Raw genomic sequence first — 46,430 nt, 5'->3', positions numbered from 1 at the left:
GCCGGTGCTCAAGGAGATGCAGGACGCCCACCCCAAGGCCGACAACGGCAAGCCGACGTACGCCCTGTCGCTGTTCAAGGACTGGGACGGCAACACGATGATGGTCGGGAAGCAGCCGGGGGCGCACGTCTACGGGTACGAGGAGGTGGGTTTCGCCCTGGCCAAGGCGGACGGGTCCGACTACCAGGGCGCCCTCGACTCCGACGGAGCCTACGTGCGCGGCCTGAAGTTCTTCTTCGAGGCGAACCAGATGGGCCTCGTCGACCCGGAGTCGACCACGCAGAACTACGACACGATGTTCACCAAGTACCAGGCCGGTCAGATCCTGTTGTCCTGGTGGCCGTGGCTGGGTCAGTCGGCGTACAACACCGACCAGAACGTGGCCGACGGCAAGGGCTTCATGCTCGTGCCGATCACGGACGAGGAGATCCACGCGGCCGGCGCCTCGCCCTACGGTGGCGGGCTGGGGCTGACCTACAGCATCGGCTCGAAGGCCGAGGACCCGGCTCGCGTCGCCGCTTTCATCGACTGGCTCTACTCGCCGGAGGGCGCGGCGACCACCTTCACGGGCCCGGAGGGCCTCACGTGGGAGACCAAGGACGGCGAACCCGTCCTGACCGAATTCGGCCGCAAGGCTCACCTCGGGGGCGGGGCGGACGTGCCGGCCGAGTGGGGTGGCGGTGACTTCAAGGACGGCGGCTCGACGCTCAACGCGTCGACCCTCGCGTTCAACGACGTGAACCCGGACACGGACCGGCCGTACAACTACAAGGGCTGGCCGAGCTACCAGGAGACCGCCGTCAACCCGCTGACCGAGGACTGGAGCGCCCGCATGGGCGACGCGACGACCACCGTGGAGTACCTGCTGGAGAACGACCAGATGGTCGTGGCACCGGGCGCGGGCTTCACCATCCCGACGGACAGCTCCGAGATCGAGACCCTGCGCAACCAGGTCAAGGCCACGATCGTGGAGCACTCCTGGAAGATGGCCTTCGCCAAGGACGACGCCGAGTTCGACGCCCTGCTCGCCGAGCTGCAGGAGACTGCGAACGGCCTGGGCTACGAGGAGGTGCTCGAGGTCGACCTGGCCAACGCCAAGGCGCAGAACGAGGCCCGCGAAGCGGTCGCCAACGAGTTCGGCTGAACCCGGACCGGGAGCACGCGTGAGGCCCAGGCGATCGATCGCCTGGGCCTTGCGCGTGCCCGGTCACTACCCGCCGTGCTGCACCGCGGCGACGGCGGAGACGGTGTCGCTGCTCGGTGGCAGCAGCGTGACGGCGTAGCCGTCCATGGCATCCGTCCACGGCACGCGCACCGAGGCCGAGCCGCCGTCGACCGTCAGGACCTGGTCGGAGACCGTCACGGGACCCGCCACCGGGCCGCCGCCGTCGTACGGCATGCGTTCCACGATCGCGCGCACCCGGCCGTCCTCCACCACCGATGTCGTGTCCATGCGGTCGAGGCTGACGGTGACGTTCCCGCTGGTGCCGTCGCTGCCCAGCAGGATCTTCGCGTTGCGCGCGGCGCCGTCCTTCGTCGCGACCCCGTCGGTGCCCGTGCCCGGCGTGAGGTGCACGATGTCTCCGGTCTGCGAACCGTAGTAGCGGTAGACGAACCACTCGCCGAGCGGCAGGTACTGACCGGAGCCGTCCTTCGTGAGCAGCTTGGCCGCGTGGTCGTGCAGGTCAGGGCCCCATCCCCAGTTGGCGCGCAGACCGTCGGCGCCGGCCCGCTCCAGGCGGCTGATGAACCAGGCGCCACCACCGGGGTGCTGCTGCTCGCGCCCGGCGTACTCGTTGATCTGGTACGGACGGGTTTTGGTCAGACCCGCGGCGGCGAGGGTCGAGCTGACGCTGGCGGCGGACTCGACGGGGTCGTACGGGATGGCATGCCAGCTGTAGATGTCGGGGACGACGTCGTCGGCCTTGACGTGGTTCAGGTAGGTGGTCCACCAGGAGTTGGCGGCGTCGGGCTGGGCGGCGATGCTGGGGCCGACGATGAGCTGCCCCGGGAAGTGGGCTCGCACCGCTGCGTGGAACCGCGACCACATCTCCAGGTACTGGCTCTGGGGCCGGTCCCAGAAGCCGCCGCCGAGGTCCGGCTCGTTCCACAGGTCCCACTGCACCGTCATGTCGTTGGCCTTGACGTCGGAGACGAGCTGGTCGACGAAGGCGTCAAACAACGTCCAGTCGCCGTCGTCGCCGGGATAGCCCTGGCTGGTGGTGCCGTCGGCGCCCCACAGGTCGTGCGGCAGGATGACGAACGTGCCGCCGAGGGCGACGGTGCGCTCGTACAGGGCGAGGGTGGCGTCCCAGCGGGTCCGGTAGTCGGCGACGCTGGTGGCGTAGCCGCCACCGTTGACCTGTGCGCCCCCGGCTCGCATGAGATGCCACTTGATGTCGGTGAAGAAGTGGTCGGGCGGCTGCGAGCCGTCGGGGGTCATCCCGTAGATCATGCCCGAGGCGCGGTAGGTGGGGGCGCCTCTGACGTCCGAGAAGTCCACGGTGACGACGTCCGCCACCGGCTCGGCGGCAAGCGGAGACTGCGTCGTGGGTCCGTACATGCGCTCTCCTGAGAGTGTGCGGCGAGGGATGGGGACGGCGGGGAACGACCTACTCGCCGGAGTGCGGGTCCACCGGGTCGAGCGCCGTCGGATCGCCGCCGCGCCGCCGGAAGACGCTGTGCAGCACGAACGCGTCCACGTAGGCACCCAACGAGAGACCGATGGTCGCCACGAGCACCACGGACGGCGGGTACACGTACATCAGGCTCACCGTGACGGCCGGCCGCAGCAGCAGGGCGAGCGTGCGCAGCGGCTCGGCGAGCGGCAGCAGCAGCGCGTTGCGCACCATCCGGCCCAGCGGGTCCGCATACCGGGCGACCAGCACCAGGCCGTACAGCAGCGCGGCCACCAGATAGGCGATGAACAGCACCGCCACGGTGCCGACGACTGTCCCGAGGGCGCTGCCGAGCGCGAGCCAGAAGGTCGCGGCGAAGCCGACCATCACGATCGGCACGCCGAACAGGAGCCCGATCGCGCTGCCCCGCCACAGGTTGCGGCGCAGGGCGGTGAGGAACCCCGTGATCAGGTAGCCCCGCTCCTCGTCGGCGTACCGCAGCGCCACCTCGTAGAGCGCTGCGGTCGCCGCCCCTGCCGTCACCACCGGTACGCAGGCCACGATGTACAGCACGTTGAGCGCGACGAAGTGCAGGAACGTCGTCAGCCCCTGCACGCTGCGGCTGTCGGGGTCGACCCTCATGGCTGCGTCCTCATGCTGTGATTCTCACCCGGTCGGACCGGTGACGGTCAGCTCGTCGTGCACCGGCAGGTCCACGCTGGACGCTCCGGCCGCGACGGCGTAGGTAGCGGCCGGGACCCTGAGGTCGCCGTCGAGCAGGCCTGGCGCGCCGTCGGACGGCGCCGTCGCCCCGTGCCACAGCGCGAGCCGCGCGACGTCGAAGGGCACGGCCACCGACGCCGTCTCGCCCGGTTCGAGCCGTACGCGACGGTAGCCGAGCAGCAGCCGCACCGGCGAGTCGGTGCCGGAGGCTCCGAGCGAGTACACCTGCACGAGCTCCTCGGCAGGCCGCTCACCGGTGTTGCGCACCGTGACGGTGGCCGTCACGACGCCCTGGCCGGCCGGGTCACGCGGCGTCAGCGGCGGGTGGTCGCGGGTCGGCGCGGGGGCGGCGATGTCGGCCGCGGAGAGCGACAGTCCCTCGTAGGACACCGACGAGTAGGTCAGGCCGTGGCCGAAGGCGAAGGCAGGCGCGCCCGCCTCGCCCGCCGGCAGGTGCCGGTAGGTGGCCTGCTGGCGGCGGGTGTCGTAGTCGAAGAGGTCGCCCGCCTGCTCCGGACGGGCCGGCCAGGTCTGGGCGAGCCGCCCGGACGGCTCGACGGCGCCGGTCAGCACGTCGGCCAGACCGTGCCCGAGCTCCTGCCCGCCGTGGCTGCTCCACACCACGGTGGGAGCGTCCTCGACGCCGGGACCGAGCACGTACGGGTAGCTCGACACGATGGTCAGCACGGCGCGCGGGTTGGCCTCGACGGCCGCACGCCACGTCTCCACCGCCGCCTCGGGCAGCCACAGGTCGGGCCGGTCCTGCGTCTCACGGCCGTTCAGGTGCGGGTCGTTCCCGACCGCGACGACGACGGCGTCGCACGAAGCCGCCGCCTCGGCCACCAGGGCGGCGCCGGACTCGAGCACGCGCGCCGTGAACCGCTCGGCGTCGGCGAGGGTGTGCCCTTCGGCGCACACCAGGCCGGTGTCGCGCTGCACACGCACCCAGCGTCCGGACCCGAGGTGGAGCAGGGACCACGAGCCGTCGTCGTGCACATGCTTGCGGAAGCTCTCCTGGACCTCCCAGCCCCCTACCCGCTCGGCGTCCGCTCGCATCGGGTAGGCGTTGCCGGTGAGCAGCCGTCCGGACCCGCCCGAGCGCAGCGTGAGCACTCCCCCGCCCCAGTCGGTCACGGCCAGGCGAGTACCGGGACCGGCCTCTGCCGCGTCGGCGACGACGGTCGCGCCGTCCGCCGAGACGGAGACGTACCGCCCGTTCGCCGCACGCAGGGCGACCACGTCGGCGCCGTCGGCCACCACCACGCGGTCCGCGCCGAGCGCGGCGCGCAGGCCGTCCGCCGGAGTGACCGCGTAGGGCGGGGTGCCCGAGTACCAGTCGGTGAGCACCGCCTCGGCAAGCGGTCCGACGACGGCGACCGAGCCCGCCGCCGGCAGCGGCAGCAGCCCGTCGGAGTTGCGCAGCACGACGACGGAGCGGGCTGTCGCCTCCCGCGCCAGCGCGCGGTGCTCGGGCAGGTCGATGTCGTCCGCCGTGATGTCCGAGTACGGGTCGGCGTCACCGTCGAGCTCGCCGCTGCGCAGGCGGAGCTCGAGCATGCGCAGGACGGAGCGGTCGACCTCGTCCATGGTGAGCAGCCCGCGGTCGATGGCCTCCTGGAGGCGCGCGATGGTGGGCGCGGAGTCGGCGTCGTCGTCGGTGAACGAGTCGACGCCCGCGCGGACCAGCGCGGCGTTGCCGGAGGCGCGGTCCGCGGCGGCGCGCTGCACCTTGACCACGAACATCGGGGCGGCGGCGTCGGAGACGAGGGCGACCGAGTCGTCGGTCCAGGACCGCAGCTCGGCGAAGAGCTCGGTCTGCAGGTGCGCCGGGGTGCCGTTGACCTGGTTGTACGACGGCATGACGCCCGCGGCGACACCCTGCTCGATCGGCTCGCGGAAGGCGGGGAGCTCTTCCTCGTGCAGGGTGACCGGGGAGAGGTTCGAGCTCGTCGAGGACCGGTCGGTCTCGTTGTTGTAGGCGAGGAAGTGCTTGAGGGTCGGCGTGGTCTTCCACACCCGTTCGTGATCCCCGCGCAGGCCCCGGCAGTAGGCGGTGGCGAGATGCGCGGTGAGGTGCGGGTCCTCGGAGTACCCCTCCTCGTTGCGGCCCCAGGCGGGGTGCCGGAGCGTGTTCACGACCGGCGCCCAGACGTTCAGACTCACCGACGGGTCCTTGACGTGCTTGGCACGCACCTCGGTGGAGACGATCTCGCCGACCCGGCGGACGAGCTCGGGATCCCAGGTCGCGGCCAGGCCGACCGGCTGCGGGAAGACCGTCGCGCGGCCGAGCCAGGCCACGCCGTGCAGGGCCTCGCACCCGGTGTGGAACTCGCCGAGGCCCAGGCGGTCGATGACCGGCTGATGCTGGTGCAGCATCGCCAGGCGCTCTTCCGGGGTCAGGGCGGCGAGCAGGTCGCGGGCGCGCACGGAGAGGGGCAGCGCGGGATCGCGGAAGGGGGGCACGTCCATGGGTTCCTCCTTAGGGTGCCGCGGCGGTGCGGCCGGGTGTGCCGCTGAGGCACGGTAGGGCGATGCGCTGCCGGCGATGTCGAAGCGCTTCGATGGACGGTACCCGGCCGACGGGGTCGTGCGCTACCCGCTCGGCGAAAGTCAGGAAGATCGACGGTGCCCGCCGACGGGCCGTCCGCGGGCCGTCGACGGACTACGCGAGCCTCGCGTGCTCGCGGTCGAGGAGCGCGTAGACCACCTCGTTGGACCAGACCCCGTCGCGCTGGTCGTTCTCCAGGAGATGGGCCTCGCGGCGCATGCCGAGCCGCTCGGCCACGCGGACGGACGCGGCGTTCTCCTCGTCGATCCGCGCGTACACGCGGTGGAAGCCGTACGTGGTGAAGGCCAGCTCGAGGGTGGCACGAGCGGCCTCCGTCGCGAGACCCCGCCCGGCGACGTCGGGGTGCAGTGCATAGCCGAGCTCGGCCTGCCGCGCGCCGGCCGCCCACTTGATCATCGTCTCGCCGACGACGTCGCCGTCGACCTCGATAGCCAGCACCAGCACGTCGCCGACCTCCTCGAACGGCGCCGTCGACCAGGTGCTGAGCTTCGCCTGGGCAGTTGGCAGGTCCCACGGCGGCTGGTACATGAACCGCACCACCTCGGCACGCGAGCGCCAGCGGAGGAACGCCTCGGCGTCGGCGGGGGCCACCGGGCGGAGCCGGAAGCGGTCGGCGACCAGTGGCCACTCGGGGGTGGCGGGACCAGGTTCGGCGGGTCTGGGGACGGGCAGCGAAGAGGGCACGGTCCGACCGTAGCGCGCGGCATCGCCCGTGCCACCGGTATTACCCCGGCGAACCTCGGATCGGAGCCGGCTCCGGCGAGTCGCGGTTCAGCGCGCCTCGAACGGCACCGTCGCCCAGCCCGCCGGCATGGTGCGGGGCTGCCACGACGGGTCGGGCGTCCAGTCGGCCCAGGTCTTGTCCCACCAGAGCTCGCCGGCGTCGAGCAGGCGGGCGATCCGGTCGCCCTCGGCGCGGATCTGCTCCATGCGGCCGGGGTAGCGCGCGGGCCCGGTCTCCTCGAACTCGGCGACGTCCTTGAACTCGTAGGTCTCGGCGTCGGCGGCCCACCAGACGTCGAGCTCGTGGTCGAGCGTGTCGAAGCCGATGGGGGTGCGCCGGGGCGCGTCCTCGAGGTTGAAGTACCAGCCCTGGAAGGCGCGCTGGGGTCCGTCCCAGAACAGGAAGATGGAGTGCTCGACCCCCGTCCAGTGCAGCTCGAGCCGGCCGTGACCGCGCCAGCTCGTGCTGCCGGCGAGCTTCCAGGGGTGCTCCCCCACCGGGAACGCGCCGGTCTCGGGATACACCATCGGGGTGCCGCCAGGGGTGTAGGTGACGAGCAGGTCGCCGTCGTCCTGGACGCACACCTGTGGCATCGCGATCCACGGTTCGCCGCGCATGATCTCGCGGCGCACCACTGTCTGGCCGGGCTGGAACACAGGCGTCATGCCCGGCACGTTAACAGCGGTCGGTTACGGTCGGGCGACATCGGCGTCAACTCCGCGGCGCAGGACCCGGAGGGGCCGCAGGTCCGCGTCGGTGAGCAGGACGTCGGCGCGGGCGCCGGGCTCCAGGCTGCCGACCTCGCCGGTCAGCCCCAGGACGCGCGCGGGAACCGCCGTCGCGGAGCGCACGGCGTCGACCAGGGGGACGCCGCCGGCCACGGCGAGCCGCACGACGTCGATCAGGTGCGCGGTGCCGCCGGCGATCGGCCCCTCCGCCGCCCCGGACGTGTCAGACGCAGGGGTCACCCCGGTGACCTGTGTGTCTGACACGTTCTCGACAGCGACCCGCGCCACGCCGTCGAGCACCACGACGGACATGGGGCCCAGCTCGTAGCGGCCGTCGGCGACGCCTGCCGCCGCCATCGCGTCGGTGACCAGCACCACCTGGTCCGCTCCCACCATGTCGAACACCGAGCGGACCGTCGCAGGGTCGAGGTGGACGCCGTCGCCGATGAGCTCGACGACCATGTCGCCGCGGGCGGCGGCCGCCAGGCAGGCCGCGATGGGGCCCGGCTTGCGATGGTGCAGCGGCCGCATCCCGTTGAACAGGTGCGTGGCGGTCATGGGTCCGAGCGGGCTGCCTGCGGCGGCCAGCGCGGCGGTCACCTGGGCGATCAGCGCCTCGGCCTGCTCGGTGCTCCCGTCGGTGTGGCCGAGCGACGGCAGCACGCCCGCCTCGACCAGCGCCTCCGCGACGCCGCCGGGGCCGGTCACGCCGGGCACCTCGGGTGCGACGGTCATCGTGCGCAGGTACCCGCGAGCGGCCGTGGCCAGGTCCCTGACCAGGTCGACGCTGCCTTCTTGCAGGTCAGCCGGGTTGTGCGCGCCCCTGCGGTGGTACGACAGGAACGGCCCCTCCGCATGCAGGCCCTCGATCTCGCCGGCGACGGCGAGCTCGGCCAGCACCGCCGCACGCTCCACCAGCACCTCGGGCCGGGCCGTCACGAGCGACGCGAGCAGGGTGGTGGTCCCGTGGCGCCGGTGTTCCAGGACGCCCGCCAGCGCCTCGGAGGCAGAGGTCACGTCCGGGAACGAGACGCCGCCCCCGCCGTGGTTGTGCAGGTCCACGAGCCCGGGCAGCAGGTACGTCCCGGGGGCGGGCAGCACGGTCTCGACGGCAGGGCCGTACCCGGTCGCCAGGGCGTCGGACACCGAGCCGGCGAACGTGACGCGACCGCCGGAGGCGACGACGACGCCGTCGTCCACCACCGAGGAGGGCTGCACCAGGCGTCCGCGCACCACCAGCGCACCGGAATCAGTCATGCGGACATCCTGCCAGGGTTGACAGGCAGCTTTTCGCCTGGCGATGATGCCACCAGTTCATCGAAGCGCTTCGCCTACCGCGCGGGCGCCCACCCCACGTCAAGGAAGATGTGAATGATGCGTATGCCCGTCCTGGCCGGTGCCACCTTCTCGGCAGTCCGGGCCGGCTGACGGATGACCGCGACCCTTCCTCACCAGGCGCTCGGCAGGACCGGGCTGCTCGTGCCCTCGGTGGTACTCGGGACGTCCGGTATCGGACGCCGGCTCGACGCCGCCGGGGCGAACGCCCTGCTGCACGCCGCGGCGACCGCCGGATGGCGCACGTGGGACACGAGCAACGAGTACGGCGACGCCGAGGCGTACATCGGGTCGGCTCTCGACGGGCTCGGCGGTCCGGTCCAGGTGTTCACCAAGGTGGATCCGCTGCCCGGATCCGGGGACTTCTCGGGCGACCGCGTGCGCGCGTCCGTCGCCGAGTCCCAGCGGCGCCTTGGCCTCGACCGGCTGCCGCTGGTGCACTTCCACGACCCGGAGCGCATGACGTTCGCCGACGCCGTCGCACCCGACGGCCCGGTCCGCGCCCTGCTGGAGCTCCGCGAGGCGGGCGTGATCGAGCACCTCGGGGTGGCCGGCGGGCCGATCGGGCTGCTGCGGCAGTACGTGCGCACCGGCGAGTTCGAGGCGGTCGTGACGCACAACCGCCTCACGCTCCTGGACCGGTCGGCGGAGACGCTGCTGGACGACTGCGCCGAACGCGGCGTGGGTGTCCTCAACGCCGCCCCGTTCGGTGGCGGTGCTCTCGCCGACGACGACGGGCCCGTGCGGCACTACCACTACCGCGACGTCGACGACGTACAGCGGGACGCGGTCCTGAGGATTCGCGGCATCGCGCGTGCGGCCGGCGTCCCCGTCGGCGCCCTCGCGCTCCGGGCCGGCGACCGCGACCCGCGCGTCGCGGGGACGATCGTCGGCGTGACGAGCACCGCTCAGCTCGCCCAGGTCACCGCGTGGGCCGACCTCGAGGTGCCGGACGACGTCTGGCCCGAGCTCGACGCCGCCCTGCCCGACCCGGCCCACTGGGCCGGGGAGACCGGCCGCTGACCGGCCCCGCCGGCCGCTACCCACCGACCCCTGCTCCACGACCCCTGCTCCACCGACCCGAGGACGACCGATGACGGCTCCCTTCGTACCCGACCGCCTGCTCTTCGGCGGCGACTACAACCCTGAGCAGTGGCCGCGCGAGGTCTGGGCCGAGGACATGGCGCTCATGCGCCGGGCAGGCGTGAACACGGTCACGATAGGGGTGTTCTCGTGGGCCGCGATCGAGCCCCGTGAAGGCCAGTTCGAGCCGGGCTGGCTGGACGACGTCGTGGCCCTCCTCGACGAGAACGAGATCGGGTTCTTCCTCGCGACCCCGACCGCGTCCCCGCCGCCGTGGTTCACCCGCGCGCACCCGGACGCGCTGCCCGTCCGGGCGGACGGGACCTACGTGTCCCACGGCTCCCGGGACACGTACGCGATCAGCGCCCCCGCCTACCGCCAGGCCGCGCGGCGCGTCGCGCGGTTCCTCGCCGAGCGCTACGGCGCGCACCCGCGCCTGCGCGGCTGGCACGTGCACAACGAGTACGGCACGGTCGACCACGGCCCGCACGCGGCGGCGGCCTTCCGCCGCTGGCTCCAGAACCGGTACGCGTCGCTCGATGCGCTGAACGACGCCTGGTACACGGCGTTCTGGTCCCAGCGGTACGACGACTGGGACGAGATCCTGCCGCCGCGCACGACGCAGTACCTGGCCAACCCCGCCCACGCGGTGGACTTCAAGCGGTTCTGCTCCGACGAGATGCTCGCGGCCTGCGTCGAGCAGCGGGACGAGATCCGCACGGCCGGCTCGACCGTCTCGGTCACCACGAACTTCATGCTGCCCACCTGGGACCACCTCAACCAGTGGGACTGGAGCGAAGAGCTGGACCTCGCCTCCGTCGACCACTATCTCGACACGCCGGGCCCGGACGGCGAGGCCCACGTCGCGTACGGCGCCGACCTCACCCGTTCGTGGGGCGGCGGCCCCTGGCTGCTCATGGAGCAGAGCGCATCGGGCATCCGGGACGGCGCCCGGCAGGCCTTCAAGGACCCCGACCGGATGCTGCGCAACTCCCTCGGCTACGTCGCGAGGGGTTCCCAGGGTGCGCTGTTCTTCCAGTGGCGCGCCTCGGCCGGCGGTTCCGAGACGTGGCACAGCGCGATGGTGCCGCACGTCGGCCCGGAGAGCCGGACGTTCGAGGGCGTCGTCGAGCTCGGTTCGCTCCTCGGCCGCCTCCAGGAGATCGCAGAGCCGCCGGAGGACGGACCGGTGGTCGAGGCCGATGTCGCCGTCCTGTGGGACGCGAACGGCCGGTGGTCGCTCCAGACGCCGCACCTGCCGAACGACGACCTCGACTACACGACGGAGGTCCGTGCGACGCACCGCGCCCTGTGGCGGGCCGGGGTCGCCGTCGACTTCGTGCGTCCCGGCGCCGACGCCGCCCGCTACCGGGTGCTGTTCGTCCCGACCCTCATGGCGATGGACACCGCCACCGTCGACTGGCTCACCCGGTACGTCGAGGCGGGCGGACACCTCGTCGTCGGACGGTTCAGCGGGATCGCGGACGAGCACCAGCGAGTGGTCTCGGGCGGCTATCCGGGCCGGCTGCGGGACCTCCTGGGGGTCCGGGTCACCGAGCACCGCCCGCTCGACCCGGCAGAGACCCTTCAGCTCAGCGACGGGTCGACGGTCGACCAGTGGACCGAGCGGCTGGACCCGCCCCGGGCGGAGGTCCTCGCCACCTACACGCAGGGTCCGCTCGCGGGCCTGCCCGCCGTGACCCGCCACCCGGTCGGCGACGGCAGCGCCACGTACGTCTCGACACGGATGGTCCAGGAGTCGTGGGACGCCTTCGTCGCGGGGCTGCTCGCGGAGCACGGCGTGGAGCCGGTGGTCCCCGAGGCGGTGGGTACGGGGCTCGAGGCGATCCGGCGGCGCGGCGCGGCGGCCACGTACCTCTTCCTGCTGAACCACGGCGACCGGCCGGTCCGGGTCGTCGGGCAGGGACACGACCTCGTCACGGACGCCCCGACGGATGCCGGGCTCGTGGTACCCGCGGCCGGCTACGCGGTGATCCGGGAGGCCCCGGACGCCAAGTGGTCGGTCACCGCGAAGTAGAGCGCCTGTCCGACACACGCTCTACCTCGCGTGCCCTGAGACGCCGAAGTAGAGCGTGTGTCCGCGACACACGCTCTACTTCGCGGTCGCGTCAGAAGAGGCGGGTGGACGGGTCGTCCGCGCCGCGCATCAGGTCGTAGTCCAGGAGCAGCGTCGTGATGCCTCTGTCGTGAGCCAGGACGCGGGCCTGGGGCTTGATTTCCTGGGCGGCGTACACGCCGCGGACCGGCGCCAGCAGCGGGTCGCGGTTCAGGAGCTCCAGGTACCGCGTGAGCTGCTCGACGCCGTCGATGTCGCCGCGGCGCTTGATCTCCACGGCCACCACAGCACCCGAGCCGTCGCGCGCGAGGATGTCCACCGGGCCGATCGCCGTCGGATACTCGCGACGCACCAGGGTGTGCCCGTCGCCCAGCAGCGCGATCTGCTCGGCGAGCAGCTCCTGCAGGTGCGCCTCCACGCCGTCCTTCACCAGGCCCGGGTCGATGCCCAGGTCGTGCGCGGAGTCGTGGTGCACGGTGAACAGCTCGACCTCGAGCCGGTCGTCCGACTTCGCGTGCTGCACCGTCCAGACCTCGGTGACGCCGCGCTCGGCGGCCTCCTCGGACGGCTCGCGCACCGCCAGCGTGCACGGGGGGCTCATCCAGTTCAGCGGCTTGTACGAGCCGCCGTCGGAGTGGATCAGCACGCTTCCGTCGGCCTTGACCACGAGCAGCCGCGTGGCCTGCGGGAGCTTCGCGGTCAGGCGGCCCGTGTAGAGGGCGGAGCAGTCGGCGACGACCAGCCGCATCAGAGAACCAGATCCTGTCGTCCGGGAGGGGCGGCCTCGAGCCAGGAGGCGAGGCCGAAGTAGTCGCCGGCGGCGAGATCGAGCTCGAAGTCGAGCCCGTCGTACCGGCACTGGACGAGGTAGTGGTCACCCTGACCACGCTCGTCCGGGTCCAGCGGGGTGCGGCCCGTCACGGTGAGCCGCTCCCGGTACCACGTGCGGGCCGGACGGGGCGACAGCGACCAGCACCGCCACCACTCGATCCGGCCCACCGCGTACTGCGCGATGCCCGGCGTCCAGGAACCCTCAGGATTCCCGGTCGGCCGGGCATTGCAGTTGAACGAACCAACCCTGCGAGAAAGCGTCCGCAGCCGGGAGATCCCCAGTGCGAGCACCAGCGCGAGCGCGCCGAGCACCGCGATCGCGATCCATATGACGCCGGGCACTCGCGCTCTCCCTCAGACCAGGGAGAGCTCGTCGACCACGAGGGTGACGAGGTTGTTGTCCACGGACACGAAACCGCCGGTGACCTGCGCCTCGACGGCCGTCCCCGAAGCTGTGTCCACCTTGATCACGCCCGGGCGAAGCACAGCCAGCAGCGGCGTGTGGTTCGCCAGGATGCCGATCTGCCCGTCCGCGGACGGCGCGCTCACCTGCGTCGCCGCACCGCTCCAGACCTTGCGGTCCCTGGACACGAGGTCCACGCTCAGCTCTGCCACGAGAGCTCCTTCCGATGTAGCGGGCGCGATGCCGTCCCTGCCGGACTGCCTGATTCTGGCATGCCCGGCGGGACGGCATCACGCACGGAGGATGGACGAAGCCTCAGGCCCCGTACTCCTTCTGGATCCGTGCCCAGTTCTCCTCAAGCATCTCGAGGCCACCGATGTTGTAGAAGGCCTGCTCGGCGATGTGGTCGAACTCACCGTCAGCGATCTTCTTGAATGCCTCGATCGTCTCCGACAGAGGCACCGTCGAGCCCACCACACCGGTGAACTTCTCGGCCATGTACGTGTTCTGGGAGAGGAACTGCTCGATACGGCGGGCACGCCCGACGACCGTCTTGTCCTCTTCCGAGAGCTCGTCCACACCGAGGATGGCGATGATGTCCTGCAGCTCCTTGTTGCGCTGCAGGATCGACTTCACGCGTGTCGCGACGTCGTAGTGCTCCTGGCCCACGTAACGCGGGTCGAGGATGCGGGACGTCGAGGCCAGCGGGTCGATCGCCGGGTACAGACCCTTCGACGCGATCTCGCGGGAGAGCTCGGTCGTCGCGTCCAGGTGGGCGAACGTCGTGGCCGGGGCCGGGTCGGTGTAGTCGTCAGCGGGCACGTAGATGGCCTGCAGCGACGTGATGGAGTGACCACGCGTCGAGGTGATGCGCTCCTGGAGGAGGCCCATCTCGTCGGCGAGGTTCGGCTGGTAGCCCACGGCTGACGGCATACGGCCGAGCAGCGTGGAGACCTCGGAACCGGCCTGCGTGAAGCGGAAGATGTTGTCGATGAAGAGCAGCACGTCCTGCTGCTGCACGTCACGGAAGTACTCCGCCATCGTCAGGGCCGACAGGGCGACGCGCAGACGCGTGCCCGGCGGCTCGTCCATCTGGCCGAAGACGAGGGCCGTCTTGTCGAAGACACCCGCCTCGTCCATCTCGGCGATCAGGTCGTTGCCCTCACGGGTGCGCTCGCCGACACCGGCGAACACCGACACACCACCGTGGTCCTGGGCCACACGCTGGATCATCTCCTGGATGAGGACCGTCTTGCCGACGCCCGCACCACCGAAGAGACCGATCTTGCCACCCTGCACGTACGGGGTGAGCAGGTCGATGGACTTGATGCCCGTCTCGAACATCTGGGTCTTCGACTCGAGCTGGTCGAAGTCCGGCGCCTTGCGGTGGATCGGCCAGCGCTCGGTGACCTCGAACTTCTCGCCCTCGGCGAGGTTCAGGACCTCGCCGGTGACGTTGAAGACCTTGCCCTTGGTGATGTCGCCGACGGGCACGCTGATGGGCTCGCCCGTGTCGGTCACCACGGCGCCGCGGACCAGGCCGTCGGTCGGCTTCAGGGCGATCGCGCGCACCAGGGAGTCACCCAGGTGCTGCTCGACCTCGAGGGTCAGGACGGACGTGCTCTCGCCCTTGCCGGAGAGGTCGATCTCGACGGTCAGCGCGTTGTAGATGTCGGGGATCGCGTCCTCGGGGAACTCGATGTCCACGACGGGTCCGATCACCCGAGCGACCCGGCCAGTCGCCGGCTCAGTCGGGGCCGCGCCGCGTGTTGATTCCACGGTAGTGGCGGTCATACTTGCCTCGCTTCGGTGGGCCGGAGGGTCCTCCGGCGGGGAGTCTTTTCGGTCTGTTCAGGACGCCAGGGCGTCGGCACCGGAGACGATCTCGCTGATCTCCTGGGTGATGTCCGCCTGACGTGCCTGGTTGGCCAGTCGGGTGTACGTGCGGATCAGGTCCTCGGCGTTGTCGGTCGCCGTGTGCATGGCCCGCTGACGGGCGGCGAGCTCGGACGCGGCGGCGTCGAGCAGCATCGCGTAGATGCGCTGCTCGATGTAGCGCGGGAGCAGCTCGTCCAGCACGGCCTCGGGCGACGGCTCGAAGTCGTAGAGCGGCAGGGCCTCGTGCTCCTCGGCCTCGGTCACGCCCTCCACCACCTCGAGCGGCAGCATGCGCACCACGCGGGCGCGCTGCGTCACCATGTTGACGAACAGCGTCGAGACCACGTGCAGCTCGCTGACACCGCCGTCGGGCTCCTCCGCGAGGAACACCTCGAGCAGCGTCTCGGCGATGTCGTGGGCTGCCTCGGGCGTCGGCTTCTCCGAACCGTACGACCAGCTCTTGGCGATCTCCCGCCCGCGGAACGTGTAGTACGCGATCGCACGGCGGCCGGCCACGTACAGCACGACCTCCTTGCCCTCGGCCGTCAGCTGCCCGATGAGCTTCTCGGCCTCGCGGACGATCGCCATCGGGTAGGAGCCGGCCATGCCCGCGTCGGAGGAGACGACGAGCACCGCCGCGCGGTTGCCGCCCTCCTCCTGCGTGAGCGGGTGGTCCACGTCCGTGTGCGACGCGACAGCCGACACCGCACGGGTGATCGCCTGTGCGTACGGCGCCGCCGCCGCCGCCGCCGCGCGAGCCTTGCCGATACGGGAAGCGGCGATCAGCTCACGCGCGCGGAAGATCTTCTTCAGCGACTGCGTCGACTTGATCCGCGCCTTGTAGACGCGCTGAGCTCCACCGGCCACGGGTCAGGCCTTCTTCTTGACGACGATCTGCGCCTGCTCGACGTCGACGGGGCCGTCCTCGGTGCTGCCACCGACGAGCGGCGTGCCGTCGCTCTTCTGGAAGCCCGCCCGGAAGTCGTCGACGGCGGCGCCGAGCGCCTCCTCCGTGTCGGACTCCAGCTTGCCGGACTTGAGGATCGTCTCCAGGACGTCGGTCTTGCGGCGCAGGTGGTCCAGCAGCTCGGACTCGAACCGCTTGACGTCCTCGACCGCGACGTCGTCGAGCTTGCCCTTCGTACCGGCCCACACGGAGGCGACCTGGTCCTCGACCGCGTACGGCGAGTACTGGGGCTGCTTGAGCAGCTCCGTCAGGACGGCGCCGCGCTGGAGCTGTGCGCGGGACGCGGCGTCGAGGTCGGACGCGAACATCGCGAACGCCTCGAGCGAGCGGAACTGCGCGAGCTCCAGCTTCAGCGTGCCGGAGACCTTCTTCATGGCCTTGATCTGCGCGTCGCCACCGACTCGGGAGACCGAGATACCGACGTCCACGGCGGGACGCTGGTTGGCGTTGAACAGGTCGGACTGGAGGAAGATCTGGCCGTCCGTGATGGAGATGACGTTCGTCGGGATGTACGCCGAGACGTCGTTCGCCTTGGTCTCGATGATCGGCAGACCGGTCATCGAGCCTGCGCCCAGCTCGTCCGAGAGCTTGGCACAACGCTCGAGCAGACGGGAGTGCAGGTAGAAGACGTCACCCGGGTAGGCCTCGCGGCCCGGCGGGCGGCGCAGCAGCAGCGACACAGCGCGGTAGGCCTCGGCCTGCTTCGACAGGTCGTCGAAGATGATCAGGACGTGCTTGCCCGAGTACATCCAGTGCTGGCCGATGGCCGAGCCGGTGTACGGGGCGAGGTACTTGAAGCCTGCCGGGTCGGACGCCGGAGCCGCGACGATCGTCGTGTACTCCAGGGCGCCGGCCTCCTCGAGGGCGCCACGCACCGCGGCGATGGTCGAGCCCTTCTGGCCGATGGCGACGTAGATGCAGCGGACCTGCTGCGTCGGGTCGCCGCTCTCCCAGTTCGCCTTCTGGTTGATGATCGTGTCGACCGCGATCGCCGTCTTGCCCGTCTGGCGGTCGCCGATGATCAGCTGACGCTGACCACGGCCGATCGGGATCATCGAGTCGATCGCCTTGATGCCGGTCTGCAGCGGCTCGTGCACCGACTTACGCTGCATGACGCCGGGCGCCTGCAGCTCGAGGGCACGGACGGCGTCGGTCTCGATGGCGCCGAGGCCGTCGATGGGGGCACCCAGCGGGTCGACCACGCGGCCGAGGTAGCCCTCGCCCACGGGGACCGAGAGCACCTCACCGGTACGACGGACCTCCTGGCCCTCCTCGATCCCGGTGAACTCGCCGAGGACGACCACACCGATCTCGCGGACGTCCAGGTTCTGCGCGAGTCCGAGCGTCCCGTCCTCGAAGCGCAGCAGCTCGTTCGCCATCACGCCAGGGAGGCCCTCGACGCGGGCGATGCCGTCCGCTGCGTACGAGACGCGGCCCACCTCCTCGGTGACCGCTTCCTGGGGCTCGTAGGACTTCACGAAGCTGTCCAGCGCGGCCCGGACCTCGTCCGGCCGGATCGTCAGCTCAGCCATTGCTTATCTCCTGTCGTGGCCGCGAAAGCCGCGGCGGAAGGTTCTTGTTCACGTATTCAGCCGGCCAGACGACGCGAGGCGTCAGCAAGGCGCGACAGGACAGTGGAGTCGACGACGTCCGCGCCGACCTGGATGCGCAGGCCCCCGACGACTGCCGGGTCCACGGTGACGTTCAGCTGCACGGGCCGCCCGTACGAGCGCTCGAGCAGCGCGCCGAGGCGCTGCTCCTGCTCGCGGGTGAGCACCGTCGCGCTCGTCACGGCGGCGACGAGGCGCTTGCGACGCTCCGCCGCGACCTCGCCGAACCAACCGAGCGTCTGCACGAAGCGACGACCACGCAGCGACGACGTCGCGCGCCTGGCCAGGCTCTGGGTCACGGTGTCGACCTTGCCGCCGACCAGCGCGTCCACGAGCGCCACCCGGCGCTCGGTGGCGGTGGTGCCGTCCGAGAGGACCTGCTTGGCCTCACGCTGGCCGCCGAGCGACCGGGTGAGCCGGAACAGCTCGTCCTCCACCGTCTCGAGCGCCCCGCGCGCCTCGGCGGAAGCCAGCACGGCGTCCACACCGAGACGCTCGATGGCGTCGGCCAGATCCGCGTCGCCCGCCCAGCGGGACCGGACGAGCCCGGACACCAGGTCGACCACGCGCTCGTCGAAATCGCTCAGCAGGCCGGCCACCAGGGCGGCCTTGGCCTCGCCCTCGCGGGAGGGGTCGGCGAGCGAGCGGCGCAGCGCGGCGGAGTCGTCCAGCGCCGACACCACGGTGAGCAGCTGCTCACCCAGCGTCAGCGCATCCGCACCCGCGGCGCGCAGCACCGGCTCGAAGCGCTCCTGCGCCGCAGTCAGCGATGCACCGCTCGATCCCCGCATCACGCCTCCTTGTTGCTTGCCACGGCCTGGCTTGCCTCGAGCTCGTCGAGGAAGCGGTCCACCACGCGCGACTGACGGGCCGAGTCCTCGAGGGACTCGCCCACGATCTTCGACGCCAGCTCGGTCGCGAGCGCACCGACCTCGTTGCGCAGGGACACGGACGCGGCCTGTCGGTCGGCCTCGATCTGGCGACGGGCGGTGTCGGTGATGCGCTCCGCCTCCTCGCTCGCCTTGGCCTTGAGCTCCTTGATGATGGCGGTGCCCTCGGCACGCGCCTCCTCGCGGACCTGCGCGGCGTCGGCACGGGCCTCGGCGAGCAGCTGCTGCTGCTGAGCCAGGGCCTCGTCGGCCTGCTTCTGGGCTGCCTCAGCCTTTTCGATACCGCCCTCGATGAGGGCGGAGCGCTCGTCGAGCACCTTGTTCATCTGCGGCAGGATGAACTTGTAGAACGCCACGGCGATGATCAGCAGCGTGACCGACGACCACAGCAGGTCGTATCCAGCAGGCAGGAACAGCTCGATGCCCTGCGGCCCTTCCGTCTGCGCCGCTACCACCTGGGCGGCGCTCGAGTGCGCCGGCATCAGCTGAACAGGAAGCCGGCGACGAGACCGAGGAGCGCGAGCACCTCGACGAACGCGACACCCAGGAACATCGTGGCGCGGAGCTGGCCGGCGACCTCGGGCTGGCGGGCCATACCCTCGATGGTCTTGCCGATCAGGATGCCGAGACCGATACCCGGGCCGGTCGCCGCGAGGCCGTAGCCGATCGCGTTGACGTTGCCAGAGACCTCGGCGAGAGTGATGACGTCCACTTGCGTCTTCCTTCCGTTGGGCGCCGGACCGGTATTGGTCAGGCGTCGCGTGGTGTGCGAAGGCGCGTGCTGCGCCCGTCGCGGGTTTCCAGGTGAAGCTATGCAGCGTCGCCCGGAGGAGCGAGCACCGTCAGTGCTCCTCCTCCAGCGACATGTTGATGTAGACCGCGGCCAGCAGCGCGAAGATGTACGCCTGCAGGAACGCGACCAGCAGCTCGAAGAGCGTCATGAAGATGCCGGCCGGCAGCGTCAGAGCCCCGAAGACCATCAGGCCGCTGCCCGCCGAGTCGATGAGGAAGAACTGCGTCGCGGCGAAGCAGAGCACGAGCATGATGTGACCGGCGACCATGTTGGCCACGAGTCGGACCATCAGCGAGCCCGGCCGGATGATCAGGAGCTGCAGCAGCTCGATCGGCGTCAGGATGAAGTAGATCGGCCACGGCACGCCGGGCGGGAACAGGTTCGCCTTGAGGTACCCGCCGAGGCCGTGCTTGCGGATGCCGACGGCCCAGTAGGTGACGAACACCCAGAGCGCCAGGAGCAGCGGCACGCCGATACGCGACGTGGCGGCCAGGTTCAGCCCCGGGATCACACCCGTGAGGTTGAACGCCAGGATGGTGAAGAAGATGGTCGTGAGCATGGGCAGGAAACGCCTGGCGTTCTCCTTGCCCAGGATCTCCTCGCCGATCTGCACCCGGACGAAGCTCAGCAGATACTCGACGCCTGCCTGGAACCGACCCGGCACCACCTTGGCTCGGCGCGCGGCGATCACGAAGATCGTCAGCAGCACGATGGTGGCGATGATCCGGATGATCCAGAGTCGGTCGATCTGGAAGATGGTGCCTTCGAAGAGGATTGCCGACGGGAAGAAGTCGGCGATCGACGGCGTGTGGAAGCCGCCCTCACCCTCGTGGCCTTCAGTGGCGGCGAGGATTACGGACGTCGCATACGTGGACAGGAGGACTCCCAGGTGGTCATTAGGCCCAGCGCGCGTCACCGCAAAGGGGCGGAACGGGCGCGCCATCGGGCCTGGCCGTCATGGATTCAGTCGTAAGCCTAACCTATGTCCCACCCGGAATTGGCCGCATAACCGCATGGCGCGGCCCCTTGTGACTTATTGCGCAACCGTGCGCGGCTCGCCGTATGCGCCGGATCGCGCGTCAGGCCCCTGCTTCGGGCTCGACGTACGGGACGCGGCCGTTCTTGACCGCGCGATAGTCGAGCACCGCCGATCCCACTGCCCCGAGCAGGAGCACCACGAACAGGACCACCCGGTCGTAGAAGTCGAACCGGGTCAGCACGGCGAGGACGGCGACGAGGACCACCATCTTGGCGATCCAGCTACCCATCACCACGGCGCCCATCGCGGTCGCACCCTTTCCGACCGTGTAGAGCATCGACCACACGGTCGTCGCGCAGAAGAAGGCGGCGAGCGCCGCGCCGATCAGGCCGCCCCAGAGCCCCGGCTGTCCTGCGACCAGGAGGCCGACCAGCGAGCCGAGGACCGCGAGCCCTCCCACGAGGACCAGGCAGTCGCGCAGGGCCGTGCGCAGCACCGCTCGCTCGGCAGCGCTCCGGTGGGCGCCGGCTGCGTCAGGTACCTGCTCGGTCATTCGATGGTCTCCTTGGTCTTGGACACGGCACCGTGGTGCGCGATGCCCTGGGAAGCGGTGCTCGCGCGGGTCCCGCTCTGCGGAGCGACGGCCAGCGGAGCGACGGGCTGTGACGCGACGGCCTGGGCAGGGACAGTCTGCGGAGCGACGGTCTGCGGTACGACGATCTGGACCGGCACCTTTGCCTCGAGCCCGACGCCCGCTGAGGCGGCGGCCCCGACGGCGGCTGGAACCTTCGGCGTCTGGCCGGAGAGCGCGGCGACGTCGTCGTCGAGGAAGCGGCCGCGGTGGCGCAGCGGGCCCAGCGTGGCCAGCAGGGCGAGCACCACGACCACACCGGTCCAGATCAGCACGATCTCCCAGTCCCACCGCACGAGCGCGGCGGCGCTGAACGCGAACACGGCGGTCCACACGTACAGGATCACCACGGCGCGGCGGTGGGAGTGGCCGAGGGCCAGCATCCGGTGGTGCAGGTGCATCCGGTCGGGTGCCATCGGCGACTTGCCCGCTGCGAGCCGCCGGACGACGGCCAGCCCCATGTCGAGCAGCGGCAGCATGAGCACCGCCACCGGCAGCAGCAGCGGGATGAAGGCGGGCAGCGCCTGCGCGCCGGTCATGATGCCCGGGGGGATGTTGCCGGTCACGCTGATCGCCGCGCCCGCCATCACCAGGCCGATCAGCATCGACCCGGCGTCGCCCATGAAGATGTGCGCCGGGTGGAAGTTGTGCGGCAGGAAGCCGACGCACACCCCCACCATCACGGCGAGGATGACCGAGGGCAGCGTCGCGTAGTCGTCCGCCGAGACCTGCTGGGTGAGCCCGTAGGTGTAGAGGAAGAACGCGGTGCCGCCGATGGCGACTATGCCGGCGGCCAGCCCGTCGAGGCCGTCCACGAAGTTCACCGCGTTCATCGCGATGACGATGATCAGCACGGTCACCACGAGCGACATGCGCGACGACGTGATGGTCACGCCCGCGATCGGCATCGTGATGAGCTGGACGCCCTGCAGCGCCATGAAGCCGGCGGCCAGGACCTGGCCCGCGAGCTTGGTGATCCAGTCGAGGTCCCACTTGTCGTCGGCCCAGCCCAGCGCGCACACGATGGCGGCGCCGCCGACGATGCCCCACACCTGGGGATCGTCGAACACCCCCGAGAGGAACGGCATCTGCGAGGCCAGCAGCATCGGCACGACGATGCCGATCAGCATGGCGAGCCCGCCGAGCCGCGGTGTCGGCACGGAGTGCACGTCACGCGCCCGGACGGCGGAGATCGCCGAGGTCCTCATGGCCACCCAGCGGGCAAAGGGCGTGGTCAGGAACGTGACCGCGGCGGCCACGAGCATCAGGAGCAGGTACACCCTCACTCGTCGTCCTCCGCGGCACCGGCCGGGGGATCGATCGGGTCGTCCTTCGGCGACACCTGCGCTCCTTCGACGTCGGCGACCGCACGCAGCGCGTCGAGCGACACGGCGCCCTCGCGCACGACGCGCAGCGTCGGGCCCGTCGCGTCCACGATGGTGGAGGCGACGCCACCCGGGGCCTCGCCACCGTCGAGGTAGACGGCCACCGAGCCGCCGAGCTGGCGCTCGGCGTCCGCGACGTCCTGCGCGGCCGGGCTGCCCGACTTGTTCGCGCTGGAGACGGCGAGCGGGCCGGTGCGCTTGAGCAGCGCGAGGGCCGCTGGGTGGTCCGGCATCCGCAGGGCGACCGTGCCGCCCGTGTCGCCGAGGTCCCACTGCAGCGACGGCTGCGCGCGCAGGATGATCGTGAAACCGCCGGGCCAGAACGCCTCGACGAGCTTGCGGGCGTCGTCGGGCACGTCGATTGCCAGGCCGTCGAGGGTCGCCACCTCGCCGACCAGGACCGGCGGCGGCATCTGCCGCCCGCGTCCCTTGGCCGCGAGGAGCGCGGCGACGGCCGCCTCGTCGAACGCGTCGGCGGCGATGCCGTACACGGTGTCGGTGGGGAGGACCACGAGGGCCCCACGGGAGATCGCATTCACCGCCTCGTCGATCGCCGGGCCCCAGGTCTGCGGGTCGGTGGCGTCGAGCACGGGCTGCACAGGCACACTCACGCGGAACAGTCTTTCACGATCCGGGGACTTCCTGATGCGCAAGCTCGGCCCTCACCCTGCGCTGCGCTCTGGTCCCAGGCGATACCTTCGTCGCCCAGGACCGGCGCTCCGCTCCGGGCGAGTGCCTCGCACGCTCGGCCCTCACCCTGCGCTGCGCTCTGGTCCCAGGCGGCGCGCGACGACCATGCGGTACCGGCCCGTCAGATCCTTGCGGGTCTCGGGCTCGCCGAACACCGGCCGGCCGTCGGCGTCGCGCGCGGCGGCGACCATGTCGCGTGCCGCCTCCGCCTGGACCTCCGCATGCTCCATGACGTACAGCCCGCCGGGTCGCAGCAGCCGCGCCGCGGCGTCCGTGATGCCTCGCGGCACCTCCAGCCCGTCGGGTCCCAGCCCGTACAGCGCGACGGCGGGATCGTGCTCGGCCACCTCGGGATCGACGGGCACGGCGTCCGACGGCACGTACGGCGGGTTCGAGACGACGACGTCCGCCAGCCCGTCGATGCCGTAGAGCGCGGTGCGGGCATCGCCCTTGACGAGGCGCACTATCCGCTCAGGTGGCGTGCCGGGCTCGAGGTCCGACCCCGTGCCGGCCCGCGCGCTCGCGACCTCGGCGCTCACCGCGTCGACGTTGCGCTCCGCCCAGGCGTGCGCGTCCTTGTCCAGCTCGACCGCGTGCACCCGCGTGCCGGGCACCTCCGTGGCCACCGCGAGGGCGATCGCCCCGGTGCCGGTGCACAGGTCGACGACGACGGCGCTCCCCCGCTCGCCGACGACCTTGGCCGCCTCGTCGATGGCGACCTGCGCCACCTCCTCGGTCTCGGGTCGCGGCACGAAGACCCCTGGGCCCACCGCGAGCTCGAGGTGCCGGAACGCGGCGACCCCGGTCAGGTGCTGCAGGGGCTCGCGCGCGGCACGCCGGGAGACGAGCCCGGCGAAGACGCCCGCCGCGTCGTCCGGCACCTCGCGGCCCAGCACCATCAGGCGCCGCAGCTCGCTCCGGTCCACCCCGAGCGCATACGCCAGCAGTACCTCGGCGTCGGTCTGGGGCGACGCGACCCCGGCGTCCGCCAGCTCCTCGCAGGCCCACTTCAGCAGCTGTGTGCTCACCGCACTCCTCCCCCTACCCCCCAAGCGTGCCGCCCAGCCGTCCCGGCAGGCAATCCGTCACGCGATATCGCCCCGGCCGGGACCTCACGCACCGGACGCCACCGCGAGGCGCGCCGCCTCGTCGGCCTCGATCGCCGACCGCACCACCGCGCCGAGGTCACCGTCGAGCACATGATCGAGGTTGTACGCCTTGTACCCGGTGCGGTGGTCCACTATCCGGTTCTCCGGGTAGTTGTACGTCCGGATCCGCTCGGACCGGTCCACCGTGCGGACCTGCGAGCGGCGCAGCTCCGCGGACTCCGCCGCCGCGGCCTCCGCCTGTGCGGCGAGCAGCCGGGCGCGGAGCACGCGCATGGCCTGCTCGCGGTTCTGCAGCTGCGACTTCTCGTTCTGCATCGAGACGACGATGCCAGTGGGCAGGTGCGTGATGCGGACCGCGGAGTCCGTGGTGTTGACGGACTGCCCGCCCGGACCGGACGAGCGGTAGACGTCGATCCGCAGGTCGTTCTGGTCGATCTCGAGCTCCCCCGGGTCGTCGACCTCGGGGAACACGAGCACGCCGGCCGCCGACGTGTGGATGCGGCCCTGCGACTCGGTGACCGGCACGCGCTGCACGCGGTGCACGCCGCCCTCGTACTTCAGGCTGTGCCAGACGCCGTCCTCGGGGCCCTGCACGCTCTTGGCCTTGATCGCGACCTGCACGTCCTTGTAGCCGCCCAGGTCGGACGCCGTGGCCTCCAGGAGCTGCGTGGACCAGCCCTGCTGCTCCGCGTAGCGCAGGTACATGCGCAGCAGGTCGCCCGCGAACAGTGCGGACTCCTCGCCGCCCTCGCCCGCCTTGATCTCGAGGATCACGTCCCGGCCGTCGTCGGGGTCACGCGGCACCAGCACGCGGCGCAGCTTCTCCTCAGCGTTCGCCTCGGCCTCCCTGAGGCTCGGCAGCTCCTCGGCGAACGCGGCGTCCTCCGTGGCGAGCTCGGCGGCGGCCTCGGCGTCGTCGTGCGCCTGCTCCCACGCGCGGTACGCGCCGACCACCTGGTTGAGCTCGGCGTACCGCCGGCCAAGGGTCCGCGCGCGCCCCGCGTCCGCGTGCACGGCGGGGTCGGCGAGCGCCGCCTCGATCTCGGCGTGCTCGCTGATCAGGGGCCCGACACCGGCGAACGCTGACTCGGTCACGATCTCTCCTAGGTACACCGCTGAGTGCGGGATATTCGCCCTCTCGCACGCGTCGAGAGGGCGAACATCACGCACTCAACGGGGCGGGCGAAACAGTCTGTGGGGAAACGACAGCGCCGGTGGTCCGGTGCCCGACTGCCCCTGGAGAGGTTGTCGGACCGGACCACCGGCGCTGCGAAGTCGCTACTTGTCGGCGTCCTTCTTGCCGTAGCGCGCCTGGAACCGGGCCACGCGGCCGCCGGTGTCCATGATCTTCTGCTTGCCCGTGTAGAACGGGTGGCAGGCGCTGCAGACGTCGGCGCTGATCTTGCCGGACGTCTCGGTGCTGCGCGTCGTGAAGGTGTTACCGCAGGTGCAGGTGACCTCGGTGACGACGTACTCGGGGTGGATTCCAGCCCTCATGTTGCTCCTTGGTGAGATGCCGCTGGGTCGCCCTGCGGAACAGCAGTGACGTGAACCAGCGAGCCAGCCAGTCATTCTGCCACTTCCTCGCCCGTTCGGGCGAGGCGGTGTGGGTGTGACGTCCGTCAGACGATCAGACGGTCTCGCCGACGTTGTCGTCCTCCGTGAGACCACCCGGCGTCGTCTTCTGCACGTGCAGCAGGAACTCTACGTTGGTCTTGGTCTTCCGGAGCTGTCCGAGCAGGAGCTCGGCGGCCTGCGTCTGGTCGAGCGCGCCCATGACACGGCGCAGCTTGTAGACGATGGCGAGCTCGTCCTTCGACATGAGGATCTCCTCGCGCCGGGTGCTCGAACCGTTGACGTCGATCGCCGGGAAGATGCGCTTCTCGGCAAGGGACCGCGACAGGCGCAGCTCCATGTTGCCGGTGCCCTTGAACTCCTCGAAGATCACCTCGTCCATCTTCGACCCGGTCTCGACCAGGGCCGTCGCGAGGATGGTCAGCGAGCCGCCGTCCTCGATGTTCCGGGCGGCGCCGAAGAACTTCTTGGGCGGGTAGAGCGCCGCGGCGTCCACACCACCGGACAGGATGCGACCCGACGCCGGCGCGGCCAGGTTGTAGGCGCGCGACAGGCGGGTGATGCCGTCGAGCAGCACGACGACGTCCTGGCCCAGCTCCACCAGGCGCTTGGCCCGCTCGATGGCGAGCTCGGCGACCAGCGTGTGGTCGGAGGCGTGCCGGTCGAACGTCGAGGAGATGACCTCGCCCTTGACGGAGCGCTCGAAGTCGGTGACCTCTTCCGGACGCTCGTCGACCAGCACGACCATGAGGTGGACCTCAGGGTTGTTGAGCGAGATCGCGTTGGCGATCTGCTGCATCATCAGCGTCTTGCCGGCCTTGGGCGGCGCGACGATGAGGCCGCGCTGGCCCTTGCCGATCGGGGCGACGATGTCGATGACGCGCGGCGTGAGCTTGGTCGCCTCGGGGTTCTCCAGGCGCAGGCGCTCCTGCGGGTACAGCGGCGTCAGCTTGGTGAACTCCGGACGCTCGCGCGCCTCCTCCGGCGTCATGCCGTTCACGGAGTCGAGGCGCACCAGGGCGTTGACCTTGTTCACCTTGGCGTTGCGCCCGCTCGGCTGCTGCGTCGGCAGCTCGTCGCCCTCGCGCGGCTGACGCACGGCGCCGACGACGGCGTCACCGCGCCGCAGGCCGGCCTTCTTGACCTGGTTCAGCGAGACGTAGACGTCGTTGTTGCCCGGCAGGTACCCGGAGGTCCGCACGAACGCGTAGTTGTCGAGGATGTCCAGGATGCCGGCGACGGGCAGCAGCACGTCGTCCTCGCGCACCTCGGGGACGTTGTCGAGGCCCGCGACGTCCGGGCCCGTACGGCCACGACCACGCTTGCGGTCCCTGCCGCGGTCCCGGCCCCGACGGCGACGCGAGTTGCGGTCCTCGTCGAGCTCGTTGGCGCGCTCGTTGTTCCGCTCGACGGCGCCGGCGGCCGTGCCGGCGGCGCCTGCGGCGCGTGCGTTGCCGCGGTCGGCGCCGCGCTCGGTCGCGTTGGCGCGGTCACCGCGGGTGTTCTGCCGGCCGGCCTGGCCGTTACGGCCCTCGCCGGACTTCTCGGCGGTCCCGTCCGGAGCGTTCTGCCCTCGGCCGGCACGGCGCCCGCCGCTCTCGCGCGGCGCGGCGACGGCTTCGGCCAGCTCGGCCAGACGAGCGGCCTTGTCAGCCTCCGCGTTCGCGTCGGCGCGCACACCCGAGGTGGCGACCCCGGCGGCGGCAACCGGCGCCTCGGCGCGAGCAGGCTTGTCGTCGGTGGTGGGCTTCTCGGTGGCGGAGGCGGCACGGACCGGACGCTTCGTCGCGCCGCCCGTCTTCTCGCGAATGGTGTCCACGAGGTCGCTCTTGCGCATCCTGGAAGTGCCCTTCACGCCCAGGTCTCCGGCGAGTGCCTGGAGCTCGGCGAGGCGCATGCTGCTCAGTGCTCCGGTCCCGGCCACGCGGCCGGCGGCTGACTGAGCGTTTTCGGTGGTGTCTGTCACGAAGGACCCTTCCCCCTCGAACTGCGGCTGATCGCGGGATCGCGGGCCGCGGGATGTGTGGGCGCCCGGCGCTGGATGGTCGGAACGCGGAAAACCTCGCATCCGTGGTACGACGACGACGGCTGACGGGGGCGTTGTCTGCCTTCTCGCGAGATGCGGTGGCCGCTGATCACGGCCTGCAACGGGCACGACCGACCGGCTGAGACTCTGTGCAGTAGCTCTGCCGGCTTAGGAGGTGAAGAACCGATGTTGAATCCGAGTTCTCGCCACCATGGCTCAGGACGTGCGATCCCGAAGGTTCACTGCATACTACCACCCCGTATAGCTGGTGATCCTGGTAAGACTTGACTTCCCGTTGCACCTGACGACCCGGACGATAGCGCACCCGTGTTACCTGAAATCCTCCGGGCGCGCGCGCCGGTCATGTCGATTCCCGGGGTGAGCCGACGCCACCCGGGGCTCTCGTCGACAAGGTCCGCGAGGACCGCGTCGCGCCTCTCCCGATGGTCCGGCCCGGCCAGCACGAGGATCGTCGGCCCCGCGCCCGAGACGGTGGCCGGCACCCCCTCGTCCCGCAGCGCGCGCAGCAGCTCGCTGGACGCTCCGAGCACCGCCGCGCGGTAGGACTGGTGGAGGCGGTCCTCGGTGGCGTCGAACAGCAGCTCCGGACGCCGGGCCAGGGCCTCGACGAGGAGGGCGGCCCGGCCAGCGGTGAACGCCGCGTCGCCGTGCGACACGTGCTCCGGCAGGGCGGCCCTGGCCCGGGCCGTCGCGAGCGGAACGTCCGGCACGAGCACGGTGGCCTCGATCGTCGGGTCGACGTCGAGGCCGACGGCGCGCGGGCCGTCGTCGGTGGTCCACGCGACGGTGGCACCACCCTGGATGGCGGGCGCCGCGTTGTCCGGGTGCCCCTCGAACTCGGTGGCCAGCGCAAGCACCATGGCGGCGTCGATGGCCCGCGGCTCGGCGAGCAGGGCCCGCGCGGCGACTATCCCTGCCACGACCGCCGCGGACGACGACCCGAGCCCCCTGCCGTGCGGGATCACGTTGTGGCAGGTCATGTGGATCCCGGTGGGTACGGCTCCGGCGAGGTCCATGGTGCGCCGCAGCGCGCGCACGACCAGGTGGTCCTCCCCGAGGGGCACCTCGCCTGCGCCCTCGCCGTTGACGTCCACCACCACGTCGGAGCTCGCGACGAGACGTACCTCCACCTCGTCGTACAGAGCGAGTGCCAGACCCAGGGAGTCGAACCCGGGTCCGAGGTTCGCACTCGTGGCGGGCACCCGGACCCGCACGTGGTCGGCGCCGAGCTGCATCAGAGGGAGAGCGCGTCGGCGATCGAGACGACGTCGGCGGAGACCCGCACGGGTTCCACCTCGCCGCCGTCGGGCGTGCGCAGCGCCCAGCCCGGGTCCTTGAGCCCGTGGCCGGTCACGGTGATCGTGATGCGCGCGCCGGCTGGCACCAGGCCGCGCTCGTGCCGCGCCAGGAGGCCGGCGACGCCCGCGGCGGAGGCGGGCTCCACGAACACGCCCACCTCGGCGGAGAGGATGCGGTGCGCCGCGAGGATCTGCTCGTCGGTCACCGCCTCGATGACACCGCCGGACGTGTCCCGTGCCTCCTCGGCGAGCTGCCAGGAGGCCGGGTTGCCGATGCGGATCGCGGTGGCGATCGTGTCCGGCTGGTCGATCGGGTGGCCCTTGACGATCGGGGCGGCGCCAGCGGCCTGGAAGCCCCACATCGCCGGCGTCCGGCTCGCTGCCCCGGACTCGGCGTACTCCCGGAAGCCCTTCCAGTACGCGGTGATGTTGCCCGCGTTGCCAACGGGCAGGAGGTGGATGTCGGGGGCGTCGCCCAGCGCGTCCACGATCTCGAACGCGGCGGTCTTCTGGCCCTCGATGCGGTCCGGGTTCACGGAGTTCACGAGCTCCACCGGGTGGGTGTCCGCGAGCTTGCGGGCCGCCACGAGGCAGTCGTCGAAGTTGCCGTCGACCTGGAGCAGGCGAGCGCCGTGCGCGACCGCCTGGCTCAGCTTGCCCATGGCGATCTTGCCTTCGGGCACGAGCACCGCGCAGATCATGCCCGCGCGCGTCGCGTACGCGGCGGCGGACGCCGACGTGTTGCCGGTCGACGCGCACACCACCACCCGGGCGCCACGCCCGGCCGCCGCGGAGATCGCGGCGGTCATGCCACGGTCCTTGAACGAGCCGGTCGGGTTCATGCCCTCGACCTTGACGTACACGTCGGCGCCCGTGCGCTCGGACAGCGCGGGCGCGGGCACCAGCGGCGTGCCGCCCTCGCCCAGCGTCACGATGTTCTGCCGCACGTGGGCCGGCATGCGGTCCGCGTACTCGGCGATCACCCCGCGCCAGAGGCGCGACGTGGGGGCCGCGCCGGGAGCGGCGGACGGAAGGTTCGGTTCAGCCGGCAGCACGGGAGGGACGGATTCAGGCAGCACAGGAGGCACGGGTTCAGCCTTCGACTCTCAGGACGGACGTGATCTCGCGGACCGGTTCGAGCGTGCGCACCGCCGCGATGGTGGCGGCCAGCGACGCCTCGCGGGCGGCGTGGGTGGTCAGGAGGAGCTCGGCGGTGCCCTCGGAGGGACCGGTCTGGCGCATGGTGTCGATCGACACGCCGTGGTCGCCCACCACCCCCGCGACCTGGGCGAGCACGCCGGGCAGGTCCGCGACGCGGAGGCGGACCTGGTAGCGCGTGACCGCGGCGTCCGCGGGCAGCAGCGGGCGAGCCGCGTAGGTGGACTCCTGCGGGCCCTTGCCACCGAGCACCCGGTGGCGCGCCGCGGAGACCACGTCGCCGACGACCGCCGAGGCGGTGGGGCGGCCACCCGCGCCCTGGCCGTAGAACATGAGCGGGCCGGCCGCGTCGGCCTCGACGAAGATCGCGTTGAACGCGCCCTTGACACCCGCCAGCGGGTGCTCCAGCGGCACGAGCGCCGGGTACACCCGAACGGAGACGCCCTCGCCGGTCTGCTCGGCGATGGCCAGCAGCTTCACGGCGTGGCCCGTCCTGGCGGCCCAGGCGACGTCGTCGGCGGTGACGCCCGTGATGCCCTCGCGGGCGACGTCGTCCGCCGAGACGCGGGTGTGGAAGGCGAGGCTGGCGAGGATCGCGGCCTTCGCCGCGGCGTCGTAGCCCTCGACGTCGGCCGTCGGGTCCGCCTCGGCGTAGCCGAGCTCCTGCGCCTGCTTGACGGCCTCCGCCAGGCCGAGGCCGCTCGTGGCCATCTGGTCGAGCACGTAGTTCGTCGTGCCGTTGACGATGCCGAGGACCCGGCGCACGTGGTCGCCCGCCAGGGACTCCCGAACGGGGCGCACGATCGGGATGGCACCAGCCACGGCGGCCTCGTAGTAGATGTCGACGCCCGCGGAGTCGGCGGCCTTGTAGAGCGTCGGCCCGTCCGCGGCCAGGAGCGCCTTGTTGGCCGTGACGACGGCCGCGCCGCTCTCGATGGCGCGCAGCAGCAGGCCGCGCGCGGGCTCGATCCCGCCCATCACCTCTATGACGATGTCCGCGCCGTCCACCAGCGAGTCCACGTCCTCGGTCAGCAGCTCACGGGGGATGAAGGCCTCGCGGGGACGGTCGGCGTCGCGGACCGCGATCCCGACGAGCTCCAGCGGGGCGCCCGCACGGGCAGCGAGATCCGCACCCTGGTCGAGGAGCATCCGGGCAACCTCCGTGCCCACGACGCCGCAGCCGAGCAGGGCAACACGCAGCCCGCGTACGGGCTCGGGAACGTGCACGGGCACAGCGATCCTGCTTTCGTCTTCGGGGAACGGTCCGGTCCGGTGCGCGGTCCACACGGGAGTTCCGGACGTTGCGATCAGGGTAACCGGAGCCACCCACACGGACTCACTCGTCTCACCCCGGGGCCTGTCGAAGCAGAGCGGGTGTCCGAGTCTCCCTGGCGATACCAGGCAGGCTCGGACACCCGCTCTACTTCGACGGACCCCCGGAAGGGTTATGCCTCGTTGACCCCGTGGCAGACCTTGTACTTCTTGCCCGAGCCGCACGGGCACTGCGCGTTGCGGGGTGTGCCGGGGAACGTCCGGCCGTCGCTCGTGGCAGCGGTTGCCTCGCCGTGCAGAGCCGCGCGACGCCGGGCGCCGTCGGCCGACTGCACGAACGCCGAGCCCGAGCCGTCCTCGTTCGGTGCCGAGTACGTCAGCGACTGCGGACGGTTCGGGGTGTCGAGACCCTTCGCGAGCAGGATCGGCTCCGTCGCGGCACCCGCCGCACGGCGCTGCCGCGGCGGCGGGAGCTGACCCGGCCGCTCCTGCGCGGGCGCGGCCGCCGGAGACACCGCGGGGATCTGCGCGGTCGGCGGGGCGTCGGGCTGGCCCGTGCCGAGCCGGCCGCGCGGCGGCACCGGGCCGGCTGCGGGCAGCTCGGAGCCGCCGTCCGTCGCCTGCTCGGCGTCCGGCTGCTGCACCGTGACCTCGAGGTTGAACAGGAACCCGACCGACTCCTCCTTGATGGCGTCGGTCATGGCCTGGAAGAGCTGGAAGCCCTCGCGCTGGTACTCGACGAGCGGGTCGCGCTGCGCCATGGCACGCAGGCCGATGCCCTCCTTGAGGTAGTCCATCTCGTAGAGGTGCTCGCGCCACTTGCGGTCCAGCACCGAGAGCACCACGCGGCGCTCGAGCTGGCGCATGGCCGGCGGCGAGAGCTCTTCCTCACGCGCCTGGTAGGCGACGCGCGCGTCGGACAGGATCTCGTCCAGCAGCATCTCGCCGGTGAGCCGGTCGATACCGCCGGCCTCCTCGGCCACCTCGTCGGGCGTGAGCGACACCGGGTACACGGCCTTGAGGGCCGTCCACAGGGCGTCGAGGTCCCACTGCTCGGCGGTGGGGCCGTCGGCCGTCGCGTTGGTCACGTACTCCGTGATCGTGTCCGTGAGGAAGTGCTGCACCTGCTCGCGCAGGTCCTCGCCCTCGAGCACGCGCAGCCGCTCGGCGTAGATGACGCTGCGCTGACGCGAGAGGACGTCGTCGTACTTCAGGACGTTCTTGCGGATCTCGAAGTTTCGCGACTCCACCTGGCCCTGCGCGGACATGATCCCGCGCGTGACCATCTTGGACTCGAGCGGCATGTCGTCGGGGAACCCCGCCCGGTTCATCATCGACTCGGCGAGGCCGGAGTTGAACAGGCGCATCAGGTCGTCCTGCATCGACAGGTAGAACCGGGACTCCCCCGGGTCGCCCTGACGGCCGGAACGGCCACGAAGCTGGTTGTCGATGCGGCGGGACTCGTGGCGCTCGGTACCGAGCACGTAGAGGCCACCGGCCGCCTTGACCTCGTCGTGCTCGGCGGCGACGAGCTCCTTCGCCTTCTCGAGCGCCTGCGGCCAGGCCGCCTCGTACTCCTCGGGCGTCTCGACCGGGTCGAGACCCCGCCCGGCGAGGTCGGTGACGGCGAGGTACTCGGCGTTGCCGCCGAGCATGATGTCCGTACCGCGGCCGGCCATGTTCGTGGCGACCGTGACGGCGCCCTTGCGGCCCGCCATCGCGACGACGGCGGCCTCGCGCTCGTGCTCCTTCGCGTTGAGCACGTTGTGCGGCACGCCGGCCTTCTTGAGCTTGGCGCTCAGGAGCTCCGACTTCTCGACGCTCGTGGTGCCGACGAGGACCGGCTGGCCGTAGGCGTGCCGCTCGACGATGTCCGCGACGACCGCGTTGAACTTGCCCTCCTCGTTCTTGTAGACGAGGTCGGCCTGGTCGATGCGCTGCGGCGGGTTGTTCGTCGGGATCGGGACGACGCCGAGCTTGTACGTGCTCTGGAACTCGGCGGCCTCGGTCTCGGCGGTACCGGTCATCCCGGAGAGCTTGGCGTACAGGCGGAAGTAGTTCTGGAGGGTGATCGTGGCGAGCGTCTGGTTCTCCGCCTTGATGTCCACCCCCTCCTTGGCCTCGATGGCCTGGTGCATGCCCTCGTTGTAGCGCCGGCCCGCGAGGATGCGGCCCGTGTGCTCGTCGACGATCATGACCTCGCCGTTCAGCACGACGTAGTCCTTGTCGCGCTTGAACAGCTCCTTCGCCTTGATGGCGTTGTTCAGGAACCCGATCAGCGGCGTGTTCAGCGACTCGTACAGGTTGTCGATGCCGAGGTAGTCCTCGACCTTCGCGATACCCGGCTCGAGCAGGCCGACGGTGCGCTTCTTCTCGTCCACCTCGTAGTGGGCGCTCGTGTCGGCCTCGCCGGTCTTGGCGCGCAGGGTCCGCACCACCTTGGCGAACTCGTTGTACCAGCGGTTCGCGTCACCGGCCGCGGGGCCGGAGATGATCAGCGGCGTCCGCGCCTCGTCGATGAGGATCGAGTCGACCTCGTCGACGATCGCGAAGTTGTGGCCGCGCTGCACCAGGTCGTCGACCGACCACGCCATGTTGTCGCGCAGGTAGTCGAAGCCGAACTCGTTGTTCGTGCCGTACGTGATGTCCGCCGCGTACATCTCGCGCCGCTGCGCGGGCGTCTGGCCCGACAGGATCACGCCCGTCGTCAGCCCCATGAACCGGTAGACGCGGCCCATCAGGTCACCCTGGTACTTGGCCAGGTAGTCGTTGGTGGTGATCACGTGGACGCCGTCGCCCGTCAGCGCGTTGAGGTACGCGGCGGTCGTCGCCACCAGCGTCTTTCCCTCACCGGTGCGCATCTCGGCGATGTTGCCGAGGTGCAGCGCCGCACCGCCCATGATCTGTACGTCGAAGTGCCGCTGGCCGAGCGTTCGGTGAGCCGCCTCGCGGATCGCGGCGAACGCCTCCGGCATGAGCTCGTCCAGGGTGGCGCCGTGCTCCAGCCGTTCCCGGAAACGTGCGGTCTCCTCACGCAGCTCGGTGTCGCTCAGCTCGACGAAGCTGGGCTCCAAGCGGTTGACCTGCTCAGCCACGTTGTGCAGCTTCTTCAGGACACGTCCTTCGCCGATGCGTAGGACCTTGTCGAGGATGGACACGCGGGTTCTCCCAGGTCGTCGTCAAGTTTCGCCGTCGTCCATCGTAGGCCGTAAACCTGCGCCTGTGGCCCAAAGACGGACGGCGGACCGGTGGGTTCGCTCCAGGGGTAACGTCCGCGGCCGCCGAAGGGTTCCGGACCAGGCTCCGGCCGGCCGCTCTCCGGCCCCGTCCCGCACCAGCGGTTAAGGTGGCAGACATCGCCCACCCGCCCGCGCAGAGGACGGATAGGACGTGCTCCTGGTACTGCTTGCCCACGGGATCCTGGCCCTCGCCGCCCCAGCCCTCGTCACGGTCATGGGCCGGCGCGCCTTCTGGGTGCTGGCCCTCGGCCCGGCAGCGGCGACGGCGTACGCGCTCGCCCAGGCCACCGCGGTCCTGGGCGGCGAAGCACCCACGGAGCACCTGCGGTGGATCCCGGCGCTCGGGCTCGCGATCGACCTCCGGCTGGATCTCCTGGCCTGGGTGATGCTGCTGGTGGTCGGCGGTGTCGGCACCCTGGTCATGCTCTACTGCAGCGCCTACTTCTCCCGCGAGGCGCACGGCCTCGGCCGGTTCGGCGGCTTCCTCGTGGCGTTCGCCGGCTCGATGGCCGGCCTGGTGGTCGCCGACGACCTGCTCCTGCTGTTCGTGTTCTGGGAGCTCACCACCGTGTTCTCCTACCTGCTGATCGGCCACTACGCGGACCGCACGTCGTCACGCCGGGCCGCCATGCAGGCACTGGTCGTGACCACCGCCGGCGGCCTCGCAATGCTGGTCGGCGTCGTGATCCTCGGGGTCGGCGCCGGGACCTGGAGCGTCTCCGCGGTCATCGCCGACCCGCCGTCGGGCCCCGCGGTCACCGTCGCGGTGCTCTGCCTGCTGGCCGGGGCGGCCACCAAGTCCGCGCTCGTCCCGACGCACTTCTGGCTGCCCGCTGCGATGGCCGCCCCCACCCCCGTCTCGGCGTACCTCCACGCCGCCGCGATGGTGAAGGCCGGCATCTACCTGATCGCACGGTTCGCACCCGCCTTCTCGGACCTCGCGGCCTGGCGGACGGTGGTGCTCGTGCTCGGGAGCGCCACGCTCCTGCTCGGCGGCTACCGCGCGCTGCGCCAGCACGACCTCAAGCTCGTCCTCGCGTTCGGCACGGTCTCCCAGCTCGGGCTGCTCACCCTGCTGCTCGGCTACGGGACCCGGGCGACGGCACTCGCCGGGCTGGCCCTGCTGGGCGCCCACGCCCTGTTCAAGGCCGCACTGTTCCTCGTGGTCGGGGTCGTCGACGCGGCGACGGGCACGCGCGACCTGCGCAGGCTCGCAGGGGTCGGACGCCGCCTGCCGGTCACGGCGCTCGCCGCGACGCTCGCGACCGCGTCGATGATCGGCCTGCCACCGTTCGCCGGCTACGTCGCCAAGGAGGCGGCGCTCGCCGGGTGGGCGCACGACGGGGACCCGCTCGGCACGACCATGATCGCCGTGGTCGCCGTCGGCTCGGCCCTGACGGTGGCGTACGGGCTCCGGTTCCTGTGGGGCGCCTTCAAGCCGCGCCTGCCGGCCGGTACCGAACGACCCGGGGCCGCGCGAGGCGGCGCCCAGCAGGACGGGTCCGAGCAGGATGGGTCCGAGCAGGGCGAGCCCGAGCAGGACGGGACGCCGGACGCCGTCCACCCGCAGCCGTTCTGGATGGTCGCGCCGCCGCTGGTCCTCGCGGTCCTCGGCCTCGTGGTCGCGCTCGTGCCGCACGTCGGCCAGGACCTGCTCGGCCCGTACGCGGACACCTATCCGGCCGGCGACCCCGGACACCTCACCCTCTGGGCCGGCTTCACCCCGGTCCTCGCGGTCACCGGCGCGGTGCTCCTGGTGGGCGCATGGCTGTTCCGGCAGCGCGAGCGGGTCGAACGGCTGCAGGGGGCACTGCGGTTCCCGGACGGCGCCGACGTCGTCTACCGGCGTCTCATGCGCGCGCTGGACCGGTTCGCGAGCGACGTCACCGCGGGCACCCAGCGCGGTTCCCTGCCGTTCTACCTCGGCGTCATCCTCCTCGTGCTCGCGGTCGGCCCGGGGATCGCGCTCGCGGCGGGCCTCGTGGGCGAGGCCGGTGCCGGGCCGCTGCCCGTGGCGGCGGGCGCCGCCGGGCGCGACGACGTCCTTCGCCTCGGACCGTTCGCGGTGGTCCCGTGGGACCGGCCCGCACAGCTCGTCGTCGTCCTCGTGGTCGTGGTGGCCGCGATCCTGGCCGCCCGCGCCCGCCGCCGCCTCAAGGCGGTGTTCCTCGCCGGCGTCGCGGGTTACGGCAACTCCGCGCTGTTCCTGCTGCACGGTGCGCCCGACCTCGCGCTGACGCAGGTCCTGTGCGAGACGCTGACGCTCGTCGTCATGGTGCTCGTGCTGCGCCGCCTGCCCCCGTACTTCTCGGACCGGCCGCTGGCGGCGAGCCGCTGGGTCCGGCTCGCGATCGGCGTGCTCACCGGCCTGGTCGTGATGATGTTCGTCGCGGCGGCGCCGCTCGTCCGGGTGCACCTGCCGGTGTCGGTCGACTTCCCCGAGGAGGCCGAGGCGTTCGGCGGCGGGCACAACATCGTCAACGTCACCCTCGTCGACATCCGCGCCTGGGACACCGTCGGCGAGATCTCGGTGCTCCTCGTCGCGGCCACCGGCGTCGCCTCGCTCGTCTTCCTGCGTCAGCGCAGCGGCGACGTGCTGCGCCTCGAACCCACCGGAGATCCCGACGAAGACGAGTCGGGCGAGGGGCCCGCCCGCGCCGGCGCCCAGCAGGTACGGCCGGGCACCTGGCTGCTGGCCGGCCCCACGCTCGACCCGGGCAGACGGTCGATGCTGTTCGAGGTGCTCACCCGCCTGCTGTTCCACCCGATGATCCTGTTCGCCCTGTTCCTGCTGTTCAGCGGGCACAACTCACCGGGTGGCGGATTCGCCGCGGGCCTGGTCGCCGGGCTGGCGCTGACCGTCCGCTACCTGGCCGGCGGCCGGTACGAGCTGGGCGAGGCGGCCCCCGTGCATCCCGGTCTCGTGCTCGGCACCGGGCTGTTCCTGTCGGCGGGCGTCGGCCTGGTCGCGCTGGTCGCCGGCCAGGCCGCGCTCGAGAGCACGATCCTCGACCTGCACCTGCCAGTGCTGGGTCACGTGCACCTGGTCACCAGCCTGTTCTTCGACGTCGGAGTGTTCCTCGTGGTCGTCGGCCTGGTCATCGACATCCTGCGCACCTTCGGCGCCGAGCTCGACCGGCAGGCCGAACCGCGCTCCCGCACCGTCGGCTCGCCCGACCGCGCGGGTCACCGGGCCGGGGGTGACCGCGCGTGATCGTGCTCGACAACGTCCCCTCCGGCGCGCTGCTCCTCGCCGTCGGCGTCCTGTTCGCGGCGGGGGTGTACCTGCTGCTCGAACGGTCGCTGACGCGCGTCCTGCTCGGCTTCGTGCTGCTGGGGAACGGGACCAACCTCGCGATCCTGCTGGCCGGCGGCCGGGCGGGAGCGCCGCCGATCACCGGATCCGGCACCGCCGAACCGATGAGCGACCCGCTGGCGCAGGCGATGGTCCTGACGTCAGTGGTCATCACGCTCGCGCTGGTCGCCTTCGTGCTGGCCATGGCCTACCGCTCCTGGCAGCTGCACGGCCACGACGAGGTGCAGGACGACCTCGAGGACACCCGTATCGCCGGGCTCGCCCTCGAGGACGCGCCGTCGTACGCCGACAGCGACGCCCAGGAGTCCGGGACCACCCTGGACGAGGAGGCCGTCACCGCACGCGACGAGGTGGCGCTCCCCGACCCCGTGGTGCCCCCGCGGACCCGCCGCGGAGGTGACGGCACGTGAACCCGTGGACCGCGCAGACCCTCGTGCCCCTGCCGGTGCTGGTGCCGCTGTTCGCCGCGGGGCTGGCCCTCGCGCTGCACCGGTACGAACGAGCCCAGCGGATCATCTCGGTGGCCGCCCTGTCGGTGGTCGTGGCCGCCGCGGCGGCCCTCGTGGTCGTGGCCCAGGACGGACCGGTGGTGATCGACCTCGGCGGCTGGGCGGCCCCGGTCGGCGTCAACCTGGTGGCAGACCCCCTCGCCTCGCTCATGCTGCTCGTGAGCGGCGTCGTGCTGCTCTGCGTCCTCCTGTACTCGATGGCGCAGGGCATCGCCGACCGCGACGACCGGACCGCACCCGCCTCCCAGGACGCCGAGGACCTGCGCAAGGCCCTGGAGGCGCAGGACCCGGACGCCGACGAGGGCGGCCGCCGCGACGTCCTGCCCGTCGCGATCTTCCACCCGACGTTCCTGATCCTGGCCGCCGGGGTGGCTGACGCCTTCCTCGCCGGGGACCTGTTCAACCTCTACGTCGGGTTCGAGATCCTGCTCGCCGCCTCGTACGTGCTGCTCACGCTCGGCGGCACCAGCGAGCGCATCCGGGCGGGCAGCGTCTACGTGGTCGTCGCGCTGCTCAGCTCCATCGTCTTCCTCCTCGCCGTCGGCCTGGTGTACGCGGCGACGGGCACGGTGAACCTGGCCCAGCTCGCCGAGCGCCTGCCCGAGATCGATCCCGGCGTACGGCTGGGCATCCAGGCCCTGCTCCTGCTCGCGTTCGGGATCAAGGCGGCCATCTTCCCGCTGTCCGCCTGGCTCCCCGACTCCTACCCGACGGCGCCCGCGCCGGTCACCGCGGTGTTCGCGGGCCTGCTCACCAAGGTCGGCGTCTACGCCATCCTGCGGACCCAGACCCTGCTCTTCCCGCCCGACGAGACGCTGGAGGCGGTGCTCCTCGTCCTGGCGCTCGCCACGATGCTCGTCGGCATCCTGGGCGCGGTGGCGCAGGACGACGTGAAACGGCTGCTCTCGTTCACGCTGGTCAGCCACATCGGCTACATGATCTTCGGCGTCGCGCTGGCGACCCAGGCGAGCACCGCGGCGGCGATCTTCTACGTGGTCCACCACATCACCGTGCAGACGGCGCTCTTCCTGGTGGTCGGGCTCATCGAGCGGCGCAGCGGGACGACGTCGCTCGACCGCCTCGGCGGCCTCGCGACGCTGGCCCCCGGCCTGGCGGTCCTGTTCTTCGTGCCCGCGATGAACCTCGCGGGCATCCCGCCGCTGTCCGGGTTCCTCGGCAAGGTGGGCCTGCTCGAGGCCGGCGTGCTGAACGGCTCGGGGTTGGCCTGGGCCCTGGTGGTCGGTTCGGTGGTGACCTCGTTGCTGACCCTGTACGCGGTGGTCCGGGCCTGGAACAAGGCGTTCTGGCAGCCCTGTGCCGACGACCGGAAGCTGCCCGACCCGTCTCCCCTGCCCTGGGGCATGGTCGGCCCGACGGCGGCGCTCGTGGCCGTGAGCGTGAGCCTCACCGTCGCGGCGGGGCCGCTGTACGACTACGCCGCGCGGGCGGCCCACCTGGCCCTGGACACACGCTCGTACGTCGAGGCGGTGTTCCCCGACGGAGCACCACGCGGCACCGGCACGTCCGACGAGGTGACCGACGACGGGGAGGAGGGATCGCCATGACGGGCACCGAACCCCGTGCGGACAGGAGCTCAGACCCGAGTGCCGACGCCGGCACGGAAGCGGGCGCCGCCACCGACGCCGAGCAACGGTCCGAGCGGCCGTGGCGCAGGCAGGCCCGGCGGCTCAGTGCCCTGTGGCCGACGATGGCGGCGGGCGCCGTGATCTGGGTGCTCCTCTGGGGCGACCTGTCCTGGGCGAACGTGCTGTCCGGCGTGGCGCTCGGCGCGCTGGTGGCGCTCGCGTTCCCGCTGCCTTCCGTCGGTACGGCCGGGACGGTGCGGCCCGGCCCGCTGACCCGCCTCGTCGGCCGGTTCGCCGGCGACCTCGTGCTCGCGTCGTTCCAGGTGGCGTGGACCGCCCTCCGGCCGGGTCCGCCGCCGCGGGGCGGGCTGGTGTCGGTCCCGCTCCGCTCGACGTCGGACCTGTTCATCGCGACCACCGCCGGGCTGTCGTCGATGGTGCCCGGCACGGTCGTGGTCGACCTCGACCGGTCCGACGGGGTCCTGCGGCTGCACGTGCTCGACCTGGCGGGCTCGGGTGGTCCCGCCGGCGTCCGGGCATCGACGCGAGCCCTCGAGGAGCGCCTGCTGCGTGCCTTCGCGACGCGTGCGGAGCTGGTCCGGCTCGGCCTCGCCGACCCTTCCGGCCGCCCGGTGGCCTCGCCCGACACGGAGGGACAGCCATGATGCTCGTCGTCGGGATCGTCGCCACGGCGCTGCTCGCCGCAGGCGCCCTGCTCGCCGTGGTCCGGATGGAGCGCGGTCCGTCGATGCTGGACCGCTCGGTGGCGTTCGACGTGCTGACCACGGCGCTCGTGGGCGCCATAGCCGTCGAGGCCGCGCTGTCCCGCCGCACCGAGTCGGTGCCGATCCTCGTGGTGCTGTCGATGGTGGGCTTCATCGGCTCCGTCGCCATCGCCCGCTTCGCCGCCGTCGAGCCGCCCAAGGGCCGGCAGCCGGACGGCACAGGGCCCACGGCCACGGGCGGACCGCCCGATAAAGATACGACGGGCCAGGCCACGACCGGCCAGGACGACGCTGCGGGGCAGGACGCTGCGGGGCAGGAGGCATCATGAGCGTGCTGACCGATGCCGCCGCCGCTATCTGTCTGCTGCTCGGCGCCTTCTTCTCGTTCTCGGCGGGTGTCGGCGTCGCTCGCTTCGACAACCTGCTCGCCCGGCTGCACGTGGTCGCCAAGCCACAGGTGCTCGGCATGCTCCTGCTCCTGACCGGGTTCGCGCTCCGGCTGCAGGACCGCGGCTCGGTGACCGTGCTCGTGCTGGTCGCGGTGTTCCAGCTGATGACATCCCCGGTGGCCGCGCACATGGTCGGCAGCGCGGGTCTGCGCACAGGCAAGGTCGACCCGGAGCTTCTGGAGGCGGACGACGACGGCAGCGCGGGGCCGGACGCCGGGCGCTGAGGCCCCGTGACGGGCGACAGGCCCTGCAATCGGGCGACAGGTCAGGCGTCGGGGCGACAGGTCAGGCGGTGCCCGCGCCGGCGGCCGGCTCGGTGACGGGTTCGGTGTCCGGCTCGGTGACGGGTTCAGCGTCCGGCTCGGTGGTCGGCCCGGCCGCCGGTCCCGGGGCACGCACCGGTTCGGAATCCCCGCGATGTCCCGCCTGGAGGTCCCGCATCCGCTCGGCCGCGACGTAGCCGAACGCGGCCTCGGCGGCCTCGTCGGCCAGCGCCAGCCCGGCGGTGCCGTACAGGTGGAACACCGCGTCGGCGCCGTGCCGCTCGAGCTCTGCGACGTCGTCGTCGTACCGCGCGACGGCGGCGACGGTGCCCTCGAAGCCGCTCGCGCGCAGCTGGGACAGGGCGATGAGGTTGGCGGCGTGGAACGGCATGGCGAGGATCGCCAGCCGGACGGCACCGGCGCTGCGCACCCGGCCCCAGAACTCGATGTCCGTGGCGTCGGCCTGCACAACGGTGAAGCCCTGGGTGCGCAGGGACACGACGCGTGCCGGGTCGTGCTCCACGCCCACGACGTTCAGCCCGTAGTCCTCGCGGAGCTGTCTGACGGCGCCGCGGCCGACGCGCCCCATCCCGAGCACCAGCGCTTCCGCACCCGACACGTCGATGAGCCGCTCCTCGCGATGCAGCCACTCGTTGGGCTTGGACGGGAAGCGCTTGGCGAGCGCCATCGCGTACTCGTTGCCGCGCGTGTTGACCGCGGAGGAGAGCACGAAGCTGCCCGCGACGGCGACGGCCAGGACCACGAGCCACTCGTCCTGCAGCAGGCCGGTCTGCGAGCCGACGGCGACGACGATCAGGCCGAACTCGGAGTAGTTGGCCAGCACCAGGCCGGACAGGATCGCCGTACGTTTGCGCAGCCGCATCAGACGCAGCAGCACCGCCGTCACGATGCCCTGCAGCGGGAGCATGAGCAGCATGAGCAGCCCGATCGCCGCTGCCTGCCAGGTGAGCTCGCCGGAGAAGCCGATGGACACGAAGAAGCCGACGAGCAGGAGCTCCTTGAGCGTGAACAGGTTGCGCGACAGCTCGGTGGCCGCGGGGTGGCCCGCCAGGAGCATGCCCATGACGAGCGCGCCGAGATCGCCCTTGAGCCCGACGGCGTCGAACAGCGCGTAGCCGGGGCCGAGCGCCACCGCCACGCCGAACAGGGCCTGCAGCTCGCCGTGGCCCACCCTCGACCACACCTTGCGCAGCACCCAGGCGCCCGGGATCAGCAGCACGAGGGCGAACGCCCACGGGCTGGGCGGGTGGTCCGAGGACACGGAGAGGAAGATGACGGCGATCAGGTCCTGCATGACGAGCACACCGATCGCGATCCGGCCGTAGAGGGCGGACTGGTCGGAGCGGCCGTCGAGCACCTTGACCACGAACACCGTGGAGGAGAACGAGAGGGCGAGCCCCAGCAGCGCGAGGACTCCCAGGCCCTCGCCGGCCAGCATCGAGAACCCGATGGCCCCCAGCAGGCCGAGGAACCCGACCGCGATCGCGATGCTCACCACGAGGTGCGCCATCGTGGTGAACCACACGTCCTTGCGCAGCAGCGTCTTGACGTCGAGCTTGAGCCCGATACCGAAGAGCAGCAGCGTCACGCCCAGGTCGGCGAGAGTCCCGAGGTAACCCGGCTCGGAGAGCCCGATCGCGTGCAGCCCGAACCCGGCCACCAGGAACCCCACGAGCGGCGGCAGCCGGAGCAGCACCGCCCCGAGCCCGGCCGCGACCGTGACGAGCAGGAAGATCGCAGCGGTTCCCATGGGCCGAGTTTAGTTGTCGAATGTTTCAGGCAGCGGCCACCGCCGCCCGCAGAGCGGGTGAAAGAGTGCCCCTGGCCTGCACGGATACACCGGCCAGTCCCAGCCACCCCGCCATCTCGTGGAGCTCGGCCGCCAGCCGGGCCGGAGTGTCCGCGGTGAGTGTCGGTTCGGCGTGCGCGGACTGCACCAGCAGCACACCCGCCGCGCGATCCGCCTTGAGGTCGACGCGGGCCGTGAGCTGCGAGTCCTCGAGGAAGGGCAGCACGTAGTACCCGTCGACACGCTGGGCGGCGGGGGTGTAGATACCGATGCGGTACCGCATCCCGAACAGGCGCTCCAGCCGCTTGCGCTCCCACACCAGCGGGTCGAACGGCGCGAGGAGCGCCTGCCCCGTGGCCTGCCGGGGCCGGACGGCATCGCGATGCAGGAACCACTGCTCGGAGCCGCCCGCCACACGAGCGGGCAGCAGCACACCCTCCTCCACGAGGTCGGCCAACGCGCGGTCCGCCACGGGCCCCTTCAGGCGGTAGTAGTCCTTGATGCACCGCGCCACCCCGATGCCGTGCGCCCGCGCCCCTCGCTCCAGCAGCGCCCGCTTGGCCTCCAGCTCCGGCACCTCCCCGAGGGCCGTCGCCGGCAGCACGCGCTCCGGCAGGTCGTACAGCCGCTCGAACTGCGCGTTGCGCCCGGCCGAGACCACCTCTCCTGTGAAGAACAGGTGCTCCACCACACGCTTCTCGGTGCTCCAGGACCACCAGGTGCCCCGCTTGTGGCGCACCGACCGCCCCTCGGACACGAACCGGTCGTGGATCTGGGACGCCGAGAGCGGCCCTTCTGCCGCTATCAGGTCGCGGACCTCGGCGACCTGCGGAGCGTCCGGGAGGCGTACGCCGTCCAGCTCGCCCCAGTCGTACTCCTCGGCGAACCGTCTGCGCCGGAAGGCCAGCAGCGGCCACGTGCTCGGCGGCACGTAGGCGGCCACGTGCGCCCAGCTCTCCACGAGCCGGCGGTCGGCCGTGGCCGCCTTGCCCGTCCGCCGGGCGTACCTGCCCGATGCGGTGGCCCGGTCCAGCAGGCCGGTGTCGTACGGGCCGAGCCGCGAGAACAGCGGCAGCAGGTGCGCCCGCGCGAGGACGTTCACCGAGTCGATCTGGAGCAGGCCCAGCCGGTCGATCACCCCCTGCACGTGCCGCATGGTGCGCGGTCCGGCGGTGCGCGGGCGGTTCAGGCCCTGAGCCGCGACAGCCACCCGGCGAGCCTGTTCGAGAGACAAGGTGATCGGTTGCACGACACCATCGTGCCCGCCGCCACTGACACTCCCCCTCCCAGCCCGTTGAGTGCTGGATATTCGCCCCCGAACGCGCACCTCAGGGGCGAATATCCAGCACTCAACGGCGAGGTGCGGGGTTGGGGGTGTGGATAACCAGCCCGGGGGCAGGTCGGGGTGGAGGGTGGTGGGGTGCAACCTGTCCGCGAGCTCGTCCGCCTGCTGCTGCCCGTCGCCTGCCCGTGCGGCGAGCTCGACGTGCGGTGGTGCGCCAGGTGCGCGGCGCTCCTCGCCGGCCCACCCCTCCGCGCCGAACGCGGCGCACCCCGGCTGGACCGGCTCGACGGGGTCCCGCCGGTGCCCGTGTGGGCCCTCACGCCGTACACCGGACCGGTGCGGGACGTCGTCGTGCACTGGAAGGACCGCGGGCGGGCCGACCTCGACCGGCTCCTCGCGCCCGCGTCACGGCACGCCGCCGCCCGCCTCGGCCCGCTGCTCGCCGCCGCGCTCGGCGGTGCGCCGGTCGCCGTCGTCCCCGTGCCCTCCACCAGGGCGGCACGCAGGGCGCGCGGCCGCGAACCCGTCGTGGTCCTGGCGCGTGCGGTCACCCGCGGCCTGCGGGACGCCGGGCTCAGCGCCCGCCTGGTCCCCGCCCTCGCGCGCCGGGGTGCCGGGCGGGACCAGGTGGGTCTCGGCGCCCGGGCGCGTGGCCGCAACCTCGCGGGCGCCGTCCGCATGACGAGACGCGGGGCGTACGCGCTCGGAGAAAGTTCCGTATGCATTCTTGTGGACGACGTCCTCACGACGGGGGCCACCCTGGCCGCCGTCGAGCGGGCGCTCGAGCACGCCGGGCACGACGTCCTCGGCGCAACGGTGCTGGCAGCGACGCCGCCTCCGGCGCGCGCCGCCGAGCCCACCGCGCCCCCCGCACCCGGACGCCTGCGGGGCAACTGAGCAGAACCTGAAAGTCTGACAGATCTCTGTCTCCTTGTTCACTGACCGTTGGGACTGTCGTTACCCAGGGGACGGAGTTAGCCTGAACGTTCCACGCTGGATCGGAGTCCCGCCGAGGTTGACGGGGCATACGCGACGGGAGGTGGTTCGCGCCCGGCACCGGTAGCAGGGGGTGCCATGACGAGTAGAGACGGGCGCGCGCCGCCGGCAAGGGACGGCGTGGCCCAGAGTTCCCGGAGCGGAGATACGCACATGGAAATTGTCGTTGTCGGCAGGCACACGGACGTGGCGGACCGGTTCCGCCAGCACGTCGAGGAGAAGCTCGCGAAGGTCGAGCTGCTGTCCCCCTACGTGCGTCGGGTGGATGTGGAAGTCACACACGAGAACAACCCGCGACTCTCCGAGAACCGTGAGCGAGTGGAGCTCACGCTGCGTGCGAAGGGTCCGGTGATCCGCGCGGAGGCCGCAGCGGACGACCGCTTCGGCGCCCTGGACCTCGCCATCGACAAGCTCAACGAGCGACTGCGCCGCGACCGCGACCGCCGCAAGGACCACCGCGGCAACAAGGTGCTCGCCCCCGTGGACGTCCGGCCCCTCGACGAGATCCTGACCGAGGAGGCGGGTGCGTCCGCGAACGCACCCGAACCGCAGATCTCCACCCCGGCAGCGCTGTCAGCGCCCGGCGACTCGGTGGAGACCACCATCGGTGACTCACCGGTGGTGATCCGGCAGAAGCTCCACCACGCGGACCCGATGACCCTCGACGACGCCGTCTACGAGATGGAGATGGTGGGCCACGACTTCTACCTGTTCATCGACAAGGAGACGTCGCGCCCCTCGGTGCTCTACAAGCGCAAGGGCTGGTCGTTCGGTGTGATCCAGCTCGACAACCCGTGCGGCGCCGCACCGGTCACCGACCTGGCCTGACGCGCCCTTCCGCGAAGTAGAGCGCCTGTCCGAGTTTCCCTGGTGTCGCCC

At 71.6% G+C, this 46,430-nt stretch carries 39 protein-coding genes and 1 pseudogene; 11 read left to right on the top strand and 29 right to left on the bottom strand.

The window, feature by feature from the left end:
- A pseudogene (locus tag ACFWE2_RS05255) lies at positions 1–1,144 on the top strand (ABC transporter substrate-binding protein); the annotation flags it as partial.
- Positions 1,145–1,210: 66 nt separating this feature from the next.
- Here ACFWE2_RS05255 and ACFWE2_RS05250 read toward each other — a convergent pair.
- From ACFWE2_RS05250 to ACFWE2_RS05225, 6 genes are all read right to left on the bottom strand, one after another.
- Positions 1,211–2,563: a hypothetical protein gene (locus ACFWE2_RS05250; protein ID WP_377223156.1), complete on the bottom strand. Its 1,353-nt coding sequence runs from the start codon at positions 2,561–2,563 to the stop codon at positions 1,211–1,213.
- Positions 2,564–2,612: 49 nt separating this feature from the next.
- The gene (locus ACFWE2_RS05245; RefSeq protein ID WP_377223155.1) at positions 2,613–3,260 is read right to left on the bottom strand and encodes a DUF624 domain-containing protein; all 648 of its coding nucleotides are present in this window, start codon (positions 3,258–3,260) and stop codon (positions 2,613–2,615) included.
- Between the two features lie 24 nt (positions 3,261–3,284).
- Positions 3,285–5,810, bottom strand: coding sequence for a glycoside hydrolase family 3 C-terminal domain-containing protein (locus ACFWE2_RS05240; RefSeq protein ID WP_377223154.1), 2,526 nt, complete (start codon positions 5,808–5,810; stop codon positions 3,285–3,287).
- Positions 5,811–6,003: 193 nt separating this feature from the next.
- On the bottom strand, positions 6,004–6,594 hold the full coding sequence (locus ACFWE2_RS05235; protein WP_377223153.1) for a GNAT family N-acetyltransferase: 591 nt from the start codon (positions 6,592–6,594) through the stop codon (positions 6,004–6,006).
- 87 nt (positions 6,595–6,681) lie between these two features.
- On the bottom strand, positions 6,682–7,299 hold the full coding sequence (locus tag ACFWE2_RS05230; protein ID WP_377223152.1) for a DUF402 domain-containing protein: 618 nt from the start codon (positions 7,297–7,299) through the stop codon (positions 6,682–6,684).
- Positions 7,300–7,323: 24 nt separating this feature from the next.
- Positions 7,324–8,619, bottom strand: coding sequence for an N-acetylglucosamine-6-phosphate deacetylase (locus ACFWE2_RS05225; protein WP_377223151.1), 1,296 nt, complete (start codon positions 8,617–8,619; stop codon positions 7,324–7,326).
- 174 nt (positions 8,620–8,793) lie between these two features.
- On the opposite strand from ACFWE2_RS05225, the gene ACFWE2_RS05220 reads away from it, so the two are divergent.
- On the top strand, positions 8,794–9,720 hold the full coding sequence (locus ACFWE2_RS05220) for an aldo/keto reductase (protein ID WP_377223150.1): 927 nt from the start codon (positions 8,794–8,796) through the stop codon (positions 9,718–9,720).
- 70 nt (positions 9,721–9,790) lie between these two features.
- Positions 9,791–11,818: a beta-galactosidase gene (locus ACFWE2_RS05215; RefSeq protein ID WP_377223149.1), complete on the top strand. Its 2,028-nt coding sequence runs from the start codon at positions 9,791–9,793 to the stop codon at positions 11,816–11,818.
- 91 nt (positions 11,819–11,909) lie between these two features.
- On the opposite strand, the gene nucS is transcribed toward ACFWE2_RS05215, so the two are convergent.
- From nucS to secA, 21 genes are all read right to left on the bottom strand, one after another.
- Positions 11,910–12,605, bottom strand: coding sequence for an endonuclease NucS (gene nucS, locus ACFWE2_RS05210; protein ID WP_377223148.1), 696 nt, complete (start codon positions 12,603–12,605; stop codon positions 11,910–11,912).
- The gene (locus tag ACFWE2_RS05205; protein WP_116676687.1) at positions 12,605–13,030 is read right to left on the bottom strand and encodes a DUF2550 domain-containing protein; all 426 of its coding nucleotides are present in this window, start codon (positions 13,028–13,030) and stop codon (positions 12,605–12,607) included. Before ACFWE2_RS05205 ends, nucS begins: the two co-directional genes overlap by 1 nt.
- Before the next feature lie 12 nt (positions 13,031–13,042).
- On the bottom strand, positions 13,043–13,303 hold the full coding sequence (locus ACFWE2_RS05200; RefSeq protein WP_377223147.1) for a F0F1 ATP synthase subunit epsilon: 261 nt from the start codon (positions 13,301–13,303) through the stop codon (positions 13,043–13,045).
- A gap of 103 nt (positions 13,304–13,406) precedes the next feature.
- A complete protein-coding gene (gene atpD, locus ACFWE2_RS05195; RefSeq protein ID WP_377223146.1) occupies positions 13,407–14,885 on the bottom strand; it encodes a F0F1 ATP synthase subunit beta in 1,479 nt (492 codons plus the stop codon).
- A 57-nt stretch (positions 14,886–14,942) separates the two neighbouring features.
- The gene (locus ACFWE2_RS05190) at positions 14,943–15,836 is read right to left on the bottom strand and encodes a F0F1 ATP synthase subunit gamma (protein WP_377223145.1); all 894 of its coding nucleotides are present in this window, start codon (positions 15,834–15,836) and stop codon (positions 14,943–14,945) included.
- A 3-nt stretch (positions 15,837–15,839) separates the two neighbouring features.
- Positions 15,840–17,468: a F0F1 ATP synthase subunit alpha gene (gene atpA, locus ACFWE2_RS05185; RefSeq protein ID WP_377223144.1), complete on the bottom strand. Its 1,629-nt coding sequence runs from the start codon at positions 17,466–17,468 to the stop codon at positions 15,840–15,842.
- A gap of 56 nt (positions 17,469–17,524) precedes the next feature.
- Entirely contained in the window at positions 17,525–18,337 is an 813-nt protein-coding gene (locus ACFWE2_RS05180; protein WP_377223143.1) for a F0F1 ATP synthase subunit delta, read from the bottom strand.
- Entirely contained in the window at positions 18,337–18,918 is a 582-nt protein-coding gene (locus tag ACFWE2_RS05175; RefSeq protein WP_377223142.1) for a F0F1 ATP synthase subunit B, read from the bottom strand. Before ACFWE2_RS05175 ends, ACFWE2_RS05180 begins: the two co-directional genes overlap by 1 nt.
- Complete coding sequence (locus ACFWE2_RS05170; protein ID WP_377223141.1) at positions 18,918–19,148, bottom strand: ATP synthase F0 subunit C; 231 nt, start codon at positions 19,146–19,148, stop codon at positions 18,918–18,920. The genes ACFWE2_RS05175 and ACFWE2_RS05170 overlap by 1 nt, the downstream gene beginning before the upstream one ends.
- Positions 19,149–19,278: 130 nt before the next feature.
- Positions 19,279–20,172 (bottom strand): F0F1 ATP synthase subunit A, encoded by an 894-nt coding sequence (gene atpB / locus ACFWE2_RS05165; protein WP_377223140.1) that lies wholly within the window; start codon positions 20,170–20,172, stop codon positions 19,279–19,281.
- A gap of 136 nt (positions 20,173–20,308) precedes the next feature.
- Positions 20,309–20,761, bottom strand: coding sequence for a hypothetical protein (locus ACFWE2_RS05160; RefSeq protein ID WP_377223139.1), 453 nt, complete (start codon positions 20,759–20,761; stop codon positions 20,309–20,311).
- A complete protein-coding gene (locus tag ACFWE2_RS05155) occupies positions 20,758–22,125 on the bottom strand; it encodes an MraY family glycosyltransferase (protein ID WP_377223138.1) in 1,368 nt (455 codons plus the stop codon). The genes ACFWE2_RS05160 and ACFWE2_RS05155 overlap by 4 nt, the downstream gene beginning before the upstream one ends.
- Positions 22,122–22,829, bottom strand: coding sequence for an L-threonylcarbamoyladenylate synthase (locus tag ACFWE2_RS05150; RefSeq protein WP_377223159.1), 708 nt, complete (start codon positions 22,827–22,829; stop codon positions 22,122–22,124). The genes ACFWE2_RS05155 and ACFWE2_RS05150 overlap by 4 nt, the downstream gene beginning before the upstream one ends.
- A 147-nt stretch (positions 22,830–22,976) precedes the next feature.
- Complete coding sequence (gene prmC / locus ACFWE2_RS05145) at positions 22,977–23,942, bottom strand: peptide chain release factor N(5)-glutamine methyltransferase (protein WP_377223137.1); 966 nt, start codon at positions 23,940–23,942, stop codon at positions 22,977–22,979.
- Between the two features lie 84 nt (positions 23,943–24,026).
- The gene (prfA, locus tag ACFWE2_RS05140; RefSeq protein ID WP_377223136.1) at positions 24,027–25,118 is read right to left on the bottom strand and encodes a peptide chain release factor 1; all 1,092 of its coding nucleotides are present in this window, start codon (positions 25,116–25,118) and stop codon (positions 24,027–24,029) included.
- A gap of 183 nt (positions 25,119–25,301) precedes the next feature.
- Positions 25,302–25,520, bottom strand: coding sequence for a 50S ribosomal protein L31 (gene rpmE, locus ACFWE2_RS05135; protein WP_253872673.1), 219 nt, complete (start codon positions 25,518–25,520; stop codon positions 25,302–25,304).
- Between the two features lie 133 nt (positions 25,521–25,653).
- Entirely contained in the window at positions 25,654–27,564 is a 1,911-nt protein-coding gene (gene rho / locus ACFWE2_RS05130; RefSeq protein ID WP_377223135.1) for a transcription termination factor Rho, read from the bottom strand.
- 299 nt (positions 27,565–27,863) lie between these two features.
- Positions 27,864–28,880 (bottom strand): homoserine kinase, encoded by a 1,017-nt coding sequence (gene thrB / locus ACFWE2_RS05125; protein WP_377223134.1) that lies wholly within the window; start codon positions 28,878–28,880, stop codon positions 27,864–27,866.
- Positions 28,880–29,995, bottom strand: a complete 1,116-nt coding sequence (gene thrC / locus ACFWE2_RS05120) for a threonine synthase (protein ID WP_377223158.1) — start codon at positions 29,993–29,995, stop codon at positions 28,880–28,882. Before thrC ends, thrB begins: the two co-directional genes overlap by 1 nt.
- A 40-nt stretch (positions 29,996–30,035) precedes the next feature.
- A complete protein-coding gene (locus tag ACFWE2_RS05115; protein ID WP_377223157.1) occupies positions 30,036–31,328 on the bottom strand; it encodes a homoserine dehydrogenase in 1,293 nt (430 codons plus the stop codon).
- Positions 31,329–31,546: 218 nt separating this feature from the next.
- The gene (secA, locus tag ACFWE2_RS05110) at positions 31,547–34,531 is read right to left on the bottom strand and encodes a preprotein translocase subunit SecA (RefSeq protein WP_377223133.1); all 2,985 of its coding nucleotides are present in this window, start codon (positions 34,529–34,531) and stop codon (positions 31,547–31,549) included.
- A gap of 232 nt (positions 34,532–34,763) precedes the next feature.
- Here secA and ACFWE2_RS05105 point away from each other — a divergent pair, with 232 nt between their 5' ends.
- The 6 genes from ACFWE2_RS05105 to mnhG are packed head-to-tail and all read left to right on the top strand — an operon-like array spanning position 34,764 to position 41,421.
- Positions 34,764–37,826 carry a Na+/H+ antiporter subunit A gene (locus ACFWE2_RS05105; RefSeq protein ID WP_377223132.1) on the top strand — a complete coding sequence of 1,021 codons (3,063 nt, stop codon included), beginning with the start codon at positions 34,764–34,766 and terminating at the stop codon, positions 37,824–37,826.
- Complete coding sequence (locus ACFWE2_RS05100; RefSeq protein WP_377223131.1) at positions 37,823–38,338, top strand: Na(+)/H(+) antiporter subunit C; 516 nt, start codon at positions 37,823–37,825, stop codon at positions 38,336–38,338. The genes ACFWE2_RS05105 and ACFWE2_RS05100 overlap by 4 nt, the downstream gene beginning before the upstream one ends.
- Positions 38,335–40,002, top strand: a complete 1,668-nt coding sequence (locus ACFWE2_RS05095; protein ID WP_377223130.1) for a Na+/H+ antiporter subunit D — start codon at positions 38,335–38,337, stop codon at positions 40,000–40,002. Before ACFWE2_RS05100 ends, ACFWE2_RS05095 begins: the two co-directional genes overlap by 4 nt.
- On the top strand, positions 39,999–40,688 hold the full coding sequence (locus ACFWE2_RS05090) for a Na+/H+ antiporter subunit E (protein ID WP_377223129.1): 690 nt from the start codon (positions 39,999–40,001) through the stop codon (positions 40,686–40,688). Before ACFWE2_RS05095 ends, ACFWE2_RS05090 begins: the two co-directional genes overlap by 4 nt.
- Positions 40,685–41,077: a monovalent cation/H+ antiporter complex subunit F gene (locus ACFWE2_RS05085; protein WP_377223128.1), complete on the top strand. Its 393-nt coding sequence runs from the start codon at positions 40,685–40,687 to the stop codon at positions 41,075–41,077. The genes ACFWE2_RS05090 and ACFWE2_RS05085 overlap by 4 nt, the downstream gene beginning before the upstream one ends.
- Positions 41,074–41,421, top strand: a complete 348-nt coding sequence (mnhG, locus tag ACFWE2_RS05080) for a monovalent cation/H(+) antiporter subunit G (RefSeq protein WP_377223127.1) — start codon at positions 41,074–41,076, stop codon at positions 41,419–41,421. Before ACFWE2_RS05085 ends, mnhG begins: the two co-directional genes overlap by 4 nt.
- Before the next feature lie 61 nt (positions 41,422–41,482).
- Here the strand turns inward: mnhG and ACFWE2_RS05075 are convergent, their stop codons facing one another.
- Both ACFWE2_RS05075 and ACFWE2_RS05070 read right to left on the bottom strand, forming a co-directional pair.
- A complete protein-coding gene (locus tag ACFWE2_RS05075) occupies positions 41,483–43,231 on the bottom strand; it encodes a cation:proton antiporter (RefSeq protein ID WP_377223126.1) in 1,749 nt (582 codons plus the stop codon).
- 25 nt (positions 43,232–43,256) lie between these two features.
- On the bottom strand, positions 43,257–44,519 hold the full coding sequence (locus tag ACFWE2_RS05070) for a winged helix-turn-helix domain-containing protein (RefSeq protein WP_377223125.1): 1,263 nt from the start codon (positions 44,517–44,519) through the stop codon (positions 43,257–43,259).
- Between the two features lie 171 nt (positions 44,520–44,690).
- Here ACFWE2_RS05070 and ACFWE2_RS05065 point away from each other — a divergent pair, with 171 nt between their 5' ends.
- Positions 44,691–45,452, top strand: a complete 762-nt coding sequence (locus tag ACFWE2_RS05065) for a ComF family protein (protein ID WP_377223124.1) — start codon at positions 44,691–44,693, stop codon at positions 45,450–45,452.
- Positions 45,453–45,704: 252 nt separating this feature from the next.
- On the top strand, positions 45,705–46,379 hold the full coding sequence (gene hpf / locus ACFWE2_RS05060; protein WP_377223123.1) for a ribosome hibernation-promoting factor, HPF/YfiA family: 675 nt from the start codon (positions 45,705–45,707) through the stop codon (positions 46,377–46,379).
- Positions 46,380–46,430 lie beyond the last annotated feature (51 nt).

It is taken from the genome of Promicromonospora sp. NPDC060271, assembly GCF_042726755.1.
Lineage (GTDB): Bacteria > Actinomycetota > Actinomycetes > Actinomycetales > Cellulomonadaceae > Promicromonospora.
Note: the sequence above shows the minus strand (reverse complement) of the source record. Positions and strands in the feature narration are given on the sequence as shown.

Coding starts and splice junctions, on each gene's coding strand:
- ACFWE2_RS05250 (WP_377223156.1), bottom strand. CDS start 2,563: ATGTACGGACCCACGACGCAGTCTCCGCTTGCCGCCGAGCCGGTGGCG.
- ACFWE2_RS05245 (WP_377223155.1), bottom strand. CDS start 3,260: ATGAGGGTCGACCCCGACAGCCGCAGCGTGCAGGGGCTGACGACGTTC.
- ACFWE2_RS05240 (WP_377223154.1), bottom strand. CDS start 5,810: ATGGACGTGCCCCCCTTCCGCGATCCCGCGCTGCCCCTCTCCGTGCGC.
- ACFWE2_RS05230 (WP_377223152.1), bottom strand. CDS start 7,299: ATGACGCCTGTGTTCCAGCCCGGCCAGACAGTGGTGCGCCGCGAGATC.
- ACFWE2_RS05225 (WP_377223151.1), bottom strand. CDS start 8,619: ATGACTGATTCCGGTGCGCTGGTGGTGCGCGGACGCCTGGTGCAGCCC.
- ACFWE2_RS05220 (WP_377223150.1), top strand. CDS start 8,794: ATGACCGCGACCCTTCCTCACCAGGCGCTCGGCAGGACCGGGCTGCTC.
- ACFWE2_RS05215 (WP_377223149.1), top strand. CDS start 9,791: ATGACGGCTCCCTTCGTACCCGACCGCCTGCTCTTCGGCGGCGACTAC.
- nucS (WP_377223148.1), bottom strand. CDS start 12,605: ATGCGGCTGGTCGTCGCCGACTGCTCCGCCCTCTACACGGGCCGCCTG.
- atpD (WP_377223146.1), bottom strand. CDS start 14,885: ATGACCGCCACTACCGTGGAATCAACACGCGGCGCGGCCCCGACTGAG.
- atpA (WP_377223144.1), bottom strand. CDS start 17,468: ATGGCTGAGCTGACGATCCGGCCGGACGAGGTCCGGGCCGCGCTGGAC.
- ACFWE2_RS05180 (WP_377223143.1), bottom strand. CDS start 18,337: ATGCGGGGATCGAGCGGTGCATCGCTGACTGCGGCGCAGGAGCGCTTC.
- ACFWE2_RS05175 (WP_377223142.1), bottom strand. CDS start 18,918: ATGCCGGCGCACTCGAGCGCCGCCCAGGTGGTAGCGGCGCAGACGGAA.
- atpB (WP_377223140.1), bottom strand. CDS start 20,172: ATGGCGCGCCCGTTCCGCCCCTTTGCGGTGACGCGCGCTGGGCCTAAT.
- ACFWE2_RS05160 (WP_377223139.1), bottom strand. CDS start 20,761: ATGACCGAGCAGGTACCTGACGCAGCCGGCGCCCACCGGAGCGCTGCC.
- rpmE (WP_253872673.1), bottom strand. CDS start 25,520: ATGAGGGCTGGAATCCACCCCGAGTACGTCGTCACCGAGGTCACCTGC.
- thrB (WP_377223134.1), bottom strand. CDS start 28,880: ATGCAGCTCGGCGCCGACCACGTGCGGGTCCGGGTGCCCGCCACGAGT.
- ACFWE2_RS05090 (WP_377223129.1), top strand. CDS start 39,999: ATGACGGGCACCGAACCCCGTGCGGACAGGAGCTCAGACCCGAGTGCC.
- ACFWE2_RS05085 (WP_377223128.1), top strand. CDS start 40,685: ATGATGCTCGTCGTCGGGATCGTCGCCACGGCGCTGCTCGCCGCAGGC.
- mnhG (WP_377223127.1), top strand. CDS start 41,074: ATGAGCGTGCTGACCGATGCCGCCGCCGCTATCTGTCTGCTGCTCGGC.
- ACFWE2_RS05075 (WP_377223126.1), bottom strand. CDS start 43,231: ATGGGAACCGCTGCGATCTTCCTGCTCGTCACGGTCGCGGCCGGGCTC.
- hpf (WP_377223123.1), top strand. CDS start 45,705: ATGGAAATTGTCGTTGTCGGCAGGCACACGGACGTGGCGGACCGGTTC.